Source organism: Vibrio sp. 1CM24A (assembly GCF_023161725.1).
Lineage (GTDB): Bacteria > Pseudomonadota > Gammaproteobacteria > Enterobacterales > Vibrionaceae > Vibrio > Vibrio coralliirubri.
Window position 1 is genome coordinate 115,343 of record NZ_JALNTS010000006.1, and the last position, 57,671, is coordinate 173,013.

44 protein-coding genes and 1 pseudogene (2 of these 45 running past the window's edge) are annotated in these 57,671 nt (G+C 44.7%); 25 read left to right on the forward strand and 20 right to left on the reverse strand.

The window, feature by feature from the left end:
• Positions 1–1,064: the 3' portion of a cobalamin biosynthesis protein CobT gene (locus MSG38_RS14475; RefSeq protein WP_248402064.1), read on the forward strand. The gene continues 658 nt to the left of window position 1, outside the view; 1,064 of the gene's 1,722 nt are visible here — the last part of the coding sequence; its start codon lies beyond the left edge, outside the window; it ends in the stop codon at positions 1,062–1,064.
• Between the two features lie 51 nt (positions 1,065–1,115).
• Here the strand turns inward: MSG38_RS14475 and MSG38_RS14480 are convergent, their stop codons facing one another.
• Positions 1,116–1,883: a sulfite exporter TauE/SafE family protein gene (locus tag MSG38_RS14480; protein WP_248402065.1), complete on the reverse strand. Its 768-nt coding sequence runs from the start codon at positions 1,881–1,883 to the stop codon at positions 1,116–1,118.
• A gap of 57 nt (positions 1,884–1,940) precedes the next feature.
• Complete coding sequence (gene pta / locus MSG38_RS14485; protein ID WP_248402066.1) at positions 1,941–3,059, reverse strand: phosphate acetyltransferase; 1,119 nt, start codon at positions 3,057–3,059, stop codon at positions 1,941–1,943.
• Positions 3,060–3,213: 154 nt separating this feature from the next.
• On the opposite strand from pta, the gene MSG38_RS14490 reads away from it, so the two are divergent.
• Both MSG38_RS14490 and MSG38_RS14495 read left to right on the forward strand, forming a co-directional pair.
• Complete coding sequence (locus tag MSG38_RS14490) at positions 3,214–4,002, forward strand: IclR family transcriptional regulator (RefSeq protein ID WP_065676756.1); 789 nt, start codon at positions 3,214–3,216, stop codon at positions 4,000–4,002.
• Positions 4,003–4,247: 245 nt separating this feature from the next.
• Positions 4,248–5,675 carry an NAD-dependent succinate-semialdehyde dehydrogenase gene (locus MSG38_RS14495; protein WP_248402067.1) on the forward strand — a complete coding sequence of 476 codons (1,428 nt, stop codon included), beginning with the start codon at positions 4,248–4,250 and terminating at the stop codon, positions 5,673–5,675.
• A 211-nt stretch (positions 5,676–5,886) separates the two neighbouring features.
• Here the strand turns inward: MSG38_RS14495 and MSG38_RS14500 are convergent, their stop codons facing one another.
• Together MSG38_RS14500 and MSG38_RS14505 are read right to left on the reverse strand one after the other, a co-directional pair.
• Positions 5,887–8,070: a malate synthase G gene (locus tag MSG38_RS14500; RefSeq protein ID WP_248402068.1), complete on the reverse strand. Its 2,184-nt coding sequence runs from the start codon at positions 8,068–8,070 to the stop codon at positions 5,887–5,889.
• Positions 8,071–8,225: 155 nt separating this feature from the next.
• On the reverse strand, positions 8,226–9,179 hold the full coding sequence (locus MSG38_RS14505) for a LysR family transcriptional regulator (protein ID WP_012600244.1): 954 nt from the start codon (positions 9,177–9,179) through the stop codon (positions 8,226–8,228).
• Between the two features lie 141 nt (positions 9,180–9,320).
• Between MSG38_RS14505 and MSG38_RS14510 the strand changes: the two genes are divergently transcribed.
• Positions 9,321–10,919 (forward strand): isocitrate lyase, encoded by a 1,599-nt coding sequence (locus tag MSG38_RS14510; RefSeq protein ID WP_012600243.1) that lies wholly within the window; start codon positions 9,321–9,323, stop codon positions 10,917–10,919.
• Between the two features lie 212 nt (positions 10,920–11,131).
• On the forward strand, positions 11,132–11,710 hold the full coding sequence (locus MSG38_RS14515; RefSeq protein ID WP_248402069.1) for a hypothetical protein: 579 nt from the start codon (positions 11,132–11,134) through the stop codon (positions 11,708–11,710).
• A gap of 104 nt (positions 11,711–11,814) precedes the next feature.
• Here MSG38_RS14515 and MSG38_RS14520 read toward each other — a convergent pair whose 3' ends face one another.
• Positions 11,815–12,207: a cystatin domain-containing protein gene (locus MSG38_RS14520; RefSeq protein ID WP_086773597.1), complete on the reverse strand. Its 393-nt coding sequence runs from the start codon at positions 12,205–12,207 to the stop codon at positions 11,815–11,817.
• A gap of 668 nt (positions 12,208–12,875) precedes the next feature.
• Here MSG38_RS14520 and MSG38_RS14525 point away from each other — a divergent pair.
• On the forward strand, positions 12,876–14,105 hold the full coding sequence (locus MSG38_RS14525) for an acyl-homoserine-lactone synthase (RefSeq protein ID WP_248402070.1): 1,230 nt from the start codon (positions 12,876–12,878) through the stop codon (positions 14,103–14,105).
• Entirely contained in the window at positions 14,098–16,707 is a 2,610-nt protein-coding gene (locus MSG38_RS14530; protein ID WP_248402071.1) for a hybrid sensor histidine kinase/response regulator, read from the forward strand. The genes MSG38_RS14525 and MSG38_RS14530 overlap by 8 nt, the downstream gene beginning before the upstream one ends.
• 125 nt (positions 16,708–16,832) lie before the next feature.
• Here the strand turns inward: MSG38_RS14530 and MSG38_RS14535 are convergent, their stop codons facing one another.
• Together MSG38_RS14535 and MSG38_RS14540 are read right to left on the reverse strand one after the other, a co-directional pair.
• The gene (locus MSG38_RS14535; protein WP_050633040.1) at positions 16,833–17,108 is read right to left on the reverse strand and encodes a hypothetical protein; all 276 of its coding nucleotides are present in this window, start codon (positions 17,106–17,108) and stop codon (positions 16,833–16,835) included.
• Positions 17,109–17,549: 441 nt separating this feature from the next.
• Positions 17,550–17,885, reverse strand: a pseudogene (locus MSG38_RS14540) (DUF1254 domain-containing protein); the annotation flags it as partial.
• Between the two features lie 128 nt (positions 17,886–18,013).
• Here MSG38_RS14540 and MSG38_RS14545 point away from each other — a divergent pair.
• The gene (locus tag MSG38_RS14545) at positions 18,014–18,931 is read left to right on the forward strand and encodes a LysR family transcriptional regulator (RefSeq protein ID WP_248402072.1); all 918 of its coding nucleotides are present in this window, start codon (positions 18,014–18,016) and stop codon (positions 18,929–18,931) included.
• 38 nt (positions 18,932–18,969) lie between these two features.
• Here the strand turns inward: MSG38_RS14545 and MSG38_RS14550 are convergent, their stop codons facing one another.
• A complete protein-coding gene (locus MSG38_RS14550; RefSeq protein WP_248402073.1) occupies positions 18,970–19,896 on the reverse strand; it encodes a LysR family transcriptional regulator in 927 nt (308 codons plus the stop codon).
• A 129-nt stretch (positions 19,897–20,025) separates the two neighbouring features.
• On the opposite strand from MSG38_RS14550, the gene MSG38_RS14555 reads away from it, so the two are divergent.
• Both MSG38_RS14555 and MSG38_RS14560 read left to right on the forward strand, forming a co-directional pair.
• Positions 20,026–20,814 (forward strand): hypothetical protein, encoded by a 789-nt coding sequence (locus MSG38_RS14555; protein WP_248336118.1) that lies wholly within the window; start codon positions 20,026–20,028, stop codon positions 20,812–20,814.
• Between the two features lie 67 nt (positions 20,815–20,881).
• On the forward strand, positions 20,882–22,393 hold the full coding sequence (locus MSG38_RS14560) for a DUF1214 domain-containing protein (RefSeq protein ID WP_248402074.1): 1,512 nt from the start codon (positions 20,882–20,884) through the stop codon (positions 22,391–22,393).
• Positions 22,394–22,674: 281 nt separating this feature from the next.
• Here MSG38_RS14560 and MSG38_RS14565 read toward each other — a convergent pair whose 3' ends face one another.
• The 7 genes from MSG38_RS14565 to kduD form a co-directional block, all read right to left on the reverse strand.
• A complete protein-coding gene (locus MSG38_RS14565) occupies positions 22,675–24,675 on the reverse strand; it encodes a heparinase II/III family protein (protein ID WP_248402075.1) in 2,001 nt (666 codons plus the stop codon).
• Between the two features lie 9 nt (positions 24,676–24,684).
• On the reverse strand, positions 24,685–26,109 hold the full coding sequence (uxaC, locus tag MSG38_RS14570) for a glucuronate isomerase (RefSeq protein WP_248402076.1): 1,425 nt from the start codon (positions 26,107–26,109) through the stop codon (positions 24,685–24,687).
• Between the two features lie 159 nt (positions 26,110–26,268).
• A complete protein-coding gene (locus MSG38_RS14575; protein ID WP_050652775.1) occupies positions 26,269–28,035 on the reverse strand; it encodes a sodium:solute symporter family protein in 1,767 nt (588 codons plus the stop codon).
• Positions 28,036–28,440: 405 nt separating this feature from the next.
• Positions 28,441–29,079, reverse strand: a complete 639-nt coding sequence (locus MSG38_RS14580) for an RpiB/LacA/LacB family sugar-phosphate isomerase (RefSeq protein WP_248402077.1) — start codon at positions 29,077–29,079, stop codon at positions 28,441–28,443.
• 72 nt (positions 29,080–29,151) lie between these two features.
• A complete protein-coding gene (locus MSG38_RS14585) occupies positions 29,152–29,472 on the reverse strand; it encodes a cupin domain-containing protein (protein ID WP_010431369.1) in 321 nt (106 codons plus the stop codon).
• Positions 29,473–29,479: 7 nt separating this feature from the next.
• Positions 29,480–30,004, reverse strand: a complete 525-nt coding sequence (locus MSG38_RS14590) for a YgjV family protein (protein WP_248402078.1) — start codon at positions 30,002–30,004, stop codon at positions 29,480–29,482.
• An 18-nt stretch (positions 30,005–30,022) separates the two neighbouring features.
• Positions 30,023–30,784: a 2-dehydro-3-deoxy-D-gluconate 5-dehydrogenase KduD gene (kduD, locus tag MSG38_RS14595; RefSeq protein WP_048609765.1), complete on the reverse strand. Its 762-nt coding sequence runs from the start codon at positions 30,782–30,784 to the stop codon at positions 30,023–30,025.
• A 246-nt stretch (positions 30,785–31,030) separates the two neighbouring features.
• On the opposite strand from kduD, the gene kdgR reads away from it, so the two are divergent.
• The 4 genes from kdgR to MSG38_RS14615 all read left to right on the forward strand — a co-directional run bounded on the left by kdgR (position 31,031) and on the right by MSG38_RS14615 (position 34,885).
• Positions 31,031–31,816 (forward strand): DNA-binding transcriptional regulator KdgR, encoded by a 786-nt coding sequence (gene kdgR, locus MSG38_RS14600; protein ID WP_048609766.1) that lies wholly within the window; start codon positions 31,031–31,033, stop codon positions 31,814–31,816.
• Between the two features lie 291 nt (positions 31,817–32,107).
• Entirely contained in the window at positions 32,108–33,439 is a 1,332-nt protein-coding gene (locus MSG38_RS14605; RefSeq protein WP_050643325.1) for an MFS transporter, read from the forward strand.
• Positions 33,440–33,582: 143 nt separating this feature from the next.
• The gene (locus MSG38_RS14610) at positions 33,583–34,464 is read left to right on the forward strand and encodes a DMT family transporter (RefSeq protein WP_248402079.1); all 882 of its coding nucleotides are present in this window, start codon (positions 33,583–33,585) and stop codon (positions 34,462–34,464) included.
• 175 nt (positions 34,465–34,639) lie between these two features.
• Positions 34,640–34,885, forward strand: a complete 246-nt coding sequence (locus MSG38_RS14615; protein ID WP_050632849.1) for a hypothetical protein — start codon at positions 34,640–34,642, stop codon at positions 34,883–34,885.
• A gap of 53 nt (positions 34,886–34,938) precedes the next feature.
• Here the strand turns inward: MSG38_RS14615 and MSG38_RS14620 are convergent, their stop codons facing one another.
• Positions 34,939–36,126, reverse strand: coding sequence for a GGDEF domain-containing protein (locus MSG38_RS14620; protein ID WP_248402080.1), 1,188 nt, complete (start codon positions 36,124–36,126; stop codon positions 34,939–34,941).
• A 595-nt stretch (positions 36,127–36,721) separates the two neighbouring features.
• Here MSG38_RS14620 and MSG38_RS14625 point away from each other — a divergent pair.
• From MSG38_RS14625 to MSG38_RS14635, 3 genes are all read left to right on the forward strand, one after another.
• The gene (locus MSG38_RS14625) at positions 36,722–37,510 is read left to right on the forward strand and encodes a phytanoyl-CoA dioxygenase family protein (protein ID WP_248365789.1); all 789 of its coding nucleotides are present in this window, start codon (positions 36,722–36,724) and stop codon (positions 37,508–37,510) included.
• Between the two features lie 20 nt (positions 37,511–37,530).
• Positions 37,531–38,520, forward strand: a complete 990-nt coding sequence (locus tag MSG38_RS14630) for a zinc-dependent alcohol dehydrogenase family protein (protein WP_248402081.1) — start codon at positions 37,531–37,533, stop codon at positions 38,518–38,520.
• 285 nt (positions 38,521–38,805) lie between these two features.
• Positions 38,806–40,710: a 5'-nucleotidase C-terminal domain-containing protein gene (locus MSG38_RS14635; RefSeq protein ID WP_248402082.1), complete on the forward strand. Its 1,905-nt coding sequence runs from the start codon at positions 38,806–38,808 to the stop codon at positions 40,708–40,710.
• A gap of 354 nt (positions 40,711–41,064) precedes the next feature.
• Here MSG38_RS14635 and MSG38_RS14640 read toward each other — a convergent pair whose 3' ends face one another.
• Complete coding sequence (locus MSG38_RS14640; RefSeq protein WP_248402083.1) at positions 41,065–42,849, reverse strand: EAL domain-containing protein; 1,785 nt, start codon at positions 42,847–42,849, stop codon at positions 41,065–41,067.
• 89 nt (positions 42,850–42,938) lie between these two features.
• On the reverse strand, positions 42,939–44,888 hold the full coding sequence (locus MSG38_RS14645) for a methyl-accepting chemotaxis protein (RefSeq protein WP_248365793.1): 1,950 nt from the start codon (positions 44,886–44,888) through the stop codon (positions 42,939–42,941).
• A gap of 519 nt (positions 44,889–45,407) precedes the next feature.
• Between MSG38_RS14645 and MSG38_RS14650 the strand changes: the two genes are divergently transcribed.
• Genes MSG38_RS14650 through MSG38_RS14660 form a run of 3 tightly spaced genes read left to right on the forward strand, consistent with a single transcriptional unit; the run spans position 45,408 to position 49,782 of the window.
• Positions 45,408–46,106 carry an ABC transporter ATP-binding protein gene (locus MSG38_RS14650; protein ID WP_248402084.1) on the forward strand — a complete coding sequence of 233 codons (699 nt, stop codon included), beginning with the start codon at positions 45,408–45,410 and terminating at the stop codon, positions 46,104–46,106.
• Positions 46,107–46,114: 8 nt separating this feature from the next.
• Positions 46,115–48,649: an FtsX-like permease family protein gene (locus MSG38_RS14655; protein WP_248402085.1), complete on the forward strand. Its 2,535-nt coding sequence runs from the start codon at positions 46,115–46,117 to the stop codon at positions 48,647–48,649.
• Complete coding sequence (locus tag MSG38_RS14660) at positions 48,649–49,782, forward strand: lipocalin-like domain-containing protein (RefSeq protein WP_248402086.1); 1,134 nt, start codon at positions 48,649–48,651, stop codon at positions 49,780–49,782. The genes MSG38_RS14655 and MSG38_RS14660 overlap by 1 nt, the downstream gene beginning before the upstream one ends.
• 60 nt (positions 49,783–49,842) lie before the next feature.
• On the opposite strand, the gene MSG38_RS14665 is transcribed toward MSG38_RS14660, so the two are convergent.
• Together MSG38_RS14665 and MSG38_RS14670 are read right to left on the reverse strand one after the other, a co-directional pair.
• Positions 49,843–50,637: an endonuclease gene (locus MSG38_RS14665; RefSeq protein ID WP_086968673.1), complete on the reverse strand. Its 795-nt coding sequence runs from the start codon at positions 50,635–50,637 to the stop codon at positions 49,843–49,845.
• A gap of 264 nt (positions 50,638–50,901) precedes the next feature.
• The gene (locus tag MSG38_RS14670; RefSeq protein WP_017091753.1) at positions 50,902–51,165 is read right to left on the reverse strand and encodes a hypothetical protein; all 264 of its coding nucleotides are present in this window, start codon (positions 51,163–51,165) and stop codon (positions 50,902–50,904) included.
• 385 nt (positions 51,166–51,550) lie between these two features.
• On the opposite strand from MSG38_RS14670, the gene secD reads away from it, so the two are divergent.
• The 5 genes from secD to MSG38_RS14695 all read left to right on the forward strand — a co-directional run.
• The gene (secD, locus tag MSG38_RS14675; RefSeq protein WP_248402087.1) at positions 51,551–53,338 is read left to right on the forward strand and encodes a protein translocase subunit SecD; all 1,788 of its coding nucleotides are present in this window, start codon (positions 51,551–51,553) and stop codon (positions 53,336–53,338) included.
• The gene (secF, locus tag MSG38_RS14680) at positions 53,338–54,240 is read left to right on the forward strand and encodes a protein translocase subunit SecF (protein ID WP_012600222.1); all 903 of its coding nucleotides are present in this window, start codon (positions 53,338–53,340) and stop codon (positions 54,238–54,240) included. The genes secD and secF overlap by 1 nt, the downstream gene beginning before the upstream one ends.
• Before the next feature lie 303 nt (positions 54,241–54,543).
• Entirely contained in the window at positions 54,544–55,635 is a 1,092-nt protein-coding gene (locus MSG38_RS14685) for a calcium:proton antiporter (RefSeq protein ID WP_248402088.1), read from the forward strand.
• Positions 55,636–55,692: 57 nt separating this feature from the next.
• Positions 55,693–56,349, forward strand: a complete 657-nt coding sequence (locus MSG38_RS14690) for a DedA family protein (protein ID WP_248402089.1) — start codon at positions 55,693–55,695, stop codon at positions 56,347–56,349.
• A gap of 45 nt (positions 56,350–56,394) precedes the next feature.
• Positions 56,395–57,671 carry the 5' portion of a magnesium transporter gene (locus MSG38_RS14695; RefSeq protein WP_248402090.1) on the forward strand. Its footprint extends 115 nt past the window's final position, so only the first 1,277 of its 1,392 coding nucleotides appear in the window; it begins with the start codon at positions 56,395–56,397; its stop codon lies beyond the right edge, outside the window.

A 57,671-nucleotide genomic window follows, 5' to 3' on the forward strand; every position in this document is an offset into this window, starting at 1 on the left:
AGAGCGATAACTCGCCCACGCCAACCGTTGAAGAAGACATCAAGATCCTTGCGCAGCTTGCGCTTATCGTTGATGGCGACATTCAAGATGAAGAGGTCGATACCGACATAACAGGTAACAGCAAGGTGTTTGAATTGTCGGGCGCCAATTATCAGGTCTTTAATTCAGAATTTGACCAAGTGGTCGCCGCAGATAAGCTCGTCAGGCGTGCCCTGTTACTCGAGCTGAGGCAAAAGCTCACCGATGACATTATGGCGAGACAAGTGAATACCCGCCGCTTAGCCGCTATGCTCACCAACTTTGTTGCCACGCCACAAAAGAATCGACGTCAGGACCATTTAGAAGAAGGCATTGTTAATGCCACTACCATCACCAAGCTCATCACAGCGCCATTGGATCGCACTGTCTTTTATCAACCTGATATCGGTACATCTCATCAATGTGCTATCACGTTTTTGATGGACTGCTCGGGCTCAATGCAAAAACACAGTCACAAACTGAGTCTACTGATGGATACGATTCTCAAATCCGTCGGGCTAGCCAACGTCCCGTTTGAGATTATCGGCTTCACCACCAACAACTGGAACGGTGGCAAGGTTTACCGACAGTGGCTCAAACAAGGTCAGCCGAGGCACCCAGGTCGTTTAAACGAAGTTCGACATATCGTGTTTAAGGATTTTGATGCGCATTGGAGACGCTCTCGCCTTGGCATTGCTAGCCTTCGCAAAGCCGACATATTTAAAGAAGGGATTGATGGCGAAGCGGTTCAGTTCGCTAGCCAACGCTTGCAACAGCATAGCGCACAGCGAAAGGTGTTGATTGTATTCTCAGACGGCTGCCCGATGGATACCGCCACCAGCACTGCCAACGATCAGTTCTATTTGGACAACCATCTCAAACAAGTGATTGAGCGCGAGTCGGCCAAAAACGGTATTGAGATTCATGGCGTGGGAATGGGAGTAGATTTGAGCCCGTACTACCGCAGTAACATTACTTTAGATATACAAGAGAGCTGCTTGTTTGGGTTATCTAGGAGCATCTTTGAGATGCTAAAGCGTTCTTAAACAGGGAAGATTAGGCTAGCGAACCGCTAGCCTCCTTTGTCGAAAGCGGTTTTACGAAAAGCCAAACAACGACCATGCAGAAACTGCCATCAAATACCCGCCAATCAACATCAACACCATAAATACTAACTTTCTGAGTTGGTCATTCGACAATGGCGGTGGGAAGCGCCGAGCAAACATAGTTACAAGCGCCACCAAAGGAACGGCAATAGCTGATAACCACAGTATGCTCGATTCCATATCACCTGCTGCGTAGACATTGACGGTACGGGACATCGACGTACAAGCGAACACCATCAACAGCGTGCTTCGTACCAGATCGAGCGTAAAAGGCTGCCGATAGAGGTGATAAACAATCGGCGGCCCCGCCATCCCAAACAGCCCTCCCGCTAAGCCAGAGCTAAAACCAGATAACAAAAACGACACGGTTTCCGAGCGTTCTTTTCTGGTTTTAGGTTTGAACATAAAGCTCAGACCTGCGAATAACACCATTGCCCCCAGTAACCCTCCCAGGATATGCGTTGCCGACTCAGTCAACTCATCCAGCAAGAACACTCCCAGCGACACGCCGGGGATAATACCGATCACCAACACCACCAGAATTTTGAGTTCTCCAAGCAGAGGCTTTCCCATCAACGCGACCAAACAATTAAACAAGGTCACAATACTGACTACGGCAGCAATCACGGGCAACGATACCAAATTAAGGCTGACCGTTAGACCAATCACGATAATGCCAAGTCCAAACCCTGTGACGGTTTGGAAATAGGTACCGACTGCAATGGTGGCAAGAATGGCGAGTAAAACAGGTAACTCCATTAGCAATCCTAATTAGGTGTTTTTACTTAGTGTGAGTGCGGGCTTTAAGTTTGAGCCTTAGTACCTAAACTCAAATTCCGATTCAGCTCTTTCTTTAGCTTTTTGATCTTCTGTAGCGTTTTGATCTTCTGGAGCTTCTTGAGCATCAGCGTCAACATCCGTCGTTGCATTTGCCGTTTTGCCTTGTTGTGCTTGCACAGCAGTCACCGCGATTACATTAAAGATATCTTCGGCACTACAACCTCTGGATAGATCATTGGCTGGTTGATTCAACCCTTGCAACAAAGGACCAATCGCGACCGCGCCTCCTAGCCTTTCAGCAAGCTTGTAACCGATATTGCCAGCTTCTAAGTTTGGGAATATCAGCACGTTAGATTCTCCTTTAACCTCGGAATCGGGCAACTTTTTCGCCGCAATTTCAGTGACAATCGCCGCGTCGAGTTGAACATCCTGATCAACCGCAATTCCGGGGCAACGTTGCTTCACTAACTGGGCGGCATTACGCACCTTATCGACCGATTCATGCTTGGCACTGCCATTGGTAGAAAACGACAGCATTGCCACTTTAGGTTCTTCCATTAACAGCGTTTGAGCACTATTTGATGCGGCCACTGCTATCGATGCAAGCTCGGTTTCATTGGGGTTAATCACCAAACCACAATCACTGAAAATCATGCCACCTTTGAGATTGTGGAAAGGCTCGCACAACATCATTAAAAAGAAGCTCGATACCAACTCGCTGTCTGGTGCTGGCCCAATGATCTGCAGCGCAGCCCGCACCACATCTGACGTGGTATAAACCGCGCCATTGACCGTGCCGTCGACCAGCCCTTCCCTTACCATCAAGTTGGCAAAAATCAGTGGGTCTTTAACCTTCTCCAATGCATCTTCATAAGTCATGCCTTTGGCCTTTCTTAACTCATACAGACGTTCAGCCAACACAGCTTTAAGTGCTGATGTTTGTGGTGAAACAATATGAATGCCCGCGAGGTTAATATGATGCAACTGAGCGGCGTCGATAATCGCCTTTTCGTCGCCCACAAGCGTGATATAAGCGAGCTGTTTATCTATCGCTAATCGTGCCGCTTTGAGTACACGAGGATCTTCAGCTTCGCTCAAAACCACACGCTTACGATCTAGGTGCGCATTATCAATAATCCGTTCAATTGCTTTCATTTTAAAATTCCATTTATTGAGATTAATTGTTCCATAATTTATATTTATATTATTGAAATAATAAAAAAGGTCAAATTTTATTCAGATAATTGAAGAATATTAATTTGGTATGTACACTCTTACACATAGACATATCGCAAGGATGAATCACTGTATGCAAACAGAAACACCACAAGTTCAAGGAGATACGCCCACTCTCCGACTTTTTGCACTATTAGAGGTGATAGCGCAAAAAGACGAGTTTATTTCCCTTCAAGGGCTCGTCGAAGAAACCGGACTGCCGAAACCCACTCTGCACCGTATGCTGCAACAATTAGAATCCGCAGGCATCATTCAAAGAGATGGTGACGAAAAGCATTACAGCTCTGGCATTAGACTCAGAAAACTTGCAGAAAACCTACTGTTCAACAGCACCATGCACAGTGCACGACGTACTATTCTTGAAAACCTTCGAGCAGAAGTCGGCGAAAGCTGCAACCTAACCGCACTATCGAGCGGTGAGATTATCTACCTTGACCGCGCAGAAACCGAAGCACCACTTCGCTTCCACCTGCAACCCGGATCTCGCGTTCCTGTGCACTGCTCTGCAACTGGCAAACTGTTTTTGGCTCACATGTCGAAATCACAACGCAGAAGACTGATCGAAAACGTGCCACTGACTCAGTACACAGTCAAAACCATCACCGACTACTCAGTGTTAGAGCAAGACATCGAAGAAGCTAAGATCCAAGGCTTTGCGATTGATGATGAAGAGTTTCTACCGGGTTTGGTGTGTATTGCGGTACTCATCCCATCGCCAACGGGCCAATCTAATCTCGGCTTAGCAATCCAAGCACCAGTGATTCGAGTAAAGCCGGATGAAGCAATAAAGTTCTTACCCGCACTTCAAAAAGCAGCAAAAGCGCTAGCGAAAATAGAAGCTGATAATTGGAGTCAGCAATAGACTTTTCTTAAAAAATTTCGAAGTCCATGACTTAGCTGATCATGGATTTCGAAAACTCGAATTTAATAAACAATAATTTTGTGTACCTTGCTTTGGTAAACAATGCTTTCACAAACAAGGACTTCAAAACTATCGAATTAACGACCACAATCTGCGACTAATGAACATTTGGTCGAAATGATCTGAACACTCACCAACCCGCATATCAGCAACACGTCTAAAGTAATCACAACAAAGGAATCACGATGCTAAACATTAAGAACCAGCACTTACTCTCTTTTATGGTGACAGAAGCGAACAACGCAGTTGCAGTCACAAATCCAGCAACGGGTGAACTCATCGGACACGCACCGGTATCATCAGAAACAGAGTTAGCAAGCGCGATTGAACGAGCTCATGTAGCGCAGAAAGAGTGGGCAAAGGTTCCAGCTAAATCTCGAGCTGCATCACTGCACCGTTGGCACCAGCTAATCATTGAGAATAAAGAAGACCTTGCTCGAATTATGACGATTGAACAGGGTAAACCGTTAGCAGAAGCGGCAGGTGAAGTTGTATATGGTGCGAGCTTCATTGAGTGGTTCGCAGAAGAAGCCAAGCGCACTTATGGTGACTCCATTCCTAGCACAGTCGCAGGCAAACGCTTGGTGACTATCAAGCAACCTATCGGAGTCGCGTGTGCCATTACGCCATGGAACTTCCCTGTTGCAATGATCACTCGTAAAGCAGCGCCTGCATTAGCTGCCGGTTGTAGCTTTGTCGTGAAACCTTCAGATGAGACACCGCTTTCCGCATTTGCTGTGGTCGAACTGGCTTACCAAGCGGGTATTCCTAAGGATTTACTCCAAGTCGTATTAGGTGATAGCCCAGAACAGATTGGTGAGCTATTCACATCGCACCCATTAATCAAAAAGATCTCTTTTACAGGCTCTACCCGTGTGGGCAGCATTTTGATGGCTCAAGCTGCAAAAGGCATCAAGCGCACCTCTATGGAACTCGGCGGCAACGCACCTTTTATTGTGTTTGACGATGCAGACATCGACGCTGCGGTTCAAGGCGCAATGGTCTCGAAATTCCGCAATGCTGGCCAAACTTGTGTTTGTGCAAACCGATTCTATGTTCACAGTAAAGTGTACGATGAGTTCGTTGCTAAATTTGATCAAGCCGTTCAACAACTTAAGATTGGTAACGGCTTAGATGAAGGTGTAACCATAGGCCCTGTTGTCAGCCGGAATGCCAAGAACAACATCCAAGCATTAATAGACCGAGCGATTGAACAAGGAGCTGAGCCTGTTACTCCAATTAAGGATCTTGATGGGCTTTTCCTTCAGCCTGTCATTCTTAAAGATGTGAAACACAGTATGGACATTGTTCAACAAGAGATCTTTGGCCCAGTCGCACCTGTGATGAAATTCGACACAGACGAGGAACTCATCGAGATGGCGAACGATACTATTTATGGTTTGGCATCTTACTTCTACAGCCAGAATATCCACCGCGTATGGCAGGTAGCAGAAGCACTTGAATACGGTATGGTCGGTATTAATGATGGCCTAATCTCAACCGAGGTCGCGCCTTTTGGTGGCGTTAAACAATCAGGTATTGGCCGTGAAGGTGCTAAAGAAGGCATCGATGAGTACATGGACATTAAATACTTATGTTTTGGTAGTAACTAGGTTTTAGTAGCAAGTAGGTTTCGGCGTTAACCAAGATTCAGAAGCACTTAAATCTTAGTGAGCACTAACCTGGCCCACTCTCCCCCCTTCCCACCACAAAAATGAATCAAAAAAAAGCCGCGCTATAAAAGCGCGGCACCTTGGGCTCGGTTAAAGGGGGTTTCTTTTTTTAGTATTTTACATTCTCTGTTTTTGTTATTCGGTTGCTTCGCTATTCCTGCGCTTTCAGCTTTAGACGCATCGCGTGCAGCACTGGCTCGGTATAACCACTCGGCTGAGCACAGCCTTCAAATACCAACTGGCACGCTGCTGAAAACGCAATGCTGTTTTCAAAATCAGGCGCCATATTTTGGTAGCTTGGATCCCCTGCATTTTGTTCATCAACCACTGCTGCCATGCGCTTCATGGTTTTCATTACTTGGGCTTCCTCGCAAATGCCGTGACGTAACCAGTTAGCGATGTGTTGACTTGAAATTCGCAGCGTTGCACGGTCTTCCATTAATCCCACATCGTTAATATCAGGCACTTTCGAACAACCTACGCCTTGGTCAATCCAACGAACTACGTAACCAAGAATACCTTGCGTATTGTTGTCCAGTTCGTTTTGGATATCTTGAGCAGTCAGCTTTTGATTGCCTAACAATGGGATAGTAAGAATATCGTCAACATTTGCTCTCACACGCTCACGAAGCTCTTTCTGACGGCTAGGAACACTCACCTTGTGATAGTGCAAGGCATGCAGAGTCGCCGCAGTTGGAGAAGGAACCCAAGCGGTATTGGCACCGGCTTGTGGGTGTCCAATTTTCGCGTCCATCATCTTCGCCATGTTATCTGGTTCTGGCCACATACCTTTACCAATCTGGGCTTTACCTTGCAGGCCACAAGCTAAGCCAAGATCAACGTTTTGATCTTCGTATGCGCCAATCCAAGTCATGGTTTTAAGCTGTGTTTTAGGAGCAAACGGACCCGCTTCCATACTAGTGTGGATCTCATCACCCGTTCGATCTAGGAAACCTGTGTTGATAAACACGACACGGTCTTTGGCTGCGCGAATACACTCTTTCAAGTTCACAGAGGTACGACGCTCTTCGTCCATAATGCCGACTTTAATGGTGAAGCGTTCTAAACCTAGTGCATCCTCAATGCGACCAAACAACTCATTGGTGAAAGCCACTTCTTCAGGGCCATGCATTTTAGGTTTTACAATATTGATGCTGTTCGCGGTCGAGTTTTGGTAAGGGCTATTACCCTTTAAATCGTGCATCGCGATGAGCGAGGTAACCATGCCATCCATGATACCTTCAGGCACTTCATTACCTTCAGCATCAATAATCGCAGGGTTAGTCATTAGGTGGCCCACATTGCGTATGAACAACATGCTGCGACCTTTAAGTGAGATTTCACCACCCGTCACACTGGTGTATTGACGATCGGGGTTAAGATTACGAACAATGGTTTTACCGTTTTTCTCTAGCGACTCTTGAAGGTTACCCTTCATTAAACCTAACCAGTTTCGGTAAGCCAATGCTTTGTCTTCACCGTCAACCGCAGCAACCGAATCTTCGCAATCCATAATCGTGGTCAGTGCCGATTCCACCAGTACATCTTTAATACCCGCCACATCGACGCTGCCAATCGGCGCACTCGGGTCGATTTGAATTTCGATATGAAGGTTATTGTGTTTAAGAAGAATGCACGAAGGTGAACTTGCGTCACCTTGATAGCCAATGAACTGGTTGCTATCTATGAGAGTGACTTCTTCACCGTTATCGAGTGTCGCTATCAGCTTATTGCCGACGCTAGCGTTACTGATGCTGTATTTGGTCACGTCTTTATGAGAGACACCGTTTAGTGGTGCAGCGTCATCAAGGAAACCTCGAGCGTAGCTCACCACTTTAGCACCGCGTACAGGGTTAAAGCTTCCGCCCTTTTCCGCGCCGTCACTTTCACTGATGACATCGGTTCCATAGAGCGCATCGTATAAACTACCCCAACGCGCGTTGGCCGCGTTAAGCGCAAAACGTGCATTCATAATAGGTACAACAAGCTGCGGACCCGCTTGTGTTGCAATTTCAGGCTCAACGCTGGCGGTCGTAACTTGAAAGTCATCGCCCTCAGCAACTAGGTAGCCAATCTGCTGTAAGAACTGTTTGTACTCGGCAGCATCTAGCGTTTGTCCCGCACGCTCTTGGTGCCAAACGTCAATTTGATGTTGAAGATCTTCACGCTTGATAAGTAAGGCACGGTTCTTTGGTGCCAGATCTTTAAGGATGGCTGCGAAAGATTGCCAAAAGTCCTCTGCGACTATGCCTGTTCCAGGAATGACCTGCTCATTAATTAATTGGTAGAGGGTGCTATCAATGCTCAAGCTTCCCTGTTGAATACGACTGCTCATAAAATTTCTCTCAAACTAATTGATGGCTACTCAATAAATTTTCGTGACTAGCTCAAATTTACTTTACTGACTTAAACTTACTTAACAGATATGAATTTAGCTAATTTATGCCGGTTATATTGGATATTCATATAAAAAATACCCTACAAACTGTGTTATTCCGTCACTCCACTCTCGATTTCGTTAGCGACACTTTTAATCAAACGACGCATCCACTGATGGTCTGGATTGGTTTGTAACAATGGACTCCACGCCATCTTCACCTCAAAGGGTTCAATCGCAAATGGCGCAGGCTTGATCAACAATCTAGGGTTATTGCGCTGCAGTTGAGCGGCTTTGGTAGGAATAGTCAGGATCAGGTTCTTCTGTTGTGCGAAGAGAATCGCCGACAAGTAGTGTCGCGTAAACACCGTGATGTTACGGGTTTTACCAATGCGCATTAATGCCTCATCTATCCAACCGAGCTTTTGTGCTTCGCTTGGGTTGATCCCCACTCCCGTTCCCATACCTGTCTTACTTACCCAAATATGTTGCGCCTTTAGATAAGACAAAATATCGAAGTTGTCGGCTATCGGGTTGTCACAACTAAATAGGCAAGAAAACCCGTCGTGCCAAAGGCTCATCTGGTGAAACGACTGAGGAATATCGTCAAATCGGTTGATAATTATATCAACGGTACCTTGCTCTACATCCTGATAACTCACGTCACTTGGCGTCATGATATCCAGTCGTATTTTCGGTGCAATCTCACTTAACCTTTTCAGAAGAGGTTGAATAATGGTCGACTCTGCATAGTCACTCGCCATGATACGAAACACGCGTTCACTGTCTTCTGCGTTAAACTCTGTGGTCGGCTGCAGTGTCTTCTCTACATTCGCCAAGATGTTTCGAATCAGTGGCTGCAACTTATGCGCGCGCTCGGTCGGTATCATCCCTTCACTTGTTCTTACTAATAGCGGATCTTCAAACAGGTCACGTAATCGGCGAAGGCCATTACTCATCGCTGGCTGAGTAATACCCAATTGATTTGCTGCTCGTGTAACGTTTCTCTCACGTAGCAACATGTCTAAATACACAAGTAAATTAAGGTCTATACGAGCAATATTCATAAGAAAAATACCGAATATAATAACTATAAATTAACAAAATTATCACATACATGATTATTATTTGTCCATGGTTAGATTTAATCCAAATCAAATGACCTCGCCAAATTGGCCAACATGTCCACGTGAAACTAAGGAATAGTTATGTCGCAAATTACACAAGATATCGAAATGATTGAAGTTGCAAAAAGCGCTGCTGGTGCTCCATGGGATGCAATTAACCCTGAATCTGCTGCTCGTATGCGAGCTCAAAACAAATTCAAAACAGGTCTGGATATTGCGCAATACACGGCAGATATCATGCGTGCAGACATGGCGGCTTACGACGAAGACAGCTCTCAATACACTCAGTCTCTGGGTTGCTGGCATGGTTTCATCGGCCAACAAAAGCTGATTTCTATTAAGAAGCACTTTGATGGCAAGACTGACCGTCGTTACCTATACCTTTCTGGTTGGATGGTTGCTGCACTTCGCTCTGATTTTGGTCCACTTCCAGACCAATCTATGCATGAGAAAACATCCGTTGCTGGCCTAGTAGAAGAGCTATACACCTTCCTACGCCAAGCCGATGCTCGTGAACTGGGTGGTTTATTCCGTGAGCTAGACGCTGCACGTGAAGCGGGCGATGTGAACCTACAAGACCGTATCCAAGACAAAATCGACAACCACGTGACACACGTAGTGCCAATCATTGCCGATATCGATGCTGGTTTCGGTAACGCAGAAGCGACTTACCTAATGGCGAAGCAGATGATTGAAGCAGGCGCTTGTTGTCTACAAATCGAAAACCAAGTAGCCGATGAGAAACAATGTGGTCACCAAGACGGCAAAGTAACGGTTCCACACGCTGACTTCCACGCGAAACTTCGTGCGCTTCGTTACGCTTTCCTTGAGCTAGGCATCGACAACGGCATCATCGTTGCTCGTACCGATTCACAAGGTGCTGGCCTAACAAAAGAAATCGCAGTAGTGAAAGAGCCGGGCGACCAAGGTGACATCTACAACTCATACCTAGATGTTGAAGAGATTGATGTTGCTGATATGGCTGAAGGCGATGTTTGTTTCAACCGTGACGGCAAGCTAGTTCGACCTAAGCGTCTACCTTCAGGTTTATACCAATTCCGCCAAGGTACTGGTGAAGATCGTTGTGTATTTGACTGTATCGAAGCTATCAATGCAGGTGCTGACCTACTTTGGATTGAGACTGAGAAGCCACACATCGGTCAAATCAAAGAGATGATGGACGGCGTACGTGAAGTTCACCCTAATGCGAAACTGGTTTACAACAACTCTCCATCATTCAACTGGACGCTAAACTTCCGTCAGCAAGCTTACGATGCGATGGTAGCAGAAGGTAAAGATGTTTCAGCTTACGACCGTGCAAGCCTAATGAGCGCGGAATACGATGAAACTGAACTGTCAGCAAGCGCTGACGAGAAGATCCGTACATTCCAAGCAGACGCATCACGTGAAGCGGGTATTTTCCACCACTTGATTACTCTACCGACTTACCACACTGCTGCGCTGTCTACTGACAACCTAGCGAAAGAGTACTTCGGCGACCAAGGCATGTTGGGTTATGTTGCGAATGTTCAACGTAAAGAAATCCGCCAAGGCATCGCATGTGTTAAACACCAAAACATGTCTGGTTCAGACATGGGTGATGACCACAAAGAGTACTTTGCTGGTGAGAATGCACTAAAAGCAGCGGGCGAAGCGAATACGTCTAACCAATTTGATTAATCGTTAACGCTAAAGCCTCCCCCGTCCTTCTCTCTTACTTAGGTAAGATCCGGGGGAAGGCTTTGAGATAAAGCTTGTACTGCCAGCTTTATCTCAAAGCCTCAGATTTGTGTTCCACACCACGGTTAACCGAACAACTTCTGTTTAAGCTAACTGTACACATATTTGTTCAGATTCCTATTTGTTGAGATTCTTATTTTTTGAGAGTGCCTATGACTTCAATACCTACACACCTACAAGATGCAAAAACACTGTTATCAGAGAATGGTTTCGCGACGGGTGATACTTGGTATCACGGCACATCTTCAGCTTTATTGGCTTCTATTCAAGGCCAAGGTTTAAAACGTTCTGGAGACAAAGCGCTCAACGAAGCAGCTTCAAAAACTATGGCGACCATCGGCAACAACTACACCGAATCGGTTGAGCCAGTGTTTCTCACCCAGAGCAAAGAACTGGCATATTACTGGGCTCAACAAACCGTTCGTGAGCGAGGCGTTCGCTTCGAAAGTGAAGAACAGCCTATCGTATTAGCGGTAAACTTATCTGAAAAGCAACGTGCCAAAGTAAGACCGGACGTAGGCGCAATGAGCCTATTGATGATGAGTGTTGGCGAGCAATTCATGTCTCACCTCACTGAAATTTATCAAGCCAACAATATTGCAGGCCCAGACATCGAGCTTCGCACTGCCGATCGCATGGACTACCTCAATAAACTTGGTATGGCCTACATTGATGAAGACATCAGCCGCGCTTGTGTTCAGGAGTTAGCTGAGCCCGAGCTGGCCGATTAAAAATCGTTCAGTGAATCAGTCTTCTTAAAAAAAAAAATGGCTCCCAACACGGAGCCATTTTTATTTGTTATCAGCCTATCTCACAAGACACTGGCGCATCTAGGCTATGAGCACAGAAGACCTTTCTGTGCAGGTTGCGTCATTTCGATGTCACCTTGTAGAGAACGGTAAACGATGGTATTCCACACTTCACCATTATCCATTTCAAACTCAATAGCGTAATTCAAACCCGCGACAACCTGAGTTCGAACACTCAGAATCTGCTTGAGCTCAGCTGAAGTGTTCATTTGGCCAAGAACTGCGTTTAAAGCTTGCTTAGCTTCTGGTGTTATCTCACTTTTCGACCAACCACCCGTCAGGTTTTTAGTGCTGCAGATGGGGTTCGCATTCTCTTGCGGTTGAGTTGGTACCTCTGATTTCTGACTACACCCAGCTAACGCCACGACACTAAACAAGGTTGCTATTCCAAGTAATGATGTTAATCGTACTTTCTTCATAAATTCTCTCTACCTCAATCATTTACGAGGGATTACTCGCAATAATGTTTCATATGCAGGCAAGCTTAAACCTCGAATGTCATCACTTCATCAGAGATTATGGTGTAACTACTCTATAAACACAGGAGATTGTCAGGAAAACAAGCCGAGCACTGGAGCTCTGCTTTTATCCACCTGATATTTAAATCATTAAAATGGGTAGCGAGAGAATAAGCGAGTAATAAGACAGACACAATTAATCAGTTAATTACATACTTCACACCAAAAACATTCCTATCAGGATTAATAAGATGAGCTCATCTTGATGTGGATTATGATATTGGTTCAAAAAATAGATATTTGAAATTATTTTATAAATCCAAAAGTTTATGCTCGACTTAATCATGTCTGATTTTAAAACTGTGATCCAACCCTACAAGTTGTTGATAATAATGTATTTTGTTCATCTGTGAATTCATTCAAATATGGAAAATCTTTATTGTTAAGGGTGAGTGCAAGTAGTAAAATCTCGCCCGATTATGCAACTTACTTCTCACACCATGGACACAAGTAAAGTTACTATTAGCTCTCTCAAAATAAAGTAACTTCAAACACATACCTAAAATCAGTGTCCTATAGATAGTGCAGATCAAATAAAAATAATTATATAAACCTAGGCTAGGTTAAACATGAAATTAACGTCGTCTTTAGGCTCACTGTTGGCTAGCAGTCTGTCTATCGAAATAAAACAGCGAGCGCTGATAGAGCTCGTCATCAGCACTTATCAGCCACAACAACGCACTGAGCTTTTTCAAAACGTGACTGAATATCGTAGAAGCCAGTTAGAATTGCTTTTCCCAGAACATCAAAACAAAAGTTATTCGGTATTGTTTGAGGTGATGGACTACCGCGATCTGATTATGCGCTATCCAAATACACTAACTGCGGAGATTACTCTTCTAGAGCAGGCCGTAGGGCAGTGCTATATGCATTGGCTAGATTTCTGGTGTGAGTGTGAAATTGCTGCGATCAAAGCAAAATCACCATTAAATTCAAGCTCCATTTCTCATGTCGACCTCCCTATCAATGACAGTGCTTATTACGGTGCGATCATCGAACAAATAGAGCATGAGCCACTGTTGGTACAAACACCGAGTCACCCACAAGGAATGCCAATCAGCGATGCCATTGCTTTAAGCAATCTTGAGGTGTTCATCAAGGGTGAAAAGTGGTTTGAGATGCTGCCTTTATTACACCTTTCTCAGGCAGGTAAGCATTTTATTCTGCTCAAACATCCAGTCGATGAAGCCTTTCCGACACTGGTTTCCTCTGCGCTGATTCAAGACTGGTCTAAGAAGGACACTTGGCTAAGTTACGCACCGCCGTTCAGCAATGAGCAATGGCAATACTGTTTACCCAATTACGGCTACGATGAACTTACAGGGTTACAACTTTTCACACCGCCTACACTGTCAAAATGTTACTCTCTCCCAGAATTTGACCAACAATTCCAGTTACAATTGTCCGACAAAAATGCCCTGTGTGAAGTGTTGCGTCTGACAGTCAGTGGCAATACCCAACAAAAGCTCTATTTCCTCTACCTTGCTCAAAAAGAGCTGATGAGTGTATTACACCAAATAAGCTATAAGATTGGCTTCACTATTATCGAGCAACCTTTCATGCTTCAGTTTTATCAAACCATTGATTCCAATGCATACTTCCATTCTGGGTATTGCGAATTAAATGATGATGGCACAACCATTTATCGTGGGTTCTGGAATTTCGAGATGATGGTAAAAGCGTTCAATAATGTGGATTTCCGGAGCTACAAACGCGCAGTGCGAGAGAGTAGAAAGTCATTAGAAAAATCGAGCTCGGCAGGAAAAACTAGCTCGGTAAAAAAGGATGAACATGTTTGATTTCGGCCTTGAGGCGATCATCTATGCAAAAGCAATCACCCTGCTTGCAACCGTGGCAGTGGTTGTCATGTGGTTGTTCTATTACTGCTATCGCCTAAAACAGAAGAACGAAGTGATCGCAGGGACACACCATGCCCCTTACATTGCGTATTCGATCTGCATTGTTGCGTGGATCAGCAGTAACGCTTATTTCCATACCGACTTATTACCAGAACTTGGGGCCTCGGCCGCTGTGTTCGCCGCAAAGTTTGCCAACCTCGCCTCTTTCTTTGCGTTTGCCTTTGCCTATTACTTCTCGTGTAAGCTCGCCGCCGAACAACGTAATGGTAAGGTTCATGTGTGGCAACAAGCCATTTTCGTCACCTTAACCGTCTACTCCTTCTTTATCAATCTAAGTCCGGGGTTAACCGTTGAACACGTCACCATTGCAGGCCCAAGCCAGTTCGTGATTGAGTTTGGCCCACACACGCCGTACTTCTTCATTGGGATGATAAGCTTTGTTGTCTTAACACTACTCAACCTGGTGGCCATGCGCGCCAACAGCAGCAAGCTGACCTTAGCTAAAACCAACTACATGATCGCAGGCATTTTAGTCTTCATGCTGTCGACTGCGACAATCCACCTAGGCATGACCTACTTCTTACGTGATTTCTCGCTCACTTGGTTGCCACCAGCTTTGTCGATAAGTGAAATGTTGTTCGTTGGCTATGCCCTGCTGACCTCTCGCTTCTACAGCGTGAAATACCTGGCGTACATGAGCCTAAATGCGATGTTGGTTTGTGCTATTTTGGTGATCCCTTTTGGCGCGATATTTATCCCGCTGACAGACGACAGTCAATGGCTTGTTGCTATTCCAATCTGTGCGATTATCGGCATCACTTGGCATGTTCTCTACAAGCGAGTGAGCCACTACGCCTCGTTCTTTGTCTACGGAAACAAGAAAACGCCAGTACAACAGATCCTCTCACTAGAAGACGATTTCAAGCTGTCGATTGATGATGCCATGCGTCGATTAGGTAGCCTACTGCAGATCCCAGAAGACAAGTTGCGTCTGGTGAACAGCAACTACAACGAAACCTTCTACGAAGATTACCTGTCTACCAACAAGTCCGTTTTAGTGTTTGATGAACTGTCTCAGGAGCTTGATTACACCGCGCCAGCTAAGCGCTCGATAAAAGCCCTGTATGACAAGATGAGCTCAAACGACACCGCTTTGGTGATGCCTTTATTTGGTCAGGGCAAATCGGTCACGCACTTATTGGTCTCGTCACACAAGAGCAACGATAAGATGTTCTCTAACGAAGAGATCTCTGCACTGCAAACCTTGTTAACTCGTGTACAAAGCACCATTGAAGCCGATAGACGCATCCGCCAAAGTCGCGCCCTTGCTAATTCTATCGCACACGAAATGCGTAACCCGCTGGCTCAAGTGCAGCTGCATTTTGAGGTGTTAAAGCAGCACATTGATAACCAAGCCCCAGCGAAACAAATCCTAAAGGATATTGAGAATGGCCAAGCGGCGATTCAACGCGGGCGACAACTGATTGATATCATCCTGCGCGAAGTCAGTGACAGTACGCCTGAACACGGACCTGTGACTATGACCTCTATCCACAAAGCCGTGGATCAAGCCGTAAGCCACTATGGTTTTGAGAATGAAAAGATCATTGAACGCATTCGTTTACCACAACACGCTGATTTTGTAGCAAAGCTGAATGAAACCTTATTCAACTTCGTCATTTTCAACCTGATACGCAATGCAATCTATTACTTTGATTCTTATCCAGAAAGCCAAATTGAGATCAGCACCAACACAGGGCCTTACGAGAACGCTCTGATATTCCGAGATACCGGCCCAGGCATTGACGAAGCCATTGCGCATAAGATCTTTGATGACTTCTTCTCTTACCAAAAAAGCGGTGGTAGCGGCCTAGGGCTTGGCTATTGCCAACGTGTAATGCGTTCATTTGGCGGCCGAGTTGAGTGCCACTCTAAACTTGGGGAGTTTACTGAGTTCCACCTGTACTTCCCTGTGGTACCCAATGCACCCAAAGCAGACGCACTTCGTACGCCTTATTTCAATGATTGGAAAAGTAACCAAACCGCAACTGAAAAAAAAACCAACGCAGAAGCTAAGCCAGATAACCAAGTAGAAACGCAAAGTTCAGAACCAACAAGTACGCTAACCCCAGAGAACCATCTCGCCCCCACTGTGCTTATCGTCGATGATAAAGAAGTACAACGCACGCTTGTTCAGATGTACCTGAGTCGACTCGGTGTAAATAGCTTGCAAGCCAAAAACGGTGAGAATGCCGTCGAGCTGTTCAAAACACACAAGGTCGATTTGATCTTAATGGACGTGCAAATGCCGATAATGAATGGTTTTGACGCAAGCCAAATCATCAAGGCACGCTCTCCTCAAACGCCAATCATTGCTTTGTCTGGCGAATCAGGACAGCACGAGTTAGATATGATCAGCAAGTTGATGGATGGTCGCCTAGAGAAACCAACCTCTTTGAACGCGCTGCAACACGTGCTCGATAACTGGCTTGAGAAAGGCTGGGCCTCGAATGCTCCCAAAGAAACCGAAAGTGAAGAGTAGATGGCTAATGGCTAATGGCTAATGGCTAATCGCTAACAAATTAATCAACGACTGATAAAAAATCCCCTCAAAAAGGTTCTTGAGGGGATTTTTATTTGGGAACATTTCAGCCATTAGAAAAGATATTAAAGCTCTTTAATCTCAATCTGACGCAGCGTCTCCATGTATTCCAAAGTTTCATTCACATCGACTGGCTCGTACAAACGTAATACACCAGCCCAACCTTCAGACACTTCAAAATCATAAGCTGTACCGGTACCACAATTGAATGTGACAGACACCGTGCCATCACCGTTATCTCGCATGGACTCACCCGACGCATAGAAATGCTCAGAATCAATCCAACCGTCCGCACCATAGGTTGTCAAAGAGTAATAACCACCACGCCCTTCAAAGTCCAAGTTCGGTGTTGGAATCGTCCATTCTTGGCAGGTTGTTTTGCCTTGTCCCGGAACACGCTCTAAATACTGTGCAGTGTCTGCTGGTAGTCCGGCATAACCAAATGCCGTCACGTATTTAAAGTGGTGATCTTCTACGTCATCCAAAGTCGCACCAAATCCTTTTAATCCTTCAATAGGCGCGCCATGTTTCATCACGTTATTGATCAATTTCAATCGGTAGTTTTCAACGTCACTTGGGTTGTAGCCTTTGCCTTGATAAGGCTTGTTAGAGTTCGCTTTGATAGAAAGCAGACTCTGACGACGCTTGGTATCTTCGATTGATTCAGCGATACGTGTTCTTGCTAGTACATGAACATGAATACCCATCGTTAGATCATCGGCAGTCAGATTGAGCGTTTCACCGCGGCGAACCACTTTATGAACAAGGTGGTTTTCGTCCATGATATGAATAATCTGGAAGTAGTCATTGTCCTCGTCCGGCACATGGAACGTCGCACCTTCTGATACATCCACAACCATGGTTGAGTAAACGACATCACGATTTGAGCGAATCACCGTTTGCGCGTCTTTGGATACTGGGTCAGCGTGCAGCCAATGGTTAACACCCACTTTGTTTTGCAGGCCAAGGAAGTTCCAGTCAGACTCCGCTTCAGGATAGTTATCCCAATTAACACCACCGATAGCCGCGTGGTCATAAACCGCTGAGCTGTTATTGTCTGCGGCCGTTACGCCAAATGCAGTTAACGCCAATAGCGTCACTAACGTCGTTTTCTTCATAATGGTTTCTCGTGTTTGTTTCGATGAGCTCAGTATGTAGATACTGCGTGATATACTCCAATTGATTATATGAAATCAAGATATACAATATGGGTATATCTCAACAGTTTCGATGATGGAGTCCCGTGATGATGAGTAACCGCTTTAAACAACTAGACCTCAATTTACTTAAAGTATTGAAGGTGTTGGTTGAGGTAAAGAATACACGCAAGGCTTCAGATCTGTTGTTTACAAGCCAACCCTCTATCAGTCGTTCACTACAAAAGCTACGTGAGTACTTTGACGATGAGTTGTTTATACGCTCACAACATGGCCTAGAACCGACCGCCAAGTTGCTTGAAATTAAGCAGACCTTGTTACCGGTATTGCTGCAGTTAGAACAAGTACTTGAACCAAAATCTGAATTTGATGTTGCTCAGTTTGATGGCACTGTGAACATCGCGATTAACGGATTTATTGCCAACAGCATCTCAGCAAAGCTAACTCAAATATTGTTAACACAGGCGCCGAAGGTGAAAGTGAACATTGTGGATTGGGGTGCCCATACGTTGGATTTGATCACCTCTGGCGAGGTTGATTTAGGGGTCAATTATTACCCATTAGAACTATCTAAACAGGTATACCAGAAACGTATCGCAAGTGATGATTTTGTATTGGTTTGCCGCACAGGCCACCCACTTGCCAACACATTATTGAAAAGTGACCAGCAAGAACCTTTGCAATTAGCGAGCTTGGTCGTCAGTGATTGGAACGACAATATTGCGTTAGCACCAAACGTGTTAGCCGATGTCGGCATCAAGACTGAGGTCAAAATACGTTCGACTTACTTACACAGCTTATTGTCTATAGTGAAACAGAGCGACGTATTATTCCCATGCTCAAAACTACTGGCTAATTCGCTTTCAGATGAATTTTCCTTTGTGCAGTTTCCTCATATGCCCAATATGCCAAATGGCGATATTGGCATGACTATCGGGCGTAAACATCGCAATCAACCGAAAATACGCTGGTTGGAATCGTGTGTCGAAGAGGTATTCAGAGGTTAGTTACCGCATCTCTAAAAGTAGAAAAAAAAAGCTAGCTCTTACTGGTGATTAGCCTCTGCCATCGCCGTTTCAATCAAATCCAATAGCCATTTGTATTTAGCTGAATGCTGATTTTTCTTATGAAGATAGGCGAACACCTCCATCTCCTCGGGGCCATCTTCCAACCCCTCAATCGCGACTGAGCGCAATACGCCTTTATGTTGCTCAATCACCGGAGGCATACAAGGAGCGATAATATTGGAGTGCTTGATCGTTTCAATTAACCCAACAATAGAAGTCGTTCGCAACGCCATATTAATTGTCTTACCTTGGCTCAAGACTTCCTCTTCCAACCGTGAATGTTTGTTTTGGTCGAAATAAGCTAGGTCAACGTGAGCAAATGGGAACGACAATAAATCATCAATCGTCGCGATGGACGCCTTAAAAGGATGATCGACTCTCACTGCCAATACAAACTTTAAGTTCACGAGCGGTACAGCAATGATCTCAGCAGGCAAATTCTCAGCTTTAAAGTGAATGACAAAATCAATCTCGTCACTTTTGAGCCTTTCTAAAGAATTTTGGGAACTCGTATGACTGATCAGCCTTGAAAATGGACTTTCTATGGATAGCTGATGAAAAAGAGCGGGCGTCAACCAAGGCAGGATATGAGGGTTTGCCTCTATCTTGAAATCTTCGCTTAAATCCGCAGGATTAAACTGCTTTCCTTCTTCTATCGCCGTGAATAACCCGTCCAATAAAGGAAAAACTCGTCGATATAGGTTGTCTGAATAAGGGGTTGGCAAAAACTGCTTATGGGACAACACAAACAATTCTTCACCTAGAGACTCCTTAAGCTTCTTAATGCTTTGGCTAACGGCAGGTGCCGAAACAAACAGCTTCTCAGCGGCTTTTCGCAAGCTCTTCTCTTGATATACCACCACAAACACTTTCAATAAATTCAGGTCGACGTTGTTCAGTTTCATAGCTAACCATAAAGCATTGCTTAACGAATGGTTAAGTTTATATGAATTAACTTAACAAAGTCCACTTTGTATAGTTGTCCCACCTTCACGATGTACACGGATGTAGTGAGATAACTCTATGAGGCAGCTATGTTATTACAACGTTCTATCCTTTCCCTAACTCCTCTTTTGTTGGCCAGCGGTGTTATCGCTGAAGAAACAGAAGTTCAAGACATGTCAGACCCATTGGCGGTCTACACACAAGCTGGCTTCGGCTACACAGATAAAGGCTTAAACCTCAAAGTAGGACAAACCTACGACACAGGCAGCGACACAACCATGGGCATGAATGTGTTCGAAATCAAAGGCATCGCTGGTGAAGCTGTTGGTTGGAACAACCGAGGTGCCGACGACAGTATTGACTCAATCCGCTTTAGAAACTTTGGGGTCGACCTAACCAATGGTCGAGGTACTCAAGTTGATATGTCTTGGGATTTCGATAGCAACCAAGGTAGCGCGTCTTATAGCTTTATTCAGGCATTACCACAAATGGGCATGTTTAATTTCTATCCGCTTGCAGGTGTCGGTGTTGCTGCTGGTGAAGAGTTGGTTGAAGGCACTGGAGGCGATCTCGACGCCGATCAGCTTCGCGACCGCTACAACATGCACGGTACTTTCTACGTGGCGGGTATGTACGCAAAAATGCAACTTACCGACAAGGTTTGGTTGAACTACAACCCTATGTATTTAGGCACAATGTCAGGGTCATCAACGTTCAAAGATTTTGGCTTTGAGGGCAATGATTCAGTACTCGCACATGAATTTGCAGCGAGCTATCAAATCAATCCAAGAGCCAACGTTCGTTATTTCGCAAACTGGACAGAAAACACCAGTATCGAAGACGGTGATCACCGCATCGAATTTAACTACCAATTTTAAGTAGTGATTTCGGCTTTAACGAGCCGGTTTCGCTTGAACGAATAAGTTTAAGTTTTGAGGACACATTATGAACATGATATCTAAAGCCCTTACCGGTACTTTCACACATCCACTGCGATCAACAGCGATGCTCGTTTCTGTAACAGCCTTGTTTTCAGCAACGGCGATTGCTGGAAACGATAACCCAACAGAAACCCTTCAAACACGTGCGGGAGACTTCACTTTCGAAACCGACTTTCTTCATGGTATTCCAACACAAGAAAGCTCAGCAAAACTGTTCGAACTGATGGACTATCAACGCGCGTCACAAGCTTACATTTGGTCCGTGCCTTTGGTGTCAAACTACGCATGGAAACAAGCCTATGCCGACATGGGTGCAGAGGATGGTCAAATTACTTATGTTGAGTCTCATGAATCTAAGCTAGGAGGCTTAACTTACAACACCTCTACGCCTTACGCTATTACTTGGTTTAACGTAGAAAAAGAGCCCGTTATTATAGAAATCCCCACAAATGAACTGCGCGGCGCAGTACACACTATGTGGCAAATCGGTATTTCTCAGATGACTGAGCCGGGCATCTACGTGGTAAAAGCCAAAGGGTCTGAAACACCGAGCAACCTGCCAAAAGGCGCTAAGGTTTTTGAGTCAGACACCAACTATGTTTTCTTCGGCGTTCGCTTAATGGCAGATTCAGACCAGCAACGTATGAAAGACTTAGAGGCCCTGAAAATTACCGACCTTAACGGCAAGCCACTGAGTGATCACGGCGTAAACTTCCCTGAGCGTGGTGAAGATGCCAAACACCCAAGAGGTATGGCATTTTGGAATACGTTGAATGAAGCCATTCAAGCTGAGCCAGTAGCAGAGCGTGATCGCATGATGCACGACATGCTACGCCCACTGGGTATTGAGAAAGGTAAGACGTTTGAACCATCAGGTCAGCAGCGTGAAATCTTAGAGCAAGCTGTAGTTATGGGGGAAGCTATGGTTAAGAATATCGACTTCAACAAAACAGAACGCTTGCCACACGCAGCTTACGGTAAAGAAGGCAACTTTTGGGAAGTCGCGACGGCTTCAACACCAAACCAAGATCGTTACTACGGTATGGATCTCGATGGACGTGCAGCTTGGTTCTATGAAGCTGTAACTAACGACGTAGCAATGCACGGTTTTGAAAATGGCGGCTGGGGTCAGATCTACCTAGACAACTACCGTGACGACAATGGCAAAGGGCTAAATGGCAGTAACCACTATACTTTGACGCTAGATGGAGATGTAAATTTCGCCGATTTGTTCTGGACAATTACAGTCTACAACGTAGAGAACCGCGCCATCATCGACAACGATATTGAGCGTGCAGACGTGGGTTCTAACATTGAAGGGACAGTTAAAGATGCACAAGGCAATTACACCTTCCACTTTTCACCAACTAAGCCAGCGGGCGTTAATGAGGCTAACTGGGTGCAAACTCGAGAAGACGAAAACTGGTTTGTTTACTTCCGCGCATACTCACCAAGTAAAGCATTTGTAGCGCAGCAGCCAGAAACCTTACTGCCTAACTTTAAGCGTATGGACTAGCCGTTAAGTCTATGTAATACCGATTAAGTCCTTTACGACCTACGATAAAAGAGGAGCCTCAATGCTCCTCTTTTTTACTTTGGCCAAATTGTAAAAACCAAGGGTACCGTCTTAGGAACCTAACCAAAGATGAAGAGTAGATGGCTAACGGCTAACGGCTAACGGCTAACAAGTTAATCAACGACTGATAAAAAGCCCCCTCAAGAAAGGTGCTTGAGGGGACTTTTTTGGGTAAACTCTTGAAATTCAGCGAGTTACAATTCTTTAATATCGTTGTTCGATCAAGCGAATAAAGTAACACCCGTTTCTTGGTTAATCGAAATAGATTGTGCCACTCTATTTCTTACCAAGCTTAGATTGATAACGTCCGTTCGCCACTCGATATCAGAAACTCGAACCTCATCGTTTTGCGTCAAGTTATGTACCGTGGCAACTTTAAGAACCGCTTCTTGGCTACGTAAAATCGTGTAAGCTAAATCACTGGTTGCAGGGTTGTCTGGCGCATACCCCAACAACAGAGTTGCTGAACTATCCGTTATCAGCTGCTGATTAAATTCAGTTTGTCCATCAATCGAATAACGCAAATCAATGGACGCTTTAAGAGGTATCTCATGGCAGCTAGTCATTCTTGCTAAAGGCCCATCTAGTGGATTGTCGCAACCTTGTGCCTCTGTCAAAGCGCTGTGTTGTCCTCTGACATGCCAGACCAAATCTAGTTGTTGGTGGTGAGGGTTTTCCGCAGTATTGAATTCAATCGCCACATCCCCTAACCACAGAATTTGACGGCGAAACACAACGTCTTTGTACGCGGCTAAATCCCACTGAACAATAGTATGGCTATCGACCGTCGGTAACTCACCACACCAATCTGTTTGTGTGTCTAACCATGTGTAGGACTGTTCTTTTACAAACGTATTCACTTGAGGGTTGGCTGGCGGTTGATTCTTCTGATTCACCGCCAAGGTGTTGTGCGTCACCGTATTTTTATAATACCCGTAATGCAGTTCAGCACCGTACCCTGTTGTTCCCAAGTCAGGCAAAATTTCTTTACCATTTCGAGTAATGATCATCCCTAGTCGATCATAGTGATCGTGCTCACCACCATACGGAGAGTGCTTAATTAATAGCATGTTATCGTGCTCTCGATCGTGCATGATCGTGACGCCTGATTGTTCTGCATGAATAGACTGGCACATGAGCGGCTCTGCCACAGGTAATGCATCAACACCGTACAACAGCGCGTCGATATTGTTGCGTGGCTTATCTTGATAGATGCTCTGCAACGCCGATGCAAATAAAGGGTCTCGGAACTCGCGATACCCGAATTCGAACAAGTGGCTATGAGTTAATTTCTCTTGGCCGGCAATACAATCGTTCAGACGTGGAAAGTCACCCGTATTGATGAGTAGCTTGAGCGGCAACGCCAACATGGTATGGAAGTTTGGCACTGATTGTAGTGAGTACTCTGTTTTACATGCCATTTTTTCGAAATTCAGAAGTGCTTGTAAAGCGTAGTAATGATAATGGATAGAACCTTCAAACCATAAGCCCTCCCCTTTTACACCATGCTCTAACTGATACTTCAAGCCATAAGGGGTGCTCACCGCAAAGTCGATGAATTTTCGGTCACCAAGTATCAAGCCTATCACGCCAATAGTCGCAGAAATCTTCATTTCATGGTTATGCAATTGATCAGCTCGATGTTGCATCAGGAACTCAGCACCTTCGCGTAACAAGCGCTGTTCAATAAACAATTGCTCTTCGGTATTCAACTGCTCTTTAACGAAATCATAGCCTCGGGCAAAATCAATATTGCAATTCGCTTCACAGAGAGTCTGCGCATTTGCTTTTCCTGGACCGTTATATGGAATACCGCCATGTTCTTCGTAATTCGGGTAGTATTCTGCATAACCCAATAAGATCTCACGAACTTTTTCGAAGTATTTGCGGTCTTGAGTAATGTGCCAAAGCAAGCCTAGGTCATTACACGCTTTCGAATTGAGCCCATTAAGCCAACGCCACCATGCACCGTCATAAGGTTCCCCAGTAAGCACCTCGCCATCAACAGGGCATACATGTTCAGTGGGTCGGTCTCTATCCCAACTTAAGCGAACCCCATGCGTGGCGCAAAAATAATATAAATTCCATGTTGCGCGGGCATCAGGTGGAACGAGAGTGTCTGAAGTCAGCACAACCTGATTATCTTGAATAATTTGTTCGATGATCTCTTGGCTGGCATTTTGACGAATGACCGCCATTTCCGGAGAGGTAAACTGCAGCATAATGGATACCTATACTAAATATTTAGATGGATGAAAATTGAAGTATTGTTTGGCGTTTTGATAACAGATGTTCTCGACACTCTGTTTAAGCAAAGGCTCATCATTCGGTAATTCCCCATCATCGACCCACTTACCGAGTAAGTTACATAGAATGCGACGAAAATAGTCATGACGAGAGAGTGACAATACGCTGCGAGAGTCGGTTAACATTCCGACAAAGCGTCCTAGAGCCCCTAAATTTGCTAGATCTTGAAGTTGTTTTTCCATACCCGCCTTATGATCGTTAAACCACCACGCAGAACCAAGCTGCACTTTACCTGGCTGCGCATCACTGTCTTGAAAGGCGCCTATGATTGACCCAAGCACTGGGCTATCTTTCGGGTTAAGACTATATACGATGGTCTGAGGGAGTTGGCGGTCTTGATCTAACAAACTCAATAAATGACTCAGGTTTTCTGCAATTGGGTTGTCACTGATAACACTAAAACCCGTACCGCCGCCTAGATCATCAAAGCGGCGCTTATTCACATTAGTTAACACTCCAATATGAATTTGCATCGACCAACCATGCTTATGATAAGCCTTGCCAAGCACTTCAAAAACGGCCGTCTTAAACTGCGAGATTTCTTCACTATTCAGCGCATCACCACGTTTGACCTTTGCTATAGCTTGATCAAATACATCAGGGTGATAGTGTGAAAAATCTACAACTTTTAACCCTAGGTCAGATAATCGGCAGTTATGCTGTGCAAAATAGTCCACACGAGACGTGATTGCTTGAGCGTAGCTTGCAAAATCGACGATATTAATGTCACTGATGAACGCCAGTGAATCGAGTGTCTTTTGAAAACTACTTTGATTCTCTATTTCAATCAGACTGTCAGCGCGAAATGTCGGCAAGACTTGTACAGTAAATTCTGAACGATTCAGTTTATCGTGATACCTCAAATCGCTAAGTGGATCATCGGTAGTGCACAAGGTATCGACTCGACTCTCTTTAAGCAGACTTTGGAATCGGTGAGACTCTTGGCTGAGTTTTTGATTACAGTGTTGCCAAATAACCTCGCAATTCTCTGAGTTGAGTAGTAAATCGAGACCGAAGTATCTCTTAAGCTCCAAATGACACCAGTGATACAGCGGATTGCCGATAAGATACGGCATGGTCTCACACCACTTTTGAAACTTTTCATAATCACTCGCATCACCTGTGATGTAATGCTCATCGACTCCGTTACTTCGTAATGCACGCCACAAGTAGTGATCGCAACTCAACCAAGCCTGAGCAATATTGTCGTATTGATGGTTGTCATAAATCTCTTTGGCATCTAGGTGGTTGTGATAATCAATAATGGGAAGCCCTGCCGCGTAATCGTGATATAAACGCTTGGCTGTGTCCCCCTGCAATAGAAAATCTTTGTGTATGTATGAAGACATAATTCAAACTCTTGTAGAAAACTGTATTGATGAACTTTAGGGAAAAATTCAATCATGAAATTGTTTCCTAAAGCCCCTCTACGAGGTGGTTCATATAAACCAGAGAGCGTCCCCTCTGGCCTATACCCTTGTTACTTTTACATGACTAGTTATTGCCGATTACTTGGATGTAGATACTTCTAACCGAGGCGTTTTCCTCGCACTCTTCAATAACAGAGAACCCACAGTAACAATCACTGCGCCACAGAAGATAAAGGCCATGCGACCCCAGAACGGGTTCGGGATTAGTACCATCGCCGTTACTAGTGCACCGAAAACCAGAATGAGTTTGCCTAGCATGTCGCGTTGTTGGCGATCCATTTCATCTTGTCCTTCCTCTTCGATAACAGGAGTCGCAACATCACTCCAAAACTCTTTAAGTTCTGTGTTTCGTTCGCCCACTGGCTCTTTGTAGAACTTAGTTGTTAGGCAGAAGAAACCACCCGTGATCACAAGGTGACCAATAACCCCAAGCAGAACTTTTAGGTCACTCGCTTCACGTCCTGTGAACGGAACCTCTAGGTTTAATAGATTGGCAACGACGTCTGCTGTAAGCACAAAACTCACGATGTAAGACACCAACATGCCCACAGCCAATGTCGCCCAGGCTGCCCAGTCGGGCGTTTTCTTAATAAACATACCGAAGAATAACGGCACTAGAATTGGCATCTGTAACAGTGTACTTACGTACATCATGGCGTCGAAAAGGCTCAAGCCACGAAGAGAGTTAATGAACAGAGCCACCATGATGATCAATATGCCGAAGACCATAGTCATGAATTGACTCACTCGCATCAGCTTCTTGTCATCCGCATTTTTGTCCATGATTGGCGCGTAAAAGTTACGCACAAACACACCTGAATTTCGGTTTAGACCTGAATCCATTGAAGACATTGTTGCTGCAAATACAGCCGACATAAGCAGTCCCACCATACCAACCGGCATGACGTTTTCGACAAACACTAAGTAGACTGCATCAGCTGCTTTACTACCAAGTTCAGCCGCGTGCACAGTTGCCGCTTCAGGATAGATAATTGCCGTTACCCAAGGTGGTAAGAACCAAATTGCAGGTCCAACCAGCATCAATACAAACGCAAGGAGTGCCGCTTTACGTGCGTTAACAGAATCTTTCGCCGTTAAGAAACGATATGAATCTTGCATGTTGTTGATGTTTTGCAGCTGCTTAACGAACATGAAGATAAACCAAGATACGAACAGCAATGGATAGTTCATATCAGAGCCCATGACACTGTCGGCAGGGAATTGCTCGATAAGATTCGCTGGACCACCAATTTTTGCCAATGCAGCCACAGCACAAACCACCGTCACCGCCATGATCACAACCATTTGTACAAAGTCTGAAGCAACAACCCCCCATGCTCCGCCCAGTACTGAAATGAAGAGAACAATCAAGCCAGTCACAACGATCGTGGTTTCGATATCCACTTTAAACACAGCACTAACGAAGAGTGCGAGACCATTTAGCCAAATACCGGTGTAAACCACACTTGTCGGCATTGTCGCCCACGTAAACACTTGTTCATTCGTTGCACCGAAGCGACGACGCACACCTTCAATAGGTGTAACAACACGCATTTGTCGAAAGCGGTATGAAAAGAACAACCACGAAAGTAGAAAGCCAAATGCGTTCGCCATGAAAATAACCATGATTGGAAACCCATCGGTAAAAGCTTTACCCGCAGCGCCAGTAAATGTCCAAGCACTAAACTGCGTCATGAATGCGGTAGAGCCAACCATCCACCACAACATCTTGCCTCCTCCACGAAAGTAATCACTGGTAGAGCTGCCTGCAAAACGTTTGAAGATGACGCCAATCGCTATCATAAAGATAAAATAGACACCAACAACGAGCATGTCGATATTCATTACGAACCCCTTTTCATTATTGTTCCGTTTAAATGATTTAATTTTTAAAATACCGTTTCATTATTACATTAACGACATTTTATTTAAGGGTAATCTGTGATTTTTGTGATCCAAATAATGCAAAAGTCATACAAATGAGATCGGGGTTGGATTATTGAGATCGGCGCTTTTTAGGTTGAAAAGATCATTGATGGATATTTGGATACATCGTGGCGAGAAGAGGCAAAAATAGATCAAATAATCTAGGGGTATGGCGACCAAATTACGTGTCTAGGAGGTATACCAAGCCATGACTCAGGCGCCTATTGCTTTGGTATTTACTGAAAATCAGCCACTAATTATCCAAACACCGGATATAAAAAAGCCAGCCTCATTGGGCTGGCTCTCTGAAATCAAGCGTTAGAATTAGTCCAAAAGCGAACGAACATAATCTGCAATTTCTTGGTTTTGGCAGTTATCAAAGAAACACTGTTGGAAACGAGGGCTACCCACAGCAGTCTTCACTAGATCTTGATCGATAGCGCGCAGTGAATCAATAAAGTTATCCTTCACTACCGCTGCTTTTACCTCATTAAGAAGCGCGGCATTGCGTTGTTGTGGCTCTGCTCGCTCTAACGGGTAACCTTGACCACGCTCACCTGTGAACGCTTTTTCAAAGATGTAACGAATGTTCAGTTCACCAGCCCAACCAAAACCTTTCGCAAAAGCGAGCGCGATAGCGTTGCCGTTGTTGATTTGGTTAAACAAGAACGCATCAGAAGGCTCTAAACAGTAACCACAAACCACGCCTGGATGTAAGTTCAGCGACATCAAAGCACCTTGGCCAGTGCCACATCCTGTCACAACAAAGTCAACAGCCTTTGAGTTAATCAGAATGCTCGCCATAATACCTAGATGAATATACGTTAAGTGGTGATCATTCTCGTCTGTCATTCCTAGGTTGAAAACATCGTGACCAAAACCACCAGCAACTGACTCTAGTTCAGCTGATACCATTGCATTTTTGCCTGCTTGACTGTTTTCCATCATTAGTGCGATTTTCATTTACTTTCTCCCGCAGCATTACTGCAAATTTAAAAATTAGTGCTCAAATGTTCGTTCTAAAAAATTTAGAGCTTAAACAAAGTCTTTACGCATTGGCGTAAAGTTATCAATTAATACACCGGCTTCTAGGCAAACACAGCCATGTTCGATACCCGGCTCTTTGTACATAGTGTCACCTGCGCGCACCACTTTCGTTACATCGCCAATAGTGAACTCAAAGGCTCCCGACAAAACGTATGTGAGCTGCTCATGAGGATGAGTATGCAACGCACCAACAGCGCCGGTTTCGAAATGAACTTCTACAGCCATCACGTTCTCGCTATGAGCAAGCACCTTACGAGAAACTCCCGCGCCAAGATCTTCCATTTTCACGTCTTCGTTATACACAAACATGTCGTTTTTATTCCTGTTGTTGCGGCGTAATTTTGCACTTGGCGTTATCTTGGTATAGACGAAAAATAGTAACGAGGTTAATCCCTATCACTGATATTTCCATCAGCGAGCCACCAATTGAACCAATAATCAGATTATTAGTTAGCCAGCATGCAGCTCCCAATAAAAAGCCGACTCTTAGTGCAATACCATTCAATCTAAATATTGAGTACGTTCCAATAATCGTTCCCGCTAAAGGCAGAAATTGATACCAATGCTGAGCAAAACCGATTCCACTGCCAACCGCGAGGGCAATAAATAACCCTGCAGCCCACAGCGATTTGGTATACATCGCGGTGCCAGTTCTGAGTGCTGAAATCAAAGCACCGATTGCCGATGTAATGGAACCCAATAATAAAAAGTGAATAAGATGGTTAACGTTCAACATCAACATAACCACTTTGAGCTTTTTGTCGTCCTTCTGGTAAAAGGTCGAAAGGCCCAGAAGGAAACTTACTAGCCCTACAGCTTGTGCAACGATCTCGTTAACCATCTTATATTACAAAAACATTTATCGTGCTAACCATCCACCATCAACAGCAATGGTATAACCATTAATGTAATCCGATGCCGGTGATGCTAAGAACACACATGGGCCAGCGACATCTTTTGGTGTACCCCAGCGATCAGCAGGAATGCGCTCAAGAATAGCTTGGTTACGATCAGCATCTTCACGCAGTGCTTGAGTATTGTTGGTTGCCATATATCCAGGTGCAATCGCATTAACATTAATGTTATCGCTCGCCCATTCGTTCGCCATTGCACGGGTGATGCCCATTACAGCACTCTTAGACGCAGTATACGAAGGAACACGAATACCACCTTGGAAAGAGAGCATTGATGCGATATTAATGATCTTGCCGCCAGTGCCTTGCGCTTTAAACTGCTTCGCAACAGACTGAGACATAAAGAAAACGGTCTTAGTATTGATGTTCATTACGTCATCCCAGTTTTGCTCAGAGAACTCAATCGCGTCTTCTCGGCGAATAATGCCGGCATTATTAACAAGGATGTCGATGTGACCAAACTCAGTCAGCGCTTTATCTATAATTCCAGGAATATCTTCCTGCTTTAGAAGGTCAGCACGTACGTCTAAAAACGTATGACCCGCTGCATTCATTTTTTCGATGGTATCTGTTGGCTCAACACGATTTACGCCAACCACTTTACATCCAGCTTCAGCTAAACCAATTGCCATACCTTGACCAAGACCGGTATCACAACCCGTCACTATCGCTACTTTACCTTCCAGATTGAATGACTCTAACATCATGTTCGCTTCCTCAATTACGTTTAGTGTTGTGGCATTTCTGTAATGTCGCCCACTCGATTTAGTCATACAATAAAACATAAATTCGTTGCTGACAATTATTTTTGAAACGACATTTCAAAAATAATTTCTTATTAAGTTAAAACTTTGAAGTTGATCGTTCTCGTTTTTTATTTTTTTGAAAAGGCTTTTTAGAAATTACGAAAAGTGGTATTTTGTCTTGATATTAGATAGCTCAAAGGAAGAAAAATGGAGAAGTCCACCCAACCAGAAGCCGTTTCATCGGTATTAAAAGTTTTTAATATTCTTGAATCTCTGGGGGAACAGAAGGAAATAGGCGTATCAGACCTTTCACAACGTCTAATGATGTCTAAAGCCACTACCTACCGCTTTCTACAAACAATGAAAATGCTTGGCTATGTATCTCAACAAGGCGAAGCTGACCGATACTCACTCACATTAAAGATGTTCGAACTTGGTTCAAAATCACTCGAGTGGGTTGATATGATCACAATTGCAGAGAAAGAGATGCGTGTGATTTCAGAAGAGACTAATGAAACCATTCACTTAGGTGCGTTGGACCATGGCTCTATCATCTACATACACAAGATCGATTCTAGCTTCGCGCTGCGCATGCACTCGCGCGTTGGTCGAAGAAACCCTCTGCATACGACTGCGATTGGTAAGGTTTTATTGGCAGAACGTGACGAAGAATTCGTTCGCACTCAGTTGGCAGACGCCGAGTTTGTGAAAAGCACAAAAAATACCCTTGAAAACGTCGACCAACTTATCGACGAACTTAAAGCGGTTAAGCTACAGCACTTTGGCGAAGATAATGAAGAACAAGAGCCAGGCTTACGTTGTATCGCAGCCCCAGTTTACGACCGTTTTGGTACCGTAATTGCTGGCGTCTCAATTTCATTTCCTACCATTCGATTTGATGAAGAGAAAAAAGCTCACTATGTGGCGTTACTGCACAACGCAGGTAGAAATATATCCAAGCAATTAGGGTTTAATGATTACCCAATCAAATAATGAAAAGGCAGCAATTATTGCTGCCTTTTTTATTGCGAGTTGTCCCATCGATTACCTACCCAAGAATCATCGACAAGTCATGCCGTGCGTAAATTGAACAACATAAAGCTCAGATAAATCACTCCCCCTCCATCAAATCATGTGAAGACCATCAAGCCTATAACACCCCATGAACCATGATCTCGAAGATCACCTAAAACAGATATTTTAGGGATTTGGCAACAATTCCATGATTTAAAAGAGTAAAAGGGTTATACATAATGATGTGTTATCTAAATTACTGAAATTATCATGACGCTCAAAGAGATCCTTAAAATTCCCAATGTCCGCTACTTCTTGATGTTTAGAAGCAGCTACTTTGCGCGTTTTTACTACCCTATATTCACCCTACTTTATTTAGATTACGGGCTAACCCTGTCTCAATTCGCGATGCTCAACGTAGTGTGGGCGGCCACCATTGTGCTTGCTGAAGTACCGTCGGGTGCATTCGCCGACACCTTAGGCCGCAAGAAACTGGTGGTGCTGTCTTCGATTGTGATGTTTGTTGAGATCGCAATGATCGCCTTAGTACCAACCGGAAACCCCGACTTGGTATTCATAGTCTTTCTGATTAACCGGATTCTCAGTGGCTTGGCGATGGCACTGGCCAGCGGTGCTGACGAGGCATTGGCTTACGACACCTTAAAAGAACAAGGCAATGAAGAGCTGTGGCCGCGAGTGCTGCAAATTCAGCTTCGTGTCGCCTCAACGGTTGGTATCTTTGTCACACTGATTGGTGCGGCGATGTACGACGTGAATTTTATGACGAACATCTTTCATTTCCTTGGACTAGCCGAACCAGAAAGCACTAAAGATCTGATGCGTATTCCTGTGTTCGCCACCCTATTTGTTGCGATGATCGCTATCTATGCCGCGATTAATATGCGCGAAGAGAAAAAGGTGATGCCAAGCGACCAAACCAAATTGGCAACCACCATCTCAAGTCTTAAATTGACGATCGATGCGGGTAAGTGGGTATTTGCTACGCCTTACGTGCTGTTCATCTTGCTCTACTACAGCCTATTCGAACACACCTCACGCATGTTCCTAACCATGAACAGCCAATACTATCTGGCGATTGATATTCCAATTATCTACTTTGGTTTTATTGGTGCGGGTATAAGTTTGCTTAAGATTATATTGGCAGGACAAAGCCGAAGATTAGCAGAGAGCATTGAGCCTAAAACCTTCATTGTAGTTATGGGATTGGCCAGCATGGCGACTTATTACTGGATCAGTTTAGGTTGGTCGATTTACGGGGTCATTCCGGCACTGGTATTAATCTTTATCATCATGACGATGAACATTTTCATCAGCTACCACCTAAATAAAAAGACCGAATCGCACAACAGAGCCACCGTTCTTAGTTTCAAAGGTTTGATGTTTAACCTCGGATACGGGCTGATCGGTATCTTGTATGCTTACTACTATAAGTTGGTGTCTCAGGGCTACACCGAACAAGAAATAGAACAGAACCTTGCTTTCTTGGCCTCACTGTCTTCGTTTTTCTATTACTTCACCTTATTGTTCATTTCGATCAGTGCGCTGTTCTATTTCAAAAATAAGAAACAGCCGATCTTCTGAAGAAAGCATCGAACTGTTGAAGAGATCTCTACTGCCGAATAGAGAATAAAGGTGAGCCTGTGGCTATAAACAGATCATGACACTTCTTATCATGTGATTTTTTGTTAGTATCACCACCAAATTACATCACACATGGACGCGTCATGTCTTTTAGTTGGATAGCCTTTACTCTCCTTGCTGCCTTTAGCCAATCTTGGCGCAATGCCTTTCAAAGTAAATTAAGTGGCACCATGAGCGTGGCTGGCGTGACGTTGGCGCGATTTATTTGGGCTGGCCCAATCGCCCTTATTTATCTCTACGCCCTCTATCAATGGCAGCCAGTCTCCGCACCGGATTTTTCGGGTGAGTTTGTTTTCTATATTGTTGCCGCCGCCATCATGCAGATCCTCGCGACCGGCTTAATGGTGATGCTGTTCAAGCTAGAAAACTATGCGATAGGCGCAGGATTAGCCAAGTGTGAAGCTCCCGTATCTGCGGTGTTATCCGTGTTGTTTTTTGGAACTGCTTTAACATTAACAGGTTGGATTGGCGTACTTATTGGTACTTTAGGCGTACTAATCATGAGTAGCGCTTCTGGCTGGCGAAGCTTGTCCCCGAAAGTGTTCTTATTAGGTATGGCTTGTAGCACCGCCTTTGCTTTAACGTCTCTTTGGGTACGAGAAGCAAGTTTGAGCATAGGGTTGCCCTTCCCTCATAGCGCTGCTTGGGTGTTGTTTCTGGTGATTACTCTTCAGACATGCATTATCTGCACGTATCTTTTCTTCAAGGAACGAGACACGCTGCGCCTGATATTCAAGAAGTCGAAACTGGTCGTCATGACAAGCCTAGCGAGTGTTATCGGTTCTCTGGGTTGGTTTAGCGCAATGTCACTTCAAGCCGTCCCATACGTAAAGACACTTGGGCAAGTCGAAGTGATCTTCATGGTGTTGATATCCTATTTCTGGTTAGGGCAAAGCATCGCACGCAAAGACATTGTTGCACTCATCTTTCTCTCTATTGCAGCGGCATTGGTGATGTGGCAGTAACTTGAACGTCGCCATACTTGGAGGTTGGGTCAAAGAGAACTAGAAATCATACCCCAGTAAAATATTCATCCACCGTATAAATATTGCGGTGGCGCAAAATGATAAGAACGACCTCCACATAATTTTTATAGTGCACGTATCAGCTATTAATCATTACCCAATAGGATACAGCCTAATGAAAACCCTTACTCAAATCGCACTAGCAACGATCTTTTTTACAACCTCAATGATGGCATTCGCAGAACCCGCGACAACAAACCAAGCCCAACTAGAAGCGTCAACCACAACAGTGAAGCATGAAGGAATGACCGTGACGCTAACAGATAAGCATTTTACTCCTGCAGAAGAAACTGAAGCCACTGCCTCACAGACGTTAACGCAAAGCCAAAAAACAGACTCAGCGCCACAGCCAACAATATAATGGCTTTATCAAAATAGTGGCGGGTCAAACTAACGCATAAAGACCTGTCATCATCAGGCAGTGACGAGCTCGTTAATATGACTAGGACAAATTGAAGTCATATTGCGACCGTTTGTTTTCGCTTGATACAGCGCTTTGTCGGCTCGAGTAATAAACCCATCCCAATTCTCATGTGGGTGAAGCTGAGCGACACCGAAACTCGACGTCAGAAACATCTCATTTCCTTGCACGGCTGAGATCTCTGAAATAGACAATCGCAGCTTACAAGCAATAGCCTGTGCTTGTAGGAAATTAACATTGGGTAATAAAATCATTATCTCGTCTCCGCCAAAACGGAACGCGCTGGCTGTTGGCGATGTTTTTATCGCACTTTGAACCATTTCAGCAAAAGACTTGATCACGAGATCACCCACAATGTGTCCATGTTGGTCATTGATCGACTTAAAATTATCAATATCCATCATAATGGCACTGACAGGTGCAGTCCCCGCCTGCTTCATGATGACAGGAACCATTTCATCTAATGCTCTGCGGTTTCCAAGTGCCGTTAAAGGGTCACTGTAAGACAGATCATGAATAGACCTAAGCAACCTTGCATTAATCAACCAAAGCATCGTGAAGCTCATCGATACGATAAGAACAATACTCACTAAAAAGGCAAGTTGATGAATGAGCGCGGCCGCCATGAAATCCTGCAGCTCAGCCGAAAATAGCGTCACCATTACTCGGAAAGCCATAAACCCGCCATATATCAAAAATGACAAGGCCATCATCCGAGTTGCTAAGGTCAAGTCATCACGTTGCCCCTTCAATACCGCAAAAGCAGTGCAAAGAGTCACAAAGGCTAAATAGAAACTAATGAGGATGATTCGAGCCTTGATGGAAGGTTCATAGTACGTGAAATAAATAAAACATGGCAAAAGAGCCAAGATCATCAGACTGCTGAGGTAGGTGCATTTTAGAGAATATTCTCGGAATAAGCATAAGCTATACAAAGCGAGATGAAATCCAAGCGCAATCACCATGTTGGCGCCAATAACAGTGATCCAATCAGGGAGCTCCCCTCTTAAGCTCAACATCAACGGCCCACTTCCGATAACAAATATTGAAATGGAAAAAATTGAAAGCCCTTTAATGGACTGTTGGGTAAATTGGAACAGCAACAAGCCAATGCAGTAAATGAAAGAGAACAAAATAATAATAAAATTAAGTGTTCTCATATCCAGCGAAAAACCATCCATGATTTACTCTCTTCCCTAAGCCAATTAAATCACAATATGGTCAATAATTATCTAAACCATAAATTTATTCACTATATGAATCATTACACTTTGTAAAATAGGGGATGTGTCACATATGGGGAGATCGGTATCACATGAGTCCATAACATAGATAGGCATGTAAAAGTCGCCCCCCATATGGCTTCATAGCATCACTGAATCTACAGGCTTCTGCACTCGTTACTTGGTTGAATGACGACTGTCTGGCATTATGCGCCCAAGAAATCTCTAGGGGCTGTCGACCTTTCGAGCTGGGTTTGCAGCATCTTGTGGAAAATTTATACAAGGAAGAGGCTTTGACGTGTAGCTGGCCTACATGAAAAGGCGATAACGCAGTAGAAATGAACCACAAGAGCTGCCCGAAGGGTTCAGCTAGGCGCCCCCACAAAAATCGTTTTATGCTTTGTTGAAGAATATTTGCTTAGAATGCTAGGCTACATACTCTTCGCCGCGCCTAAAACGATTTTGACTAGGCGTCCCCATCCGAACAAAACTTAACCACGAAAGGTCAACAGCCCTTAGTTATTGCACAGCAAAGAATGAACGAAGGTAGTCAGTGGTAGAAAACAGCCAACAATTAAGTGACCGTTACGACGAACATGGTTACTTTGTTATCAGAAATTATTTCAATGAAGCTCAAATTGCATCGCTTAGAAAAGTCGTGCTGAAATTCCATGAATCATGGAAAGCAGACAACGAAGAATTCTATAAAGAAGAGGCATTTAACTCATCTTTAATTACGGGAAGCGAGTATTTGCCTGCCGACGATAGAAGCGTGCTTTTCGACTTCATCAGCTCGAAACAAGTGATGGACGTGGTTGATGCGGTGATTCCGAACAAACCGGCATTCATGAATACACAGCTGTTCTTCAACCCAGTAAACCCGCAGCAAAAAGACTTCTGGCATCGTGACTGTCAATACGACTACGACATTGATGACCAGATGAAAGTCATCATGGAAACCCAAGTACTGCACCTGCGAGTGCCCCTTTTTGATGAGCCAGGAATGGAGCTTATCCCCGGTACGCACAAACGCTGGGACAACGAAGAAGAGTACAATGTTCGCCAAGAAGAAAACGGCAAAGTGAGCAGCGATGACATCTCTGGCGGTAAGCAGATACCGTTAGCCGCCGGTGACTTATTGGTGTTTTCAGCGGATATGATCCACCGAGGCCGATATGGCTTGGATCGTTTGGCTTTGGATATTTTGATCTTCGATTCGGCGGCAGATTATGTCGACTACGTTGATGACGACTGTTTACCAACACCAGCCATGTTAAACAATATTGCCGACCCAAGATTGTTTATGAACACGCTACACTTAAAATCGATGCAGTACTCATAACCCATAAAGGTATCCGAACTATGACTGACACTAAGCAAAACACCCGAATTAGCCAGTTCCGTTTCGGTCAGCCAAAAGAATCTCTCAAGTTAGAACATGTCGCTTTAGGCGCACTTGATAAAGATAAGGTGCGAGTACGAGTTGAAGCGACCAACATCAACCCTAGTGACCTATTGTCGATTTACGGTGTTGGGCAATACAAACACAGCCACCAGCCGCCAAGAGTACCGGGATTTGAAGCGGTAGGAAGGGTTGTAGAGTCCAACAATGTTGAGTTTGTAGTGAATCAGCGAGTGCTTGTGGCAACCAGTGGGACATGGCAGAACTATGTCGATGTATCACCAGATGATCTATTCCAAATTCCTCAGCATCTAGAAAATGGCTACGCCTGCCAGTTGTACATTAATGCGCTAACCGCATGGGTGCTGACGACAGAAATAGCCAAGCTGACCCAAGAAGATGTGTTGATCATCAACGCGGGCAGCTCTGCCATCGGTAAGATTTTTTTCCAGTTATCAGCATCACTCGGCTTCAAAATCATTGTTGTTACATCACAGCCGGAACAATACCTAGCCACTTCCAGTTGGGTATTAGATACGGACGAGGATTTAGCTTCGCAAATTAAGGCGTTAGGCTTGCCGATGCCAACCGTTGCCTTTGATGCGATTGGCGGTTCACCCGGAACCAACCTTATTCACACCCTTGGCAACAATGGGCGTTTTATCAACTATGGGACGCTGTCGTTGGATTTTTACGAACCACGCTTCTTTGAGTACGCGAAAAGCCAAGACATCGATTTCAGCACCTTCTTCTTGCGTTATTGGGAGGAAGCGGAAGGTAAAGATGTTCGCCGTAATAAGTTCACGACCATGCTAGATCACTTCATCACAAACGACATTCAGCTCGACGTTGACCGCTATCTGCCATTCGATGAAGTGCAAACCGCGATTGATCTCATTGAATCGAAAACCACACGCTTAGAGGGCAAGATCATCTTACTGCCACAGTAAGTGAGAGTTGGACGATATATACCTTGTTTATTTCAACAGGCAAGACGTTCAACAATTAATACCCCAACGCTTAGAAAGTTTGATTCAAGTAATTGAGTATTGAGAACGCAGTAAAGAGTTGTAATGCATTTCTCCATAACTTAAGTGGTTACGAGATAGTCATGAGTCACATTTATTTGAAACATCAATAAGTTGTATCACTAGAAATATGACACTGGTCACCCATAAGGTAATCTCGATTCTATATGGTAGCGTCATACTTAAAACCACGATGTGAACGTACTTATGAAAAGACACATACTATCAAGCGCCATCCTACTCTCTTTAGCCTTTCCCACCTTTGCAGCTGATGGCGACATACACGATGTCACGATACTGGGTACTTCAGATATCCATGGTCATTTTATGGCGTGGGATTACGCGGCAGATAAACTCAACACTCGTGGTAGCTTGAGCCAAATCGCGACCAAGGTTGGTGAGATCCGCAAAGAGCAATCTAACATTATCCTTGTCGATGCTGGCGACACCATCCAAGGCAACTTCGTAGAAACCTTCAAAGACGAGCCTGTTGATCCAATGATGCTTGGCTTTAATCACATGAAATACGATGTATGGGTTTTAGGTAACCACGAATTCGACTTTGGCCTTAAAACGCTCAACAGAGCCGTTACCCAATTTAAAGGGCAGTCTCTCGGCGGCAACATCAAGAACAAAAACGGAAATCCATTCTTACCGGGTTACACCATTCTAGAACGCGGTGGCATTAAGATCGGTGTGATAGGAATGGATACCCCAATGACAGAGGTTTTTGCGCAAGGCACCAACCGTTTAGAAGGCGTCACTTTCACTAATCCAACCTTGGAAGTGAAGAAAATCGTCAAAGAAATTGATGATAAAGTGGATGCCATCGTATTGGTTGCCCATATGGGGATTGAGAACGAGAATGACATTGCTGACACCGGTGTCACCGACATTGCTAATGCAAACCCAGAGCTTGATGCCATCGTCGCTGGTCACATGCACACTCGCATCGATAAGGCCGTTGTGAATGGCGTTATTATTACTGAGCCCGACAAATATGGCCGCGCCCTATCTCGTATCGATCTTCAATTTGAAGAGCGCGATGGCACATTCACTCTCGTCAACAAAGACAGCTTCACCTATAAAATTAAAGGCATAGATTCTGATGAGAATATGGACGACTTATACCAGCCTTATCACAAACAACTCCGAGAAATGGCGAATCGACCTGTCGCTCAGCTTACCGGCGTTGATTTAGTCCCAGAAAACGAAATCCGCGGTATCCCTCAAGTCCACGTTCAAGACACAGGTATTAGTGCGCTATACCAAGAAGCGAGCTTCTTTTATGCACCTAAAGCCAATGTCATCGCACTTCAAATAGACAACGACAATGCCGAGCTCGATGTTGGCCCAATCAAAGCCAAAGACATCGCGTACAACTACCAATACGCAGGTGGCGAAATCACTGTCTACCAGATGACAGGCAAAGAGCTGAGAACCTACATGGAATGGTCTGCGGGCTACTTCAACTCAGTACAACCTGGCGATGTAACCTACAGCTTTAACCCTGAGCGCAGAGCTTCAAAATACTCAACCAATGACTTCTTCGCGGGCGTGACTTATACCATCGACCTTACTCAGCCTGCAGGTACCCGCATCACCAACCTTGCGTTTGCTGATGGCACACCGGTTACTGATCAAACAAAGATCCGTATTGGTATGAATAGCTATCGAATGGGTCATCTAACCAAGAAAGGCGGCGTGCTAGAGGGCGAATCGTTCCCTGTACTTTTTGATACGGAAGCAGAGTATGGAGAAGAAGCAGGCACGATCCGTAATATGACCATCAAGTATCTCAAAGAAGAAAAGAACGGTCAGTATGAAGGCAAGCCTCAGCAGCGTTGGGCACTTTCTGGTTTAGAGAGCCGTTACAATGAACAACGAGAGATCGTAAAGTCATTGATTAATGATGAAACCATATCAATCCCGACCAGTGACGATGGCCGCTACACAAACATCACTTCTATCAACGTGAAAGAGCTGATGTTCAAATCTGACGAAGCCAAACAAGCAGCCATAACCACACGCGAAAAGAAACTGGCGCAGGCGACTGAGCAAGAGAGTGAGCAAATCAAACGTGAAATCACTCTGATTGAAGCGCTCAATTAATCCCTGACCTCAAACCAATAACGACTTAACGACGCTTAGCGCGTGGTTAGGTCGTTGATAATAGCATCTTGTACTTGTCCTATAGCGTTCCTATGTTCTCTTAATACACATATTGACCAAAAGCATCTCATCCTCACCAAGTGAAGCGGTTTAGATTGAACATCCCAAAACGTTTCTAGACATAACCTTGTAGCAAACTTTATATTATTGAGTGAACTCGGATAGCTTCATCGGCTACACAAAACTTCCAATCGCCAACAAAGTCATGGTCAATTTTGCTCAACCAATACATGCAAACGGAAAACCTTTAAAGAGGGCTGAGTATCAGTATTAATTCATCCTTCCGGCAAAGTCCTAAAATGAGATATTCCTGACAAGTTCATTTGCTGTGACAGCCCTTAAGTGATAATACCCCTGCACCATGTCACAACCAACCTCTTCAAGGTAGCGCTTTTGTTGCTCAGTTTCGACACCCTCCGCGACAACAGACAATCCCAGGTTCTGTGCTAAGTCTACCACTGATTTCACTATCATCTTGTCATGCACACTGGTCGCCAAGCTATCAATAAATGACTTGTCAATTTTCAGAATCTGAGCGTTAATTCTTTTCAAGTACGATAGAGACGAAAACCCTGTACCAAAGTCGTCGATAGCGATACAGAATCCAACATGCTCTAACTGTTGCAGCACACACATTGTTTTTTCTGGGTTACTCATCAGTACCGACTCTGTCACTTCTAGTTCAAAAATGGTAGGTGATAGCCCCTCCTCAGCAATAATACTGGTGATGCCTTCAAAGAAGTCAGGGTGTTCTAGTTGTTGAACGGAGATATTTATAGCCATTCTACCTGGTAGCACTCTACCTTCAGATCGCCACTGACGCAGTTGTTTACAGGCAGCCTTGATGACCCATTTACCAATAGGGCACATTACTCTATGCTTCTCGGCAATAGGAATGAACTCTGCAGGGCTAATCATGCCTAGTTCAGGTTCCTCCCAACGAAGTAGAGCTTCAATGCCTGCAACTTCAGCAGTCGCTGTATAAAATTTCGGCTGATACACCAGATGAAATTGCTCTGTGTTGTGTATTGCCTGCTTTAATCTACACGATAAGTCAAATTCGCGATAAAAGTGTGTGCCTATCTGGTCCGTATAGGAGACAAAGTCCTGCTCAGCCGACTTTGCTTCATACATGGCTAAATCTGCATGCGAGAGTACATCATTAAATGTTATACCGTCCGAAGGCCATGTAGCGGAACCTATACTGACGCCAAGAAAGGCTTCTTCTTCTATATTAATTGAAATAGGTCGACTCAGTGCTGCTGCCAATTGAGCACCTAAGTTCGCTGTACTTTCTTTAGTTGCTCGTCGATGAATCACAACAAACTCGTCACCGCCCACTCTAGCAGCTAAATCACCTAGTGGAAGGGCTTGTTCAAGACGTCTAGCCACTTCTTTTAGTGCCCTATCACCAGCAAGATGACCACTACTATCGTTAAGTTCTTTAAATCGGTCTAAGTCTGCAAACAATATTGAAAAGCTGTTCTCTTCAGTTGGGTGGAAGGCCATTAGCTTATTGGCTTCTTCGATAAAGTACGCCCGATTAGGTAATTCCGTTAGGCTATCAAAATGAGTCAATTTTCGTACACTTTCCTCTGCAATTTTTTGAAGAGTAATGTCTTTTTTTTCTGCCAAGTAACCAATAACTTCTCCGGTATCGCACGTTATCGGAGATATAACAGCTTCTTCAATATATTCAGTGCCATCCCTATGTATATTGAAAAATGCCCCCTTCCAGGAGTTCCCCGCCTGTAATGTGCGATACATATCGCGGTAGCTATCAACTGGGGTATTGTTTGATTTCAATATTCTTGGGTTCTTGCCAATAACTTCATAGAGTGCATATCCACTCAACTCTTCAAATTTTTTATTGGCGTAAATAATATTTTTATCAACGTTTGTGATGACAACGGCGTTTTCACTCTGGTTTACGATAGAGAAAAAAAATGAAAGTTTTTCTTGTTGAGTCATCATCGAGACGCTGTTATTTGGACTTAATGGGGACTCAGTGTAACCTTTATTAAGTGCGTCGATAAGACGACAACTACCTGACATAAAGATGGTTTTATCTATTTTCATATATACTTCTGCGATGTTACATATCGAATGGCGCACCATTTGAGGTCATTCAATATGCAATATGAATCAATTTAAAGCAGCCGCTTTATCTATACTTTAAATTCAGAAACAAGCTGACCTAAGCCTTCAGCAAGCCTTGCAATCTCTGTGCTTGAACTATTTGTTTGATGAGCTGCAAGCGAGTTTTCTTCTGCAATGCGCTTAACGTTTACTACATTCCTGTTAATATCCTCTGCAACGGTACTCTGTTGTTCGGAAGCGCTCGCAATTTGCATGTTCATATCATTAATGACGCTAATGGCATTGGTAATTTCTTCTAACGCCATGCTTGCTTTATTGGCCTGGTTAACGCAATTATCAGCCTCAATTTGACCTTGCTTCATTGCTTCTACCGTACTTTGAGTCCCCATCTGAAGTTGCTCGATAATGGATTGAATTTCTGAGGTAGATCCTTGTGTTCTTGCAGCCAAGGAACGAACTTCATCAGCAACCACAGCAAAGCCTCGTCCTTGTTCACCTGCACGGGCAGCCTCAATAGCGGCATTCAGCGCCAGCAAATTTGTCTGATCTGCTATCTCTCTGATTACATGTAGAATTTTACTGATATTAACGACTTCCTGCTCTACGTCATCGAGCTTTACAGATGAATCATTAACTCTTTCAGACAGAGAGTTAATGGAAGCAATGGTCTGCTGAACAACTTGAGAACCAGATATTGCTTCCGTATCCGCTTGATTGGCAGCGTCAGAAGCCTTAACTGCATTATCAGCAACGTCATGAACCGTTGTAGCCATCTCATTCATAGCCGTTGCCACCATTTCGGTTTCCGTTTCCTGTTGACTGATACCCTTGGATGTCTGCTCAGTCACCACCGCCAATTCTTCCGAAGCGGAAGCTAACTCACTACTCGCATTTGATATGGTTGAAATCATCTGTGTTAAACGATTTGCAGTATTTTGCACCGCATCTAAAAGTTTACCTGTTTCATCTTTGCTGGTTATTCCAACGTCAACTGTTAAATCGCCTTCAGCAAGTTGATTGGCCGCATCGACCGCTTTTTGAATCGGCCGGGTAATCGCATTAGTTAAGAAGTAAGCAGAAAGGATACCAACCATAATCGCAATCACAGATAAGGTTAAACTCAGCATCACACTTGCGTCGGTATTTGCTTTCAGTTCAGGCCCAAGCGTATCTTGGTCTTTCATGATCGACATCTTCATATCTTCAATGTATTTCGCCACCTCAGGGCCAAGTACATCCAACGTGTTTTGAATGATGTCGTTTCTTTTCACAATTAGGTAATTGATATCACGCATGTCCTGGACATAAGCTTCATGCGCATCGGAAAACTCTTTGAACAGCACCCTGAGCTTAGGGTTTTGCAATTTACCGTTCAGGTCTTCAATTTCCTCTGAAACCAACACTTGCATATTTTTAATGGCGATCTCAAAGTCACTGCTAAGATTCGATTGAAGAAATTTTACAACAAACAACCTACCTATCAGCATCTTTTGCTGAACATGGCCAGCATGATAAGCGGCTTCAGAGTCACCGTCTTGATATGCAGATTTTATAATATCATCGATAGCTACCCGCATCCTTTCACCATTAGGCACGAGGCGAGAGTCATATAAAATCTTACGTTCAACAATTAGGTCTACCGTTTTGTCAAAGGCACTTTGATAGCTCACCATCGCTTTGCTGACATCAGCAATTAGGGATGCCCGATCTGGTTGCTGGATCTCCTGCTTTGCATCATTAAGAAGGTCTTGCATTTTTGAAAGATACTCACTGTATTGTTGTAAGTCCTTCTCGCTATTAGTGATAATGTAATCTTTGACGTTCATACGAACCATAAGCATATTAGCTTGGATCCTTCCAGACAAGTTAGTGTCCCGTGCAAGCCCTCTATATTCTGATATACCCTCATCAGTTCGTTGAAGAGCATTAATGCTGATACCCAATACAATCGAAAGCATCGCCAGTACAAAGCCAAACATCAATCCAATCTTTGTTTTTAATCTTAAATTCTTAAACATAACCACCACATCTTTGCTGTGCGAAACTTAACTAGATCTACATCCAAATATATTCAACAACTAAATATAAGGATATTCTTATATAACGATAACAGGAGGTGTCATTTACAAATTGATGCACATCAACAAAGAAAGCGCTTTCTTTGGTGTTATTTCGATTTGAACTGTTTTTTAAGTTTGAGCTTTTCTTTCGGTTGCGGTGTCACTTGAAGAAAACAAATACACGGGTGTCAACATGTCTTGCGTTCACATCAATTACATACCTAGTTATTGAATATCACTCACCAAGGGAAAGACTTAAATCTAAGATTAGGAGCCATTCTGATAGCCCTCCAACTGTAGCCTCCCTCCTCACACTGATCTATTTCCCTCTTTTCGAAGTACAAGTTATTAATAATTCGATATAAATCGCTCTAATTCTTGAAATTGTTGTCTACAGTTTTATAGAGCTTGTCGCTTCGGTAATTGCCACAAGTAACGACACCTTTTGATGGTAAGTTTTGGTTATGAGGAAAGGAAATGGAACGCCCAATTATCACACTCACACATGCCAGAAAAAGCTTTGTTGATGGTAAAGATACCCATCACGTGCTGGAAAATGTCGACTTCGCTTTGGCGACAGGGGCAAGCGTGGCTTTAACAGGGGCGAGTGGCAGTGGAAAGAGTACTTTACTCAACCTAATCGCGGGCTTTGAACCTCTATCTGGTGGCGAGTTGTGGCTCGATGGCGAGAACTCATTAGATTGGAAAGATCCACAATGGAGCCGATTCCGCCATCAAAAACTAGGCGTTATCTTTCAACAGTTCAACTTGCTAACCCCACTCAACGTAAAACAAAACATCGCCTTCCCGCTCCATTTAAATCAACAAAAATGGAGCGACTGGTGCGACTATTTAGTTGATGCATTGGGTATCAGCGATCTACTCGAAAGACATGTATCCGCACTCTCTGGCGGTCAGCAACAACGGGTGGCAATAGCGCGTGCGCTAGCCCATAAGCCCAAACTATTGCTTGCCGACGAACCCACAGGCAACCTCGACCACAAAGCAGGGTTAGAGGTTATGAAGCTGCTGAGTGAAATCACTACACAAGGCAACACTGCCGTGCTTTTGGTTACGCACAGCCCGGAATGTGCCAGCTTTATGCAGACAAAATTGGTGTTAGATGATGGTTGTTTAAGGAACGCCGATCTAACCCCAAGAGCAGCAGCGTTGTGAGTAATCCAATGAAGCAAACTGGCTTCGTTCAGAACCAGCTCACCCATACCAAACTGACTCTGAATCTATTCGCGGCGCACTATCGTCAGTCACCATTGCAAGCCGCAGCGATTCTGATCGGCATTGTGCTAGCGGTCACCTTGTTTGTCGCGGTACAAGCCATCAACCTCAATGCCAAGCGCAGTTATGCAGAATCGACCGAGCAACTTAGCGCCCAAGCGCAGAACCTTATCATTCCACCAGCAGGGCAAAACTATTTGCCGGAATCGCTCTACTTCCGCTTAAGACAAAGTGGATTAAGCGCAGCGCTGCCTGTTATAGAAGGGCGAGTAAGAGACGAGCAAGGTCGACGTTGGTCAGTTCAAGGCAGTGAGTTGATCGCCGCCCTCACTTCAAGATCTCGCCACTCTCGAGTCGACGAAAAAAGCAATACTCAAACCAATGAGCCAAATATTTCCCTGTTCGACAATGCCTTACCTTTGCCGCAACTCTTAGCGGGTGAACCCATTGTGATGGTGAGCCAATCTCAGCACCAGAGTTTGGACGAAGTGGAAACGCTCACTTTGGATGAAGTACTCACTCAAGTGGTAGTGCTGCCAGATGAATGGCAACTGGGAAGCCGAATGTTGATGGACATTGGGTTCGCTCAGCAACTGCTTAACAAGCAAGGGCAACTGAGCTATATCGCTATTTTTGACACCAAGAGCGACACTAACAGCAATACTCAGGATAAATGGCAAAGCCTCATAGGCGAACAAGGGCAATGGATTTCCAACAACCAAAGCACGGATCTCGGTTCAATTACCGATAGCTTTCACCTCAATCTCACCGCCATGAGTTTGTTGGCGTTTTTAGTTGGCCTGTTCATCGCTTACAACGGTGTGAAGTACAGTTTGCTGAAACGTAATCGGCTGTTGGTGCAAATTCAACAAGCCGGCATTGCGCCAAGCATCGTGTTGTCCGCTCTGCTAGTCGAGCTCGCTGTTTTAGTCACACTAGGCGCATCACTTGGTTTCATTCTCGGCATTCAACTCAGCCATTGGCTACATCCCACCGTCGCGATAACACTTGAGCAACTTTATGGTGCAACACTGCTTCCCGGTACATGGCAGTGGCAATGGTTAGTGCAGGCACTGCTACTCACGCTGGCCGCAACGCTTGTCGCGTGTTGGCAGCACTTTAAACAGCGAGTGCGACAACCCCTCTCTTCCCATGGCGGTTTCTATCAAGCGCCGGAAACGTCTAACGAAAATCAGCTGTTTGTTATCGGGGCAGTATTAACCATTGTCGCGTTAGCAGGGTTATGGCTAAGCGAACATCATCGCTTCACCATGGCATGGCTCGGTGTGTTAGTGGTGTCGATTCCTTTGTATTTGCCCAAAACACTCAGCGTGCTAGCGAACTGGAGCGAAAAACGCACCCAATCGGGGTTAATACAATATCTGTTCGCTGAGCTGCGTGAACTTATCTCCCCTCTCTCCCTTGCCATGATGGCGTTGCTTCTCGCCGTCACCGCAAATGTGGGAATGAATACCTTAGTCGGCAGCTTTGAATCCACGTTAAAGCAATGGCTTGAACAGCGCTTACACGCAGACATTTACGTTAGCCCTGCCCAAGGTGAAATCGCGAATATGGAACGTGCGTTAGAGCAGTTTGAAAATGTTGAAACCGTTTATAAGCAATATTATGTCGACGATAACTTGCAGGGCTTACCTACTTTGCTCGGCACCAAAGACAAAGACACACTTGAGCAAACCATGGTATTCCAATCCCACCTTGATGATTTCTGGACGCGCTTTTACCAAGGCGAATTCGTGGCGATCAGCGAACCTACGGCAGTGAAGCTCGGCTTGTCCCTTGGAAGCCAACTCAAGCTCGACGCGGTCCAAGACAAAACACTCATCGTCGGGGCGATTTTCCACGATTACGGCTCACCGAATGGCGAAGTGTTACTTGCACCTAATTTATGGCTCGAAAGCGGCTTTACGGATTTGCCTACCAGCCTAGGTATTAAAGTGTCTGGCGACCCACAAGTGGTATACGAGCAACTTCGCCAACAACTGAATTTGCATCCAAGCCAGCTCTACGATCAAGCGCAGATCAAATCCCTCGCTTTGGATATCTTTTCACAAACCTTCGCCATCACTCGGGCGCTTAATGGCGTCACATTAATGGTGGCGGTGATTGGGTTGTTCTGCGCCTGTTTCATGTTGCTCGATGCACGCAAAGCCGCCATTGCAAGGCTGTATGCGCTCGGTGTAAGTCAGAGAAAATTGATGGCAATGGTAGTCGGGCAAATCGTAGTTCTGGTCGCCTTCACTCTGGTTATCGCCTTACCACTCGGCGCTATGGTCGGCTATGTGTTGACGGACATCGTTACCCTACGTGCCTTTGGTTGGAGCTTAAATTATGTGTGGGATTGGAGTGATGCACTCAGCATCGCAGCCATCACCATTTTAGTGGCTGTGTTTGCGACCTTGATTCCACTGTGGCGTTTGGTCAGTAAACCCGTGGTATCCAGTTTGCAAAGTGAGGTGTTGTGATGAATCGATCAATGAGAGTTTTCGTTCTCACACTTGGCATCTTGCTCCTTTTAGGGTGTGAGGAGTCCACTCAACCATCGGCTCAAAATATGGGTTCGATACTTGGCGCAGAAACACAAACCGACGATGAAAAACAAAAAGAGACTGAGCAATTCACATCGGTAGTAAAAGGCGTGGAGATCACCTTCCCTGCCGACCATCAAGCACACCCTAGTTTTCGTCATGAATGGTGGTACTTAACCGCAAACTTAATTGATGAAGAAGGCAATCCGTTAGGCGTGCAGTGGACACAGTTCCGCTTCGCAGCTGCACCACAGGAAAGTGGCAATAGCACTAAGGAAACTACGTGGCAAAGTCAGCAAATCTATATGGCACACAGCGCTGTCACCACTAAAGACAAACACTATGCCGATGAAAAATGGTCTCGCGACCAAGCTGAACTGGCGGGTGTAAGCGCTTCACCGTTTCGTGTCTATCTCGATGATTGGCAATGGACGTCGACGACCAATGACCTCTTCCCAGCTACATTGGTCGCTAACTCGGGTCAATTTGGATATTCGCTTAAGTTAACCAACAACGCGCCATATCAAAAGCAAGGCGAACAAGGCTACAGCACTAAAAGTAGCGATGGCAAAGTGGCTTCCTATTACTACAGCCAACCATTCATCAATGTATCGGGCGAGGTAACTATTGATGGCGTCACTCATCAGGTTTCCGGTAAAGGTTGGATAGACAGAGAATGGAGCTCTCAGTTTTTACTCGACTCGCAACAAGGTTGGGATTGGTTTGCGCTAAGGCTGAGTGATGAAACCAGCTTGGTGGTATTTCAACTTCGAAACTCAACAACAGGCAAAGCCAGTTATTCCCATGCAAGGCTGATGAATCAAGATGGCTCCGGCATCACGATTAAGCAGCAAGACATCAGCTTAACCGCCATCAAGCAAACGGAAATCGACGGGCGCGACTACCCAACAGAGTGGCAAGTTTCAATTCCAACTCAACAAATCGAACTGACTGTCTCGGCACTCAATCCAAATGCCAAAATGCCGCTGTCAGTTCCTTATTGGGAGGGGCCCATCGTGATTAAAGGTTCTCATTCCGGATCTGGCTATATGGAGTTGACGGGGTATTAAGCCAACAGCATATTTCTGAAATGAGAAGCTTTAATTTTTAACAGACGAATAAAAATAAAATCAACCGTTACATCGGCTGCCATAAATATCGTTTACCCAGCTTGGGTTATCAATGAACGGGTTGCGGTTACCTTGCCACTGCACGGCTTTCTCGTGGCGTTGACGTTCCCAGTTGTCTACTGGGTCAGCGTTATGCCATTGAAACAACGTACATAGCTTTCCAACTTTAGGTTTACCTGACGTACTCGAAGTATCATCAACCAGATACAAGTCAGGCATGTTTGCGTTGTTGCCCTCATAGCGCACAGCCATGTAGAAAATTGAACGTGCGGTATCACCTTTCACTGCATCACGAGGTTCAAAGCTGTCGTAATCCGTTTTGTTCAGTGGCGACTTTTTCAATGGCGAACCGCCAAAATCAAAGTCTTTATTTGAACGGATGGAGTTAATCTCTGCGTCGGTTGGTTGCAGGTGGTGGATATCGGTATAGCCCCATTGATCTTTGCGCTTAAAGCCAAAAGATTTAGGCCAAAGATGTTCACGGTTCCAAGCATTTTTGTCGTTGTTACCCGATGAGGTAAAGTCTTTGGATTGTGAACGGCCGCTGTAATACAAAATAACGTTGTTCGGATTGTTCGGGTCTTCGTTGGTGTCTTTCAATGCAGACCAAACTTGAGTGTACGTTAATTGCTTTTGCCCACGAGCAGCAATCACACCGAGCATATCTTTTAACGCATTTCCGTTGAGTCCTTCAGCTTCGAGGTAGTAGCCATCAGGGTATGTAATATCAGCAAGCGCAACTGGACTAAGAGCTGTAGAAATTAGGAAAAGGCTTAGATTTAAACGCATTTTCATTGTTTTAAGTATCCTTGTTATTGTTTTAATGACCCATCATTAATGAGTGCCCTAATACTCTACAAAACAATATCTATATGCAATCGGTTTATTTACAAAAGGTACTTCCTGATACTTTTCAATACCTCACGTTAATTATTGATGACTAGCATTCAGCTTTCGAAGCTAATTTTATGCCAAGACAAGTTGCTCTAGTTTGTCACTCCCCAACAAACTAGAGCAACTTAAAAATCAACGCCGTAGACAAACATATCAATAGGTTTTCTATTCAGTCGATAGCGCTAGTGCAGAAATCCCTTGAAATATTTCTTGTCCTTTATCTGTTTTAATTTCAAAATCATCGAGCCAATAGATGTCAGTTAATAACCGAACATCTCCGATTAATTCACAGCGATCCTTTTCGCACAGTGTGTCGATTTCTCCACTCCAACATGTTGATATATCGATGACTATCATTCTTTCTATCTCAAGAAACTGATGGCTAAAGTGCTCATGCAATGACTCTATACCTTCTGCATAACTAAGCACTAGAGTGCATCTCCCTTCACCAATATCGCAAACTCTATATTTGCGATCGTTTAAATATATTGTGCAATCCACGTAGATTTATCCTCAATCATTAATTCAGATTACATTGTTTTAAATAAATCGAATCTCTGCGAGGAATTAGAGAAATTCATATATGCAAAGTCGAGCAAACCAAATATGAATTTCTCTAACCCATAGTTCTATTGAATCAAGAAACTAAGATAGCTCGGTAACCAACAGTTAGGTTTATCGATAAAACCGAAAGCGCCATCGATAACCTTTAGGATCCCTTAGTTTCAACTCATACATGATTAATACTGGTGCTTATTTAATAAATAAGCTTGGTGCTATTTACGTATGCGTTAATCAATAAGATGCAACCAAAATGAAGTTAAAGCGCTCAATCGCACCCATAAATTATTCAGCTAAATGGAAGGTCATCGTTCTCGTGTTGTCTGTAGTACTGATGCTTCTCAGTGCCCTACCCTCTGCATTTGGTGAACGTGAAGCTTTGCACATTTCAAACCAAACGCATTCGACACACGCTGATGATGTATATCGTTATCTTGTGGACAATAGCATTGATGTTCACAGTGTTAGCGAAAACAACGATAGGTTAGTTGTGACGTTTGCTTCAAGCGGACAACAAGCCCCCGCACAAGCTTTGATGTCCGATTTTATCCAATCATCGGAGACCGTTGCCCTCACGCTCGAACCTTCAGCTCCTTCTTGGCTAACCTCGCTGGGCTTTCAGCCGATTAAGTTTGGATTAGATCTGCGCGGTGGTGTGCAATTTCTCTTAGACGTTGACCTAGCCCCTGTCTTTAATGCTCACGCGCAATCAGTGATCGACGACCTTCGTCAGGAGTTTCGTGTACGCGGTCGTGTAGAAAGCGGTGAGGTAGTCATTGCTCGATATAACGAAGCATTACTTGGCGATATTCGAACCCACTTAAGAACACAGTATCCAAATTGGACTCTGAGCCAATCTGGTGAGCGCTTAATGATCTCAATGGATGAGGAAGAGAAACGCGCAATTCGAACTTTGACCGTGACACAAAATCTTCAAACAATGCGAGGCCGCATAGAAGAGCTAGGGATCACGGAAGCCGCAGTCCAACGCCAAGGTGAAAATCGAATTCGCATCGAACTGCCAGGAGTACAAGACCCGACATCCGCAAAAAACATTATCGGCGCCACTGCATCGTTAGCGTTTTACCATGTGGAGCCTAATGTCAGCGCACGAACAAAATCCATCAATGACCAAAATGGTAGACCTGTCATTCTGCATAGAAACAGTATCTTAGGGGGCGAGCATATTATCGATGCACGCGCCAGCCTAGGAGAAATGGGAACACCCGAAGTTAACATCACTCTTGATAGCACGGGGGGGCGGCTGATGACCAATCACTCGCGCAGCAATATCGGAAACCCGATGGCGACTCTGTACAGTGAATACAGTCAATCAGAGACAGGACAATCCATTGAGCAAAGCGAAGTTATCAGCGTAGCGACAATTCAATCGACGCTGGGTAACCGCTTTCGCATCACTGGCGCGGGGTCAATGGCAGATGCTCAAAACCTGGCTCTTCTATTGAGAGCTGGCTCACTCACCGCTCCTGTTACCATTGTTGAAGAACGCACAATCGGGCCAACTCTTGGTGCTGAAAACGTCAAAAATGGCTTTGCTGCACTCGCCTTGGGGCTTGGTTTTACATTGATATTTATCGCTTGTTGGTATCGACGCCTTGGCTGGGTTGCGAATGCTGCACTGACTATCAACTTAGTGTGTCTGTTTGGCCTATTGGCGCTCATTCCTGGCGCTGTGCTAACGCTTCCGGGCATTGCTGGGCTCGTGCTAACCGTGGGGATGGCTGTCGATACCAACGTGCTTATCTTTGAACGCATCAAAGACAAAATGCGAGAAGGCAGAAACTTTTCCCAAGCCATAGATCGAGGGTTCGATAGTGCATTCTCTTCAATTTTCGATGCCAACCTCACCACTATGATCGTTGCCATCGCTTTGTATGCAATAGGTAACGGCCCAATTCAAGGCTTTGCTATCACACTCGGATTAGGCCTACTGACTAGCTTATTTACCGGCGTATTTGCGTCTCGAATTCTTATCAATTATTTGTGGGGAAGAGACACCTCACATGAGGTGAAACTGTAATGACCAAATCAATTAGCGTCACCAAAATACGTCAATTGATGACGATGATATCTCTGATTCTTTTGACGCTTTCCATTACATCAATCGTTGCAAGGGGGTTCAATTGGGGACTCGACTTTACGGGAGGTGTTGTCGCCGATATTCAAACAAAACCAAACGTAACTCAAGTTCAGCTCAAATCTCACCTCGACTCAGCACTGAGCCAAGATGTTCAAGTGACAGCGGCAGGCAGTGAGGGAAATTGGCAACTGCGTTTCAATGATACAGACCTCGATTTGCGAGACGCACTTAACCAAGCACTGTTGCCAATAGACAGCAATTTTCACATTGCTAACAGCAGCGTAATTGGCCCTCAGGTTGGGTTAGAAATGGTCGAACAAGGCGGTTTAGCGATTTTGGCTTGTTTCGTTCTTACCTTGCTGTACTTGAGCTACCGATTTGAATGGCGATTAGCGCTAGGTTCAATTGCGGCGTTGATTTACGACATTGTTATTGTGCTAGGGCTCTTTGCGGTGACTCAAATTGAATTCAACCTAACCGTGTTGGCCGCTTTACTGGCAGTGATGGGCTACTCCCTGAATGACTCGATCATCATTTCAGATCGAATCCGTGAGGTATTTCGTGCGAAGCCAGACGGTGAAACCGATGCCCTTCTCGATCAGTCCATCGTGTCAACGTTGTCACGAACGCTTGTCACATCAGGCACCACCTTAGTCACAGTCTCAGCATTGTGGTTGTTAGGAGGGAGCGCACTAGAAGGTTTCGCCATTGCACTGTGTGTCGGGATTTTAAGTGGGACATGGTCTTCTATCTCTATTGGCACACTCTTGCCAACTCGTGTGGGCTTGAAACCAACCCACTATAAACCGGAAGAAACTGAATCCCTTGAAAGCATGCCTTAGCTTTTACTTACTGCGCTCATTGCTTACTGCTTACTGCTTACTGCTTACTTAGCACGCTATTAGGCGAATGTCGGTCGTCTAATAGCAACAAAGAATTTCTCTAATTCATAGTCTGAATCATCGGTTCACCTTAAGTTAGCAACATGGTTAGACGCATAGCTTTGTAGATATCGTTTTAGATGCAAAAGCTTAAACGCATAACTTGAAACGAACCGTTTGCTGCACAGGAAATTGCAGTATTCACCCGATTTACTCTCGTTAAAGGACATTAGCGAGCCTTCGGTTACTCAATAAAGGCTCAACATGCTCAACGTACTCAAACAAGAATACAAACTGCCACTTGGCATCGTTACCGTTCTATTTTTCAAACTGATCGGCGACAACTTACTCACAGGAGAGCTGTCTCAGTTCGCCTACATAATGATTACTGCGGTGCTGTTTTACGCGGTGATGAGCGCCATTTTTTCGGTTGTTCGCCACTCAGATGCACTGGCGATCAAGCTTGGCGACCCATACGGTACTCTTATATTAACGCTGTCTGTTGTCTTGCTCGAAGTCATTATGGTCTCGTCCGTTATGCTGACTGGAGAATCGAATCCCTTCCTAGCGCGTGACACCATGTTTGCTGTCGTGATGGCGGTGCTTAATGGCTTTGTCGGTATCACCTTGTTAATCGGTGGGATGAAATACCATACCCAAACCTACAACCTTGATGGAATAAAAGCGTACTTGGTGGCCATTATTCCACTCTCATTACTGTGCTTGGTACTGCCTAATTTCACCAGTATGGATTCGCTGGGTAACATGTCGACCAGCCTAACTTGGACATTAGTGCTCGCTTCGATCGCCTTGTATGCCGTATTCCTGTTCATCCAAACACGCAGCCATACCGACTACTTCATTGATGGTGATAATGAAGATCATCACGAACATCACGGCCCTCTGCACAGCAATATATTCCACACGATTATGCTGGTGAGCTATTTGATGGTGGTGATTTTGTTAGCGAAAAGCCTCGCGATTCCAATTAACGATGGCATCACGGAAATGGGCGCACCTGCGGCTCTAGGTGGTTTGATTGTTGCCTTGATTATTCTCGCACCTGAAGCTGTTGGTGCCGTTAAAGCCGCCGTGACCAATCAATTACAGCGTGCGATGAACCTCTTCTTTGGCTCAGTTCTCGCCACTATTGCACTAACCGTTCCCGCTGTTCTGCTGATTTCAGGGGTAATGAACGAACCCATCCAACTCGGCCTCGCCCCTGCAGGAATGGTGTTATTAGGTGCAACGCTATTAATGACAAGCGTGAGCTTTAGCAGCGGGAGAACTAACTCGCTCAATGGTGCAACCCACCTCATCCTGTTCTTTGCCTACATCATCTTGATGTTTGATTAAAACGCATTGCGGGCTCCGGCTATCAACAACCAGAGCCCACGTTAACTTGGAGTTTCCATGCAAGAGATTATTTCCGCGATTTGGCTGCAAGACTTCGATGCCTTACTTGAATTGAATTCACTGCACGTTTTATTGCTTTTGCTTGGTGTCGTGCTTTTTCTTGAGTCGAGTTTTGTTTTCTTACCACTACCCGGTGACGGCCTAGTGCTGTTTGTCGGGGGCATGGTTGGTTTGGGCGCGATTGATTTTTCAAGTGCTCTAATGCTTCTAACCAGTGCCTCTTTTTTGGGCAGTATCATTGCCTACCTTCAAGGGCGATGGCTGCACAATACTCCGTTCATGCGTAAAGCTGAACAAACACTGCCAGATGAATCGTTACCCAAGGCAAAAAAACTATTAAACCGATTCGGTTTTTTGTCCCTGTTCGTTTCGCGGTTTGTCCCATTTGTTCGCGTACTGACCCCAATGTTGATGGGCGTTGCACAACTCAGCGCAATAAGAACGCTGATTGTTAGCTTCACTAGCTCGATTACATGGGTCTTCAGTTTATTGCTGATAGGAAAGTGGATCATGCGACACCCATTCGTCTCGCAATATCAAGAGTTGATTACAAAGTGGTTCTTAATGGGCAGTTTAATCCTGATGGTTACTGCATTTATCGCACTCTTTATTCGGCTTGCGACCAAGAAGCAACAACCACAAACATCCGAATAAAAATCGCTTTAATTGTATTCTCACTTATTGTCAAAGGTCTAACATATGACATTAATTACATTAGCTTTTTCATCAGAAGGGGCGGAAAAGCTGTACCTCAAAATACTGGAGTGCCTAACTCTAAGAAAGGCTAAACGACTGAATCAAACGCTTCTAGAGGCTGAACCCGTCGAACTGCCATCAGTCTTAAGGAAGCTCTCTGACCAGCAACGTATCGCCACTTGGACTCTATTAAGCGAAGTAAACCCAAGCCTTGCTGCCAACTTACTTGATCACTTATCTGATCCCGAGCTTCTATGGCTGATCAGTCAGCTACCTGAAAGTAGCACCATAGTGCTATTTCAATATTTGCATTCCGCAGACCGCCGGCTGCTACTCAATGAGCTGCCAAGCGACCTACAAAAACAGCTCAGGCAAGCCCTACCTTCAACATGGAAAGACGAGGAGCGTGCAGCCTTGATCTACCCACAAGACTCTGCCGGAGGGATTTGTAAAAGCGAAGTCCTCAAACTGGCAGCAGACGCTACCATCGACAGTTTGAGCGCAATATTAAGCGCAGAAGAACACAACTTAGATCGACTAGAGTGGCGCTACGTTTACTTGCATGACACTGAAGGCAGCTATTTAGGCGGGCTGAAGATCCGTGATGTACTGCTGCTACCACGTGGTACGTCATTAAGGGAATACATAGATACCACAGTGCCCGTTATCAGCCCTGACACGGATCTAAATACGATTAAAAGTACGCTGGACACCACTTTACACCCCGTTGTTCCCATCGTTGATGAACAAGGTTTCCAAATAGGCATCGTCGGTTTTAAACATCTCAATGAAGCCTTATACCAACGTTCGAAGCAGCAAATGCTGGAGCAATCCGGTGTATTTGGAGGTGATGAGTCTCGCACCATGCCAGTACTAAAACGTAACCTACGTCGACTCGCCTTTTTATTGCCTTCAGTCGCCTTAAGTTATGCCGCGATTTCAATCATTGCTATTTACGAACCCATCATTGAACAAATTGCCGTCTTAGCGGCCGTGTTGCCGCTTGTCGCCAATCTTTCTGGTGCGGCTGGGAATCAATCCGTTGCAGTGTCGATACGTGAATTATCGATGGGGCAGATCTCAGTCAAAGACCTGCTGTATGTGGTCGCGAAAGAGATTCCAATCGGCGCGATCAATGGAATACTAATTGGTGGTGTTCTGGCTCTGCTTACGCTGTTCACGCTTGGAGGGGAGCACTCTGGATTGCCATTGGTTATCGCCATTGCTTACACACTTTCTTCCACTCTTGCCGTCGTGATTGGAGGTACATTGCCCTTGCT

What these genes read in the sequence shown, in the direction of transcription:
- MSG38_RS14480 (WP_248402065.1), bottom strand. Translation starts at nt 1,883, where the DNA reads ATGGAGTTACCTGTTTTACTCGCCATTCTTGCCACCATTGCAGTCGGT.
- pta (WP_248402066.1), bottom strand. Translation starts at nt 3,059, where the DNA reads ATGAAAGCAATTGAACGGATTATTGATAATGCGCACCTAGATCGTAAG.
- MSG38_RS14490 (WP_065676756.1), top strand. Translation starts at nt 3,214, where the DNA reads ATGCAAACAGAAACACCACAAGTTCAAGGAGATACGCCCACTCTCCGA.
- MSG38_RS14495 (WP_248402067.1), top strand. Translation starts at nt 4,248, where the DNA reads ATGCTAAACATTAAGAACCAGCACTTACTCTCTTTTATGGTGACAGAA.
- MSG38_RS14500 (WP_248402068.1), bottom strand. Translation starts at nt 8,070, where the DNA reads ATGAGCAGTCGTATTCAACAGGGAAGCTTGAGCATTGATAGCACCCTC.
- MSG38_RS14505 (WP_012600244.1), bottom strand. Translation starts at nt 9,179, where the DNA reads ATGAATATTGCTCGTATAGACCTTAATTTACTTGTGTATTTAGACATG.
- MSG38_RS14510 (WP_012600243.1), top strand. Translation starts at nt 9,321, where the DNA reads ATGTCGCAAATTACACAAGATATCGAAATGATTGAAGTTGCAAAAAGC.
- MSG38_RS14515 (WP_248402069.1), top strand. Translation starts at nt 11,132, where the DNA reads ATGACTTCAATACCTACACACCTACAAGATGCAAAAACACTGTTATCA.
- MSG38_RS14520 (WP_086773597.1), bottom strand. Translation starts at nt 12,207, where the DNA reads ATGAAGAAAGTACGATTAACATCATTACTTGGAATAGCAACCTTGTTT.
- MSG38_RS14525 (WP_248402070.1), top strand. Translation starts at nt 12,876, where the DNA reads ATGAAATTAACGTCGTCTTTAGGCTCACTGTTGGCTAGCAGTCTGTCT.
- MSG38_RS14530 (WP_248402071.1), top strand. Translation starts at nt 14,098, where the DNA reads ATGTTTGATTTCGGCCTTGAGGCGATCATCTATGCAAAAGCAATCACC.
- MSG38_RS14545 (WP_248402072.1), top strand. Translation starts at nt 18,014, where the DNA reads ATGATGAGTAACCGCTTTAAACAACTAGACCTCAATTTACTTAAAGTA.
- MSG38_RS14550 (WP_248402073.1), bottom strand. Translation starts at nt 19,896, where the DNA reads ATGAAACTGAACAACGTCGACCTGAATTTATTGAAAGTGTTTGTGGTG.
- MSG38_RS14555 (WP_248336118.1), top strand. Translation starts at nt 20,026, where the DNA reads ATGTTATTACAACGTTCTATCCTTTCCCTAACTCCTCTTTTGTTGGCC.
- MSG38_RS14560 (WP_248402074.1), top strand. Translation starts at nt 20,882, where the DNA reads ATGAACATGATATCTAAAGCCCTTACCGGTACTTTCACACATCCACTG.
- MSG38_RS14565 (WP_248402075.1), bottom strand. Translation starts at nt 24,675, where the DNA reads ATGCTGCAGTTTACCTCTCCGGAAATGGCGGTCATTCGTCAAAATGCC.
- uxaC (WP_248402076.1), bottom strand. Translation starts at nt 26,109, where the DNA reads ATGTCTTCATACATACACAAAGATTTTCTATTGCAGGGGGACACAGCC.
- MSG38_RS14575 (WP_050652775.1), bottom strand. Translation starts at nt 28,035, where the DNA reads ATGAATATCGACATGCTCGTTGTTGGTGTCTATTTTATCTTTATGATA.
- MSG38_RS14580 (WP_248402077.1), bottom strand. Translation starts at nt 29,079, where the DNA reads ATGAAAATCGCACTAATGATGGAAAACAGTCAAGCAGGCAAAAATGCA.
- MSG38_RS14585 (WP_010431369.1), bottom strand. Translation starts at nt 29,472, where the DNA reads ATGTTTGTGTATAACGAAGACGTGAAAATGGAAGATCTTGGCGCGGGA.
- MSG38_RS14590 (WP_248402078.1), bottom strand. Translation starts at nt 30,004, where the DNA reads ATGGTTAACGAGATCGTTGCACAAGCTGTAGGGCTAGTAAGTTTCCTT.
- kduD (WP_048609765.1), bottom strand. Translation starts at nt 30,784, where the DNA reads ATGATGTTAGAGTCATTCAATCTGGAAGGTAAAGTAGCGATAGTGACG.
- kdgR (WP_048609766.1), top strand. Translation starts at nt 31,031, where the DNA reads ATGGAGAAGTCCACCCAACCAGAAGCCGTTTCATCGGTATTAAAAGTT.
- MSG38_RS14605 (WP_050643325.1), top strand. Translation starts at nt 32,108, where the DNA reads ATGACGCTCAAAGAGATCCTTAAAATTCCCAATGTCCGCTACTTCTTG.
- MSG38_RS14610 (WP_248402079.1), top strand. Translation starts at nt 33,583, where the DNA reads ATGTCTTTTAGTTGGATAGCCTTTACTCTCCTTGCTGCCTTTAGCCAA.
- MSG38_RS14615 (WP_050632849.1), top strand. Translation starts at nt 34,640, where the DNA reads ATGAAAACCCTTACTCAAATCGCACTAGCAACGATCTTTTTTACAACC.
- MSG38_RS14620 (WP_248402080.1), bottom strand. Translation starts at nt 36,126, where the DNA reads ATGGATGGTTTTTCGCTGGATATGAGAACACTTAATTTTATTATTATT.
- MSG38_RS14630 (WP_248402081.1), top strand. Translation starts at nt 37,531, where the DNA reads ATGACTGACACTAAGCAAAACACCCGAATTAGCCAGTTCCGTTTCGGT.
- MSG38_RS14635 (WP_248402082.1), top strand. Translation starts at nt 38,806, where the DNA reads ATGAAAAGACACATACTATCAAGCGCCATCCTACTCTCTTTAGCCTTT.
- MSG38_RS14640 (WP_248402083.1), bottom strand. Translation starts at nt 42,849, where the DNA reads ATGAAAATAGATAAAACCATCTTTATGTCAGGTAGTTGTCGTCTTATC.
- MSG38_RS14645 (WP_248365793.1), bottom strand. Translation starts at nt 44,888, where the DNA reads ATGTTTAAGAATTTAAGATTAAAAACAAAGATTGGATTGATGTTTGGC.
- MSG38_RS14650 (WP_248402084.1), top strand. Translation starts at nt 45,408, where the DNA reads ATGGAACGCCCAATTATCACACTCACACATGCCAGAAAAAGCTTTGTT.
- MSG38_RS14655 (WP_248402085.1), top strand. Translation starts at nt 46,115, where the DNA reads ATGAAGCAAACTGGCTTCGTTCAGAACCAGCTCACCCATACCAAACTG.
- MSG38_RS14660 (WP_248402086.1), top strand. Translation starts at nt 48,649, where the DNA reads ATGAATCGATCAATGAGAGTTTTCGTTCTCACACTTGGCATCTTGCTC.
- MSG38_RS14665 (WP_086968673.1), bottom strand. Translation starts at nt 50,637, where the DNA reads ATGAAAATGCGTTTAAATCTAAGCCTTTTCCTAATTTCTACAGCTCTT.
- secD (WP_248402087.1), top strand. Translation starts at nt 51,551, where the DNA reads ATGAAGTTAAAGCGCTCAATCGCACCCATAAATTATTCAGCTAAATGG.
- secF (WP_012600222.1), top strand. Translation starts at nt 53,338, where the DNA reads ATGACCAAATCAATTAGCGTCACCAAAATACGTCAATTGATGACGATG.
- MSG38_RS14685 (WP_248402088.1), top strand. Translation starts at nt 54,544, where the DNA reads ATGCTCAACGTACTCAAACAAGAATACAAACTGCCACTTGGCATCGTT.
- MSG38_RS14690 (WP_248402089.1), top strand. Translation starts at nt 55,693, where the DNA reads ATGCAAGAGATTATTTCCGCGATTTGGCTGCAAGACTTCGATGCCTTA.